At 51.8% G+C, this 57,671-nt stretch carries 48 protein-coding genes and 1 tRNA gene (1 of these 49 running past the window's edge); 22 read left to right on the top strand and 27 right to left on the bottom strand.

All coding sequences use genetic code 11. From position 1 onward, the window contains the following. The 7 genes in view from argF to CAGA_RS07640 are tightly spaced (at most 59 nt apart) and all read right to left on the bottom strand, a layout consistent with a single transcriptional unit that may run on beyond the window. Window positions 1–121, bottom strand: the 5' portion of a protein-coding gene (gene argF, locus CAGA_RS07670; protein ID WP_135659499.1) for an ornithine carbamoyltransferase. 788 nt of this gene lie to the left of the window's left edge; only the first 121 of its 909 coding nucleotides appear in the window; it begins with the start codon at window positions 119–121; the stop codon falls past the left edge of the window. Window positions 122–141: 20 nt separating this feature from the next. After that, window positions 142–1,311 carry an aspartate aminotransferase family protein gene (locus CAGA_RS07665; RefSeq protein WP_135659497.1) on the bottom strand — a complete coding sequence of 390 codons (1,170 nt, stop codon included), beginning with the start codon at window positions 1,309–1,311 and terminating at the stop codon, window positions 142–144. Window positions 1,312–1,335: 24 nt separating this feature from the next. After that, window positions 1,336–2,193 carry an acetylglutamate kinase gene (gene argB, locus CAGA_RS07660; RefSeq protein ID WP_135659494.1) on the bottom strand — a complete coding sequence of 286 codons (858 nt, stop codon included), beginning with the start codon at window positions 2,191–2,193 and terminating at the stop codon, window positions 1,336–1,338. Window positions 2,194–2,216: 23 nt separating this feature from the next. Continuing rightward, entirely contained in the window at window positions 2,217–3,431 is a 1,215-nt protein-coding gene (argJ, locus tag CAGA_RS07655) for a bifunctional glutamate N-acetyltransferase/amino-acid acetyltransferase ArgJ (RefSeq protein WP_135659492.1), read from the bottom strand. Between the two features lie 13 nt (window positions 3,432–3,444). Next, a complete protein-coding gene (argC, locus tag CAGA_RS07650; protein ID WP_135659490.1) occupies window positions 3,445–4,479 on the bottom strand; it encodes an N-acetyl-gamma-glutamyl-phosphate reductase in 1,035 nt (344 codons plus the stop codon). After that, a complete protein-coding gene (argH, locus tag CAGA_RS07645; RefSeq protein ID WP_135659488.1) occupies window positions 4,476–5,855 on the bottom strand; it encodes an argininosuccinate lyase in 1,380 nt (459 codons plus the stop codon). Before argH ends, argC begins: the two co-directional genes overlap by 4 nt. A gap of 59 nt (window positions 5,856–5,914) precedes the next feature. Beyond that, window positions 5,915–7,135 (bottom strand): argininosuccinate synthase, encoded by a 1,221-nt coding sequence (locus tag CAGA_RS07640; RefSeq protein ID WP_135659486.1) that lies wholly within the window; start codon window positions 7,133–7,135, stop codon window positions 5,915–5,917. Window positions 7,136–7,326: 191 nt separating this feature from the next. Here CAGA_RS07640 and CAGA_RS07635 point away from each other — a divergent pair, with 191 nt between their 5' ends. Both CAGA_RS07635 and CAGA_RS07630 read left to right on the top strand, forming a co-directional pair. Beyond that, complete coding sequence (locus CAGA_RS07635; RefSeq protein WP_135659484.1) at window positions 7,327–7,830, top strand: flavin reductase family protein; 504 nt, start codon at window positions 7,327–7,329, stop codon at window positions 7,828–7,830. Between the two features lie 22 nt (window positions 7,831–7,852). Continuing rightward, complete coding sequence (locus CAGA_RS07630; protein WP_135659482.1) at window positions 7,853–8,110, top strand: hypothetical protein; 258 nt, start codon at window positions 7,853–7,855, stop codon at window positions 8,108–8,110. 545 nt (window positions 8,111–8,655) lie between these two features. Here the strand turns inward: CAGA_RS07630 and CAGA_RS07625 are convergent. The 3 genes from CAGA_RS07625 to CAGA_RS07615 form a co-directional block, all read right to left on the bottom strand. Beyond that, window positions 8,656–8,880, bottom strand: a complete 225-nt coding sequence (locus CAGA_RS07625) for a hypothetical protein (RefSeq protein ID WP_135659479.1) — start codon at window positions 8,878–8,880, stop codon at window positions 8,656–8,658. Between the two features lie 197 nt (window positions 8,881–9,077). Next, window positions 9,078–9,584, bottom strand: coding sequence for a hypothetical protein (locus tag CAGA_RS07620; protein WP_135659476.1), 507 nt, complete (start codon window positions 9,582–9,584; stop codon window positions 9,078–9,080). Between the two features lie 360 nt (window positions 9,585–9,944). Beyond that, window positions 9,945–10,352, bottom strand: a complete 408-nt coding sequence (locus CAGA_RS07615; protein WP_243112981.1) for a Fur family transcriptional regulator — start codon at window positions 10,350–10,352, stop codon at window positions 9,945–9,947. A gap of 168 nt (window positions 10,353–10,520) precedes the next feature. Between CAGA_RS07615 and CAGA_RS07610 the strand changes: the two genes are divergently transcribed. Genes CAGA_RS07610 through CAGA_RS07585 form a run of 6 tightly spaced genes read left to right on the top strand, consistent with a single transcriptional unit; the run spans window position 10,521 to window position 17,475 of the window. Further along, window positions 10,521–11,660 carry a cysteine desulfurase family protein gene (locus tag CAGA_RS07610; protein WP_135659472.1) on the top strand — a complete coding sequence of 380 codons (1,140 nt, stop codon included), beginning with the start codon at window positions 10,521–10,523 and terminating at the stop codon, window positions 11,658–11,660. An 11-nt stretch (window positions 11,661–11,671) separates the two neighbouring features. Continuing rightward, on the top strand, window positions 11,672–12,868 hold the full coding sequence (thiI, locus tag CAGA_RS07605; protein WP_135659470.1) for a tRNA uracil 4-sulfurtransferase ThiI: 1,197 nt from the start codon (window positions 11,672–11,674) through the stop codon (window positions 12,866–12,868). Then, on the top strand, window positions 12,858–14,132 hold the full coding sequence (locus tag CAGA_RS07600; protein WP_135659468.1) for a competence/damage-inducible protein A: 1,275 nt from the start codon (window positions 12,858–12,860) through the stop codon (window positions 14,130–14,132). Before thiI ends, CAGA_RS07600 begins: the two co-directional genes overlap by 11 nt. Window positions 14,133–14,158: 26 nt before the next feature. After that, a complete protein-coding gene (gene srtB / locus CAGA_RS07595; RefSeq protein WP_135659466.1) occupies window positions 14,159–15,121 on the top strand; it encodes a class B sortase in 963 nt (320 codons plus the stop codon). Window positions 15,122–15,140: 19 nt separating this feature from the next. Then, on the top strand, window positions 15,141–15,626 hold the full coding sequence (locus tag CAGA_RS07590) for a hypothetical protein (RefSeq protein WP_135659464.1): 486 nt from the start codon (window positions 15,141–15,143) through the stop codon (window positions 15,624–15,626). A 19-nt stretch (window positions 15,627–15,645) separates the two neighbouring features. Beyond that, window positions 15,646–17,475 (top strand): serine hydrolase domain-containing protein, encoded by a 1,830-nt coding sequence (locus CAGA_RS07585; RefSeq protein ID WP_135659462.1) that lies wholly within the window; start codon window positions 15,646–15,648, stop codon window positions 17,473–17,475. 70 nt (window positions 17,476–17,545) lie between these two features. Here CAGA_RS07585 and CAGA_RS07580 read toward each other — a convergent pair whose 3' ends face one another. Next, window positions 17,546–18,922 carry a S1C family serine protease gene (locus tag CAGA_RS07580; protein ID WP_135659460.1) on the bottom strand — a complete coding sequence of 459 codons (1,377 nt, stop codon included), beginning with the start codon at window positions 18,920–18,922 and terminating at the stop codon, window positions 17,546–17,548. A gap of 178 nt (window positions 18,923–19,100) precedes the next feature. Here CAGA_RS07580 and CAGA_RS07575 point away from each other — a divergent pair, with 178 nt between their 5' ends. Next, window positions 19,101–19,625: a cob(I)yrinic acid a,c-diamide adenosyltransferase gene (locus CAGA_RS07575; RefSeq protein WP_135659458.1), complete on the top strand. Its 525-nt coding sequence runs from the start codon at window positions 19,101–19,103 to the stop codon at window positions 19,623–19,625. Between the two features lie 95 nt (window positions 19,626–19,720). Here CAGA_RS07575 and nifJ read toward each other — a convergent pair whose 3' ends face one another. Then, window positions 19,721–23,284: a pyruvate:ferredoxin (flavodoxin) oxidoreductase gene (nifJ, locus tag CAGA_RS07570; RefSeq protein ID WP_135659456.1), complete on the bottom strand. Its 3,564-nt coding sequence runs from the start codon at window positions 23,282–23,284 to the stop codon at window positions 19,721–19,723. Between the two features lie 334 nt (window positions 23,285–23,618). Between nifJ and CAGA_RS07565 the strand changes: the two genes are divergently transcribed. The 3 genes from CAGA_RS07565 (at window position 23,619) to CAGA_RS07555 (ending at window position 27,098) form a co-directional block, all read left to right on the top strand. Next, the gene (locus tag CAGA_RS07565) at window positions 23,619–25,004 is read left to right on the top strand and encodes a hemolysin family protein (protein WP_135659454.1); all 1,386 of its coding nucleotides are present in this window, start codon (window positions 23,619–23,621) and stop codon (window positions 25,002–25,004) included. A gap of 171 nt (window positions 25,005–25,175) precedes the next feature. Then, entirely contained in the window at window positions 25,176–25,700 is a 525-nt protein-coding gene (locus CAGA_RS07560) for a QueT transporter family protein (RefSeq protein WP_135659451.1), read from the top strand. Between the two features lie 12 nt (window positions 25,701–25,712). After that, window positions 25,713–27,098 (top strand): TrkH family potassium uptake protein, encoded by a 1,386-nt coding sequence (locus CAGA_RS07555; RefSeq protein ID WP_135659449.1) that lies wholly within the window; start codon window positions 25,713–25,715, stop codon window positions 27,096–27,098. A gap of 59 nt (window positions 27,099–27,157) precedes the next feature. Here the strand turns inward: CAGA_RS07555 and CAGA_RS07550 are convergent, their stop codons facing one another. From CAGA_RS07550 to CAGA_RS07530, 5 genes are all read right to left on the bottom strand, one after another. After that, a complete protein-coding gene (locus tag CAGA_RS07550) occupies window positions 27,158–27,820 on the bottom strand; it encodes a potassium channel family protein (protein ID WP_135659448.1) in 663 nt (220 codons plus the stop codon). 17 nt (window positions 27,821–27,837) lie between these two features. Next, window positions 27,838–28,461, bottom strand: coding sequence for a potassium channel family protein (locus CAGA_RS07545; RefSeq protein WP_135659446.1), 624 nt, complete (start codon window positions 28,459–28,461; stop codon window positions 27,838–27,840). A 262-nt stretch (window positions 28,462–28,723) separates the two neighbouring features. After that, complete coding sequence (locus CAGA_RS07540; protein ID WP_135659444.1) at window positions 28,724–29,971, bottom strand: hypothetical protein; 1,248 nt, start codon at window positions 29,969–29,971, stop codon at window positions 28,724–28,726. 463 nt (window positions 29,972–30,434) lie between these two features. Beyond that, window positions 30,435–30,511, bottom strand: a tRNA-Arg gene (locus CAGA_RS07535). 131 nt (window positions 30,512–30,642) lie between these two features. Beyond that, window positions 30,643–31,053, bottom strand: a complete 411-nt coding sequence (locus CAGA_RS07530) for a DUF3842 family protein (RefSeq protein ID WP_135659442.1) — start codon at window positions 31,051–31,053, stop codon at window positions 30,643–30,645. A 219-nt stretch (window positions 31,054–31,272) separates the two neighbouring features. Here CAGA_RS07530 and larE point away from each other — a divergent pair, with 219 nt between their 5' ends. The 3 genes from larE to larC are packed head-to-tail and all read left to right on the top strand — an operon-like array spanning window position 31,273 to window position 33,991. Next, window positions 31,273–32,019, top strand: a complete 747-nt coding sequence (larE, locus tag CAGA_RS07525; protein WP_135659440.1) for an ATP-dependent sacrificial sulfur transferase LarE — start codon at window positions 31,273–31,275, stop codon at window positions 32,017–32,019. Window positions 32,020–32,033: 14 nt separating this feature from the next. Then, window positions 32,034–32,792 carry a nickel pincer cofactor biosynthesis protein LarB gene (gene larB / locus CAGA_RS07520; protein WP_135659438.1) on the top strand — a complete coding sequence of 253 codons (759 nt, stop codon included), beginning with the start codon at window positions 32,034–32,036 and terminating at the stop codon, window positions 32,790–32,792. Then, window positions 32,789–33,991 (top strand): nickel pincer cofactor biosynthesis protein LarC, encoded by a 1,203-nt coding sequence (gene larC / locus CAGA_RS07515; RefSeq protein WP_135659436.1) that lies wholly within the window; start codon window positions 32,789–32,791, stop codon window positions 33,989–33,991. The genes larB and larC overlap by 4 nt, the downstream gene beginning before the upstream one ends. 52 nt (window positions 33,992–34,043) lie before the next feature. Here larC and CAGA_RS07510 read toward each other — a convergent pair whose 3' ends face one another. Beyond that, on the bottom strand, window positions 34,044–36,488 hold the full coding sequence (locus CAGA_RS07510; RefSeq protein ID WP_135659434.1) for an FAD-dependent oxidoreductase: 2,445 nt from the start codon (window positions 36,486–36,488) through the stop codon (window positions 34,044–34,046). 140 nt (window positions 36,489–36,628) lie between these two features. Between CAGA_RS07510 and CAGA_RS07505 the strand changes: the two genes are divergently transcribed. The 4 genes from CAGA_RS07505 (at window position 36,629) to CAGA_RS07490 (ending at window position 41,134) form a co-directional block, all read left to right on the top strand. Further along, window positions 36,629–37,567 (top strand): NAD(P)/FAD-dependent oxidoreductase, encoded by a 939-nt coding sequence (locus CAGA_RS07505; RefSeq protein WP_330566977.1) that lies wholly within the window; start codon window positions 36,629–36,631, stop codon window positions 37,565–37,567. Window positions 37,568–37,652: 85 nt separating this feature from the next. Beyond that, on the top strand, window positions 37,653–37,958 hold the full coding sequence (trxA, locus tag CAGA_RS07500) for a thioredoxin (RefSeq protein ID WP_135659430.1): 306 nt from the start codon (window positions 37,653–37,655) through the stop codon (window positions 37,956–37,958). Window positions 37,959–38,204: 246 nt separating this feature from the next. Further along, entirely contained in the window at window positions 38,205–38,888 is a 684-nt protein-coding gene (locus tag CAGA_RS07495) for a Crp/Fnr family transcriptional regulator (RefSeq protein ID WP_135659428.1), read from the top strand. A gap of 155 nt (window positions 38,889–39,043) precedes the next feature. Continuing rightward, window positions 39,044–41,134 carry a cell division protein FtsA gene (locus tag CAGA_RS07490; RefSeq protein ID WP_135659426.1) on the top strand — a complete coding sequence of 697 codons (2,091 nt, stop codon included), beginning with the start codon at window positions 39,044–39,046 and terminating at the stop codon, window positions 41,132–41,134. Window positions 41,135–41,189: 55 nt separating this feature from the next. On the opposite strand, the gene CAGA_RS07485 is transcribed toward CAGA_RS07490, so the two are convergent. Next, window positions 41,190–42,059 carry a flagellin N-terminal helical domain-containing protein gene (locus CAGA_RS07485; protein WP_135659424.1) on the bottom strand — a complete coding sequence of 290 codons (870 nt, stop codon included), beginning with the start codon at window positions 42,057–42,059 and terminating at the stop codon, window positions 41,190–41,192. A 414-nt stretch (window positions 42,060–42,473) separates the two neighbouring features. Here CAGA_RS07485 and CAGA_RS07480 point away from each other — a divergent pair, with 414 nt between their 5' ends. The 3 genes from CAGA_RS07480 to galE are packed head-to-tail and all read left to right on the top strand — an operon-like array spanning window position 42,474 to window position 45,743. Then, entirely contained in the window at window positions 42,474–43,760 is a 1,287-nt protein-coding gene (locus CAGA_RS07480; RefSeq protein WP_135659422.1) for a galactokinase, read from the top strand. A 16-nt stretch (window positions 43,761–43,776) separates the two neighbouring features. Beyond that, window positions 43,777–44,748 (top strand): galactose-1-phosphate uridylyltransferase, encoded by a 972-nt coding sequence (gene galT / locus CAGA_RS07475; protein WP_135659420.1) that lies wholly within the window; start codon window positions 43,777–43,779, stop codon window positions 44,746–44,748. After that, a complete protein-coding gene (gene galE, locus CAGA_RS07470) occupies window positions 44,745–45,743 on the top strand; it encodes a UDP-glucose 4-epimerase GalE (protein ID WP_135659418.1) in 999 nt (332 codons plus the stop codon). Before galT ends, galE begins: the two co-directional genes overlap by 4 nt. 103 nt (window positions 45,744–45,846) lie before the next feature. Here galE and CAGA_RS07465 read toward each other — a convergent pair whose 3' ends face one another. From CAGA_RS07465 to CAGA_RS07430, 8 genes are all read right to left on the bottom strand, one after another. Beyond that, complete coding sequence (locus CAGA_RS07465) at window positions 45,847–47,694, bottom strand: zinc ribbon domain-containing protein (protein WP_135659416.1); 1,848 nt, start codon at window positions 47,692–47,694, stop codon at window positions 45,847–45,849. A gap of 102 nt (window positions 47,695–47,796) precedes the next feature. Then, a complete protein-coding gene (locus tag CAGA_RS07460) occupies window positions 47,797–48,840 on the bottom strand; it encodes a galactose ABC transporter substrate-binding protein (RefSeq protein WP_135659414.1) in 1,044 nt (347 codons plus the stop codon). 13 nt (window positions 48,841–48,853) lie between these two features. Beyond that, on the bottom strand, window positions 48,854–49,828 hold the full coding sequence (locus tag CAGA_RS07455) for a substrate-binding domain-containing protein (RefSeq protein WP_135659412.1): 975 nt from the start codon (window positions 49,826–49,828) through the stop codon (window positions 48,854–48,856). Continuing rightward, window positions 49,825–51,639 carry a sensor histidine kinase gene (locus CAGA_RS07450; protein ID WP_243112980.1) on the bottom strand — a complete coding sequence of 605 codons (1,815 nt, stop codon included), beginning with the start codon at window positions 51,637–51,639 and terminating at the stop codon, window positions 49,825–49,827. The genes CAGA_RS07455 and CAGA_RS07450 overlap by 4 nt, the downstream gene beginning before the upstream one ends. Before the next feature lie 48 nt (window positions 51,640–51,687). Further along, window positions 51,688–53,289 (bottom strand): response regulator, encoded by a 1,602-nt coding sequence (locus CAGA_RS07445; protein WP_135659408.1) that lies wholly within the window; start codon window positions 53,287–53,289, stop codon window positions 51,688–51,690. Between the two features lie 149 nt (window positions 53,290–53,438). Then, window positions 53,439–54,662: a galactose/methyl galactoside ABC transporter permease MglC gene (mglC, locus tag CAGA_RS07440; protein WP_135659406.1), complete on the bottom strand. Its 1,224-nt coding sequence runs from the start codon at window positions 54,660–54,662 to the stop codon at window positions 53,439–53,441. Window positions 54,663–54,690: 28 nt separating this feature from the next. Further along, a complete protein-coding gene (locus CAGA_RS07435; protein ID WP_135659404.1) occupies window positions 54,691–56,190 on the bottom strand; it encodes a sugar ABC transporter ATP-binding protein in 1,500 nt (499 codons plus the stop codon). Window positions 56,191–56,300: 110 nt separating this feature from the next. Next, window positions 56,301–57,380, bottom strand: coding sequence for a galactose ABC transporter substrate-binding protein (locus CAGA_RS07430; RefSeq protein WP_135659402.1), 1,080 nt, complete (start codon window positions 57,378–57,380; stop codon window positions 56,301–56,303). Window positions 57,381–57,671: the final 291 nt, after the last annotated feature.

Below are 57,671 nucleotides of genomic sequence, written 5' to 3'. Positions count from 1 at the left end.
TGCCCACCAGATGGCGGTGTTCAATGCCGTGCTTCTGTTCGTATTTGAGCTGGTCGGCAAGATTCAGAATGCCGGTGATGTCCTCGCTTGTCAAATCAAGCATTTTCAGCAAATGTTTCATAGTTGCCCTCCTTAATATTTTTATTGAATGGTTTTTGAAAGGATGTAAAGCCCCGCATCAATTTCCGGGTAATCAATGGTAAGCGGGGGCAGGAAGCGGAGCAGTTCCTTCGCCGTTAGAACCAGCAGGCCGTTTTCGGCGCATTTCTGCGCAGCTTCCTTTGCAGTTCCCTTTTTCAGCTTTGCCCCGAGCATCAGCCCTATGCCGCGGACGGATTCGATTTCCTCCATGACGCTCAATTTTTTTTTTAAATATTCCCCTTTGCGGCGGACTTCTTCCAGAAACCCCTCCTGCGCCACCCGGTCGAGCACAGCAAGTGCGCCGGCGCAGGCAACCGGGTTCCCGCCGAAGGTGGAGCCGTGCGTACCTGGCCCTAAAACGTCCTTTAAGCGCTCACTGCACAGGCAGGCGCCAATCGGCAGGCCGCCGCCCAACCCTTTCGCGCTGGTGACGACGTCCGGGTGTATGCCGTAATTCTGGTAGCAGAACAGCTCCCCCGTCCGTCCGATTCCTGTCTGCACCTCGTCCACCAGCAGAAGGATATCCCGCTCCCTGCAGAACGCGCTCAGCTCGTTTACAAATCCGGGGTCGAGCGGAACAACGCCGCCCTCGCCCTGTATCATTTCCATCATAATTGCGCAGGTATCGCCGTTCACCGCCTCGCGGATGCTTCCCATTTCCGGGTCCGCGTAGGAAAAGCCCGGCGTAAACGGCGTAAAATACTGATGAAACCCCTCCTGCCCCGTGGCGGCCAGCGTGGTCACCGTACGCCCGTGAAAGGAATTTTTCAGCGTTACGATATGATTGTGATTTTCTCCGTAGGTATCCGTACCGTATTTCCGCGCGAGCTTAACGGCACACTCGTTCGCTTCTGCGCCGGAGTTTGCGAAAAACACCCTTGAAAACCCGGTTCGTTTGCAAAGCATTTCCGCAAGCCTGCCCTGCACCGGGCTATAATACAGGTTAGAGGTATGCTGCAATTTCGCGGCCTGCTCCGTTACCGCTTTCACCCATATTTCATCGCAATAGCCAAGGGAATTCACGCCGATTCCGCTTGTAAAATCAATGTATTCTTTGCCCTCGCTGTCAACCGCCTTTGCCCCATGACCGCAAACCAGCGCAACCGGAAAACGCCCGTAGGTATGCATAATGGATTGTTCAGTCTGCTCCTTTATTCCTTCAAAGGTCATTTTCACCCCTCCGTAATTTCTGATTCAGCAGAACATCGTGCCGATGCCCTCGTCGGAAAACAATTCAATCAAAATGGAATGCGGGATTCTTCCGTCGATCATGTGCGCGCGTCCCACGCCGCGCCGCACCGCTTCCACACAGCAGTCGACTTTCGGAATCATGCCCCCGCTAATAATGCCCTGATTCTGCAGCTTCGGCACCTCACTGACATTCACGACCGGGATAATGGTTTCTTCGTCGTCCTTATCCCGCAGAAGTCCGCGCACATCCGTCATCAGAATCAGCTTTTCCGCACCCAGTTCCGCCGCAATACGGGACGCGGCGATGTCCGCGTTTATATTATAGACCTCTCCGCCACTCCCGCCCGCGACGGTGGCGATGACCGGCACATAGCCGTTCGCGGTTGCGTCCGTAATAATATCGGTATGGACTTCGGTGATTTCGCCGACATAGCCCAAATCCTCCGCGCCGGAAAGCTTCTCGGCCATGAGCATGCCGCCGTCCAGCCCGCAAAGGCCGATCGCACGCCCATTGTGCCGCTCCAAAAGCTGAACCAAATCTTTATTCACCTTGCCGGCAAGCACCATCTGGACGATTTCCATGGTTTCGCCGTCCGTTACGCGCATGCCCCGGACAAAGCGGCTTTCCTTGCCGACCTTTTTCAGCATGCTGCTGATTTCCGGCCCGCCGCCGTGCACCAGCACCACGTTGATCCCAACGAGCTGCATCAGCACGATGTCACTCATGACCGCTTTTTTCAAACCTTCATTCACCATGGCGTTTCCGCCGTATTTCACGACAATCGTCTTGCCCGTATATTTCTGTATGTACGGCAATGCCTGAACCAGCACCCTTGCCCTGTCGGCGTTGCTGATCTTCATTGTGTCACCCCACATTTGTTCCCTCAGGTTCTGTAATCCCCGTTTATTTTTACATAATCATAGGTAAGGTCGCAGCCGAATGCGGTGGCTTCATAGCCGCCGTCGTGCAGGGCGATTTCCACATAGATTTCCCCGCACTCCAGAATTTTCTTCGCCAGCCCTTCGTCAAAATCGACTCCGGCGCCGTTTCTGCAAACCTCGACGCTGCCGGCTTCCGACGCAAAGGAAACGTCGACCGCCTGCATATCAACCTGCGCCCCCGAATAGCCGATGGCGCACAGCACACGGCCCCAGTTTGCGTCCGCACCGAACATGGCCGCCTTGAACAGGCTGGAGCAGATAACGCTTTTCGCCGCAAGACGTGCATCCTTTTCGCTTTTCGCGCCGGTCACATGGCTGACCAGAAGCTTTGTCGCGCCCTCGCCGTCCCCGGCGATTTTCCTTGCCAGCGCAGTACACAGGGCTATTAGTGCTTCGGTAAATTCTTTATATTCCTCGGTATCCGCCTGTATGGGTTCCCCTCCGGCGAGGCCGGAGGCCATAATCGACACCATGTCGTTTGTGGACGTGTCGCCGTCGACGCTGATCATATTAAAGCTGACGCTTACCGCTTCGTGCAATGCCTTGTTCAGCACTTCGGGCGAAACCGGCGCGTCCGTTGTTAAAAAGCAAAGCATGGTCGCCATATTGGGATGGATCATCCCGGAGCCCTTCGCGATCCCGCCGATACGGACGGGTTTCCCGCCGACAGAAACCTCGACGGCCATATTCTTTACCTGCGTGTCGGTCGTCATAATCGCTTTGGCGGCGCTTTCAGAATCCTCCTTTGAAAGCGCTTGCGCCAGCGCGGGCGCGGCGTTTTGAATCGGTTCAATCGGAAGAACCTGCCCGATTACGCCTGTGGAAGCAACAATGACATCCTGCGGCTTGATACCGAGCGCCTTCCCGGCGATTTCGCACATTTTCCGTGCTTTTTCCTCGCCGTCCGCGTTGCAGGTATTGGCGTTGCCGGAATTGCAGATGACCGCCTGCGCCCTTCCGTCGGAAAGGTTCTCCTGCGTCACCAGAATCGGCGCGCCTTTTACAAGATTCTGCGTATAGACCGCAGCCGCCGTGCACGGCACCTTTGCATATATCATTGCCAAATCGGGCTTGGTTTTGTTTTTCCGGATACCGCAGTAAATCCCTGCTGCAGTAAAGCCCTGGGGCGCTGTGACCCCGCCTTCAATAAACCTCATGCTGTCCATCTCCTTAAAATGCCGGTGGAACGATTCTCAATCCGGTTGTTTCATCCAATCCGAACACGATATTCATATTCTGAACAGCCTGCCCGGCTGCGCCTTTTACCATATTGTCAATCGCGGAAATTGCGATGAAGGTATTGGTTCTATGATCGATATGAAGGGAAATATCGCAGAAATTGGAATAGCGCACGTTTTTGATGTCTGCGGAGCGTCCCTGCGGGAGCAGGCGGATAAAATATTCCCCGCCGTACGCCTCCCCGTACGCGTCCCGAATCTGTTCCATGGTTACGCTGTCCGTCAGCTTTGCGTAGCAGGTGGCGAGAATCCCTCGGTTTACCGGAAGAAGGTGCGGCACAAAGATGACTTTTACCTTCTCCCCCGCCACATGGGAAAGGCTCTGCTCGATTTCCGGCGTATGGCGGTGGGAAGCCACCTTGTAAGCGCTCATTCCCTCGTTCAGTTCGGGGTAATGTGTATTTTGGGTAGGCGTTCTTCCCGCACCGGTCACGCCGCTTTTGCAGTCCGCAAGAATGCTGTCCTTTTGAATCAGCCCGTTTTTCAGTGCCGGGGCGAGCGCAAGCGGCACCGCCGTGGTGTAACAGCCCGGGTTCGCAATCATTTTCTTTCCCCGGATGGCTTCGCGGAACAGCTCCGGAAGACCATAAACGGAAGCTTCATGGAGTTCCGGATAAAGATACGTTCCGCCGTACCATTCCCTGTAATCCTCTTCGTTTTCCAAACGGAAATCCGCGCCCAGATCGATAAAGGCCCTGCCCTTCTCAAAGCATTCCTTCGCCAGCTCCTGCGAAAGGCCGTGGGGAAGCGCAGCGAAAACCACGTCGCTTTGCGCAACGACCTCTTCCTGTGTACCGCATACCATGTCGCAGAGGCGATAATACGCGGGATACACTTCGGAAAGCGGTTTTCCCTGAAAGCTGACGGAGCTAACCGCCGCAAGCCGGACGCACGGATGCCCGCTTAGAAGCCGGACGAGTTCAGCGCCCGCATAGCCGGTCGCCCCGACCACTCCTGCCCGGATCATTGCGCCGCCCCCAGTTCCTTTATGATCCGGTTCGCCTGCGCCTCCACATTTTGCGGGGCGGGTCCGCCGGTGACCTTTCGTCCGTTCACACAGTTTTCCAGCGAAATTGCTTCGAAAATACCGCTGTCGAAAAGCGCGTCAAATTCTTTGTATTTCTCAATCGGAAGGGTTTCCAGCGTAAGGTTGTTTTCGATACAGTACGCTACGATTTCACCCGTGATTTTATAGGCGTCGCGGAAGGGGATTCCCTTTCCGACCAGATAGTCGGCGCAGTCCGTCGCGTTAATAAAGCCCTTTGCGGCGGCTTTGCGCATATTCTGCCGCAGCACCTTCATGGTATCAACCATGGGGATGAACGCCGTCAAACACATACGCAGGGTATCGACCGCGTCAAATATGGCTTCCTTATCCTCCTGCATATCCTTGTTATAGGCAAGCGGAAGGCCCTTCATCATCGTTAACAGCGTTGTCAAATCCCCGATGGCACGCCCGCTCTTGCCTCGCACCAGCTCGGCTATATCCGGGTTCTTTTTCTGCGGCATGATACTGGAGCCGGTGGAAAACGCGTCGTCCAGCTCAATAAACTTAAACTCCCACGAGCACCAGAGGATGATTTCCTCCGAGAAGCGGGAAAGGTGCACCATGGCAATCGCGATGTCCGCCGCAAGCTCCATGCAGAAGTCGCGGTCGGAAACACCATCAAGGCTGTTGTTTGTCACCCCGCCGAACCCTAGGAGCGAGGCCGTCATTTCACGGTTCAGCGGATACGTCGTGCCCGCGAGCGCGCCCGAACCGAGCGGGCAGACATCCATGCGTTTTTCGGTATCCTCCAGCCGGGACAGATCGCGCAGGAACATTTCGGCATAGGCCAAAAGATGATGCCCGAAGGTGATCGGCTGCGCACGCTGCATATGCGTGTACCCCGGCATGACCGCGTCCTTACTCTCAAGCGCCTTGCGGCACAGGACTAGAATCAGCTCTTTGATCTGCGCGTGCAGCGACCTGCATTGCTTTTTCAGATACAGCTTAATATCCACCGCGACCTGGTCGTTCCGGCTGCGCGCAGTATGCAGGCGTTTGCCCGCCGGCCCGAGCCGCCTTGTCAATTCACCCTCCACAAAAGTGTGGATATCCTCACTTTCCGGGTCGATCGCCAGCGTTCCGGCTTCGATTTCGCCGAGGATGGCCTTTAATTCGGCGCGGATTTTCTCGCTTTCCTCCGCGTCGATCACGCCGCAAGCGCCCAGCATGGACGCATGGGCGATACTGCCCTCGATATCTTCCCTGACCATGCGGCTGTCGAAGGAAATGGATGAATTAAAATCATTGGTTTTTTGATCAGGCTCTTTATGAAACCTTCCCGCCCACAGCTTCAAGGTAATTCCCTCCTATGATTGCAACACGGGGCGGACAGCCGCCCGCCCCCAAATTTAATTTATTTCTTTTGCTTTTTCATAGCCTGCACCTGAATCGGAAGCCCGAACAGGTTGATGAACCCGGCGGCATCCGCCTGATTGTAAACCTCGTCCTCGCTGAACGTGGCAATATCCTCGTCATACAGCGAATACGGGGAAGATACGCCCGCGTCAATAATATTGCCCTTATACAGCTTGAGCTTCACTTCGCCGGTCACGGTCTGCTGGGTGCTGTCCACAAAAGCGGAGAGCGCCTCGCGCAGAGGGGTGAACCACTGGCCGAAATAAACCAGCTCCGCGAACTTCAGACCCACGCCCTGTTTATAATGGTAGGTGTCCCTGTCAAGGCAGAGCTCCTCCAGCTTGTTGTGCGCGTGATAAAGGATTGCGCCGCCGGGTGTTTCGTAAACGCCGCGGGATTTCATGCCAACAAGCCGATTCTCCACAATATCGGTGATGCCGATTCCGTTTTCACCGCCCAGCTTATTGAGCTGCGCAATCATATCGACCCCGCAGAGCCTGCTGCCGTTGAGCGCGACCGGAATCCCCTTTTCAAAGGTTAGGGTAATATAGGTTGGCTTGTCGGGCGCCTGCTCCGGCGAAACGCCAAGCTCTAAGAATCCCGGTTTGTTGTACTGGGGCTCATTGCTGGGATCTTCCAAATCCAGCCCCTCGTGGGAGAGGTGCCAAAGGTTCTTATCCTTTGAGTAATTCGTTTCCCTTGTAATATTCAGCGGGATATTATGCGCTTGTGCATAGTCGATTTCCTCGTCGCGGGATTTAATGCTCCACTCCCGCCACGGGGCAATAATCTTCATTGTCGGGGCAAACGCCTTAATGGCCAGCTCGAAACGCACCTGGTCGTTACCTTTTCCGGTGCAGCCGTGGCAGATCGCGTCCGCGCCCTCGGCCTCGGCAATTTCCACCAGGCGTTTCCCGATCAGCGGCCGGGCAAACGAGGTGCCGAGCAGGTATTTATTTTCATAAACCGCACCTGCCTTTAAAGTCGGCCAGATATATTCTTCCACAAACGCTTTTTTCAGGTCGGCAATATAAAGCTTGGACGCGCCGGTTTTTTTCGCTTTTTCTTCCAGCCCGGCCAGCTCGGCGCCTTGCCCGACATCCGCGGCAACCGCGATTACCTCGCAGTTGTTATAATTTTCTTTCAGCCATGGTATAATAATGGAGGTATCCAAACCGCCCGAATAAGCGAGAACCACTTTTTTGATATTCGTTTCCATCTTTACGTCCCCCTGTTTATGATGTTGTGTTTTATTATACACTATTTATACGGAATATCAAGCTTTTTCTGCATAAATATTCACTTTATCGCAATTATATAAAATCGGCGCAATATTATTTTCCGCGTTGTATAATATGGCTAAATGTGCTAATATGCAGTATAGAAAATAAGAATTAGGAGGCAGAGATTATGTTTCAGGAAACCGAACTTACCGACTTGAGCTTCAATCCGTTTACAAAAATCGGGGACGAATGGATGCTGATTACCGCCGGAAACAAGGAAAAGTGCAACACGATGACGGCAAGCTGGGGCGGGCTGGGTGTGCTTTGGAATAAGAATGTATCCTTCATTTTTCTGCGCCCGCAGCGCTACACGCTGGAATTCCTTGAAAAAGAGGAGTATTATTCCCTTTGCTTCTTTGATGAAAGCCAGCGCAAAACCCTGAATTACTGCGGTAGCCATTCCGGCCGCGACGTGGACAAAGCGAAGGAAACCGGGCTAACGACCGTTTACGACGGGAGCGTCCCGTATTTTGAGGAAGCCCGCTGCGTTCTCATCTGCCGTAAGCTTTACGGGCAGATGATGGAGCCTTCCTGCTTTACCAACCCTTCCGTCGAACAGAAAAACTATCCGAACAAGGATTACCATAAGATGTTTGTCGGCGAAATCGTGAAGGTTCTGAAAAAAGTCTGACAGAAAAGGAGAAAATAAAAAAATGGAACCGTGGAGCCGGTCGGAAGTTTATGTAGGGTATTCCAACAGTACCTTTCAGGATATCTGTTCGCTTTTTGAGGTTAACAAAATTGCTTATGACTACCATGTGGAAAACCAGTTTTCCGGAATGGGCAGAATGCAGGACCGCATGGCTGTGACGAGGGAAAACCCGGATTTTGAAAATTTATACACTATCTATGTTGCAAAACCGGACTTAAAACAAGCGAAACGGATTCTGGAACAAGCCAATATTCAATAAGGGCTCCCGGCGGCGGAGCTTGATTTCCCAAGCCGCCGGAAACCCGTCCTCTTCCGCCGGAAGGCGCGTTCCCAAACTCCAATTAATACATAAAAGGAAGGCTGCTTTGTCTGAAGCGGCCTTCCTTTATTTGATTTTATAATTATAGACAACAAACAAAGGATTTTGCAACACAATATTTTTTGATTTGATTAATATAGGATAATTACCTATTGACCGATCGTTAAATCCTGCAGCAGTTTTTTATTTTCTTTTTTTAAGTTCAGCATACCAATCAATTTCAATATGCCTTCATAGGTATTATAGCTTTCTTTATCGTCCTTCTCCGGGGAGGTGTAACGAAAAATACGATCGCCTTCGTTTTCTTTCTTATAGAGCGATATATTCACTTCAATTTCATATTTGGGGTCATCCGAATCCAGCCGGAATCCGTAGTAACATATGTAATTAAAGGGAAATCACATATTTGATTTCCCTCTTGAAATAAACTTTACAATCTACAGCCGCCGAGAGATCGGCGGCTGTTTTGTGTGATAAGCAGGCAATTATTCTTCCGGCCTTTTTGGACGGTATTTCCGATCCCCAATCGTGCGAAGCAGCACAGCTATGATGAACACCCCCCAAAATACACTCTTAAGCCACAGCAGTTCCGGAATCAGCAGGATGACCAGGAAAATGAGCAGGAAGAGGAAAAAAATCCGATCAATAAACCGATAAATGTGATAAAAAGGGCTGTTTTCCGGTTGTATGGGAAGATTGTCGCGTTCCATGGCGCCCACCCGATTAATTTCACTATTTACAAACCAGAACCAAAGAAAAACAATTCTGATTTGCCAGTAGTTTCCGGAAATTGAGAAGGCAGCCACAATCAAAACCAAAGATATGAACGGGTAAAGGCGATCTATTAACGGAAATAAAAAGTGCACGAACCGGTTATACGTTTTTTCTATATAGTTCATAATATAAATCAATCCAACTGTCCACTAAAAATCGTAACGGGCGAACCATAGGATTTCTTTGCAACATTAAGGTTATTTGCAAAGAAGCCTGTCTGGAAATAAGCGAAAGTACCGTCGCTATACTTTACCTCGCGGTACTTTTTTGCCATATTGGCTTTTACCCACTGTCCCTGAGAAACAGAACTAGGTATCGCGTAATGCAAACCAACTGCTGAGCAAATTCCACTAGTCACGTCTGTTGCAGTAACTGAAATTACTTCTGCCCAATCAAGGAATGGAGTTACAACTGCGCCCACGGCAGCAAAAAAGGTAACCGTTTCATCCAAAGACATTGCATAATACTTATCGGTGCCACCGAACCACGGCCCATACACCAGACCATCCCGAGCGGCTCCTTCCGCGTTGATACGATCCACTTCTTCCTGAGAAAGAACCTGATTGCCATACTTGAGAATATTTCTCTTCAGTTTGTCAAGTTCCACCTTGGATATATTAGTAGGTAGATCAATCTTCACAGTACCGTTCCTCCGTTGTAGAACAACTTCGTTTTTCGGCTGGGATGTAGTATCCTTCTCTACCGCAAACGCCGTAACAGAAATTGCCAAAGACATCGTCGCTACCAAAACAAAACTAATTAATTTTTTTCGTACAATTCCTCATTTTTTACACTCCTTTTATTTCGTTTATGTATCACACAAATGTTCCTATGCTTAAATGCACATCGGAATCACCCCTTCCCATAAATGGAACCATTTTTTGATTTCATATTATAAAGACAACAAACAAAGGATTTTGCAACACAATATCCCTAAAATTTTGGAAAATAAAAAGAACCGTGGAAAAATCCATGGTTCTTTTTGTATTCTTATGATCTTCTATTTTTCTTTCAGCGGTTTTCTTTTTTTCGCACACTTCGGGCATTTGCCGTAAATCGCTAACGTATGGCCCTCAATTTCATAGCCGGTGTCGCGCGCAAGGCCCTGTTCAATGCCTGTAAGCGGGCATTCCTCGATCTTGATTTTCGCGCTGCATCCGGTACAGATCAGATAATGCCCGTGGTGCTCCTGGGCAATGGAATACCGGACCACGCCGTCGCTCCAGACTTCCTTTTCAATCAACGCGTCCGCCGCGAAGCGTTCCAGATTGCGGTAAACGGTGGAAAGAGCCAGACTCGGGTATTCGTCTTTTAGCGCCGCAAAAATATCTTCCGCGCTTACGGGGTCGCTGCTGTCTTTTAAAACCCGCATAACCGCGCAGCGCTGCTTCGTATTCTTTAATGCCAATCCGCCGCCTCCTTTGACGAAATACTCTTGCGCATGCATAGTTTTCCTGCCATTTTATTATAATACATTCAGACGAAAATGCAATGCGCTTCTCCGTTTTCGTTGCTCAAAGGCATTGCTTGGTGTATAATATGGTAATATCAAAAACAATTTGGAGGGATATCCCAATTGGGTGAAATATATTTGGATAATTCGGCCACTACACAAGTCTGCCGCGAGGCGGCCGCTAAGGCAATGGAGGTCATGACGGAAAACTATGGCAACCCGTCAAGCCTGCATACGAAGGGCTTTCAGGCGGAACGGGAGCTGACCGCGGCAAGGGAGGCCGTCGCCGGGATGCTTGGCGTATTGCCCGAAGAAATCTATTTTACGTCCGGCGGGACGGAAAGCAACAATTTGGCCCTTTTCGGGGCGGCCCACGCGCTAAGGCGGCGCGGCAGCCATATTGTTACGACCGCGATTGAGCATTCCTCGATCATGAACACGATGAAGCAACTGGAAAAGGAAGGCTATTCCGTCACGTATCTGGAGCCGGATAAGGAAGGGCGAATCCGCCCGGAACAGGTTTTCAAGGCCGTAACGCCGAGCACCATTCTAGTTAGCATGATGTATGTGAACAACGAAGTCGGAACGATACTTCCTCTGGAAGCCGTTCCCCAAGCCATTGCGGCGGCGAAAGCACCCGCGCTTTTCCACGCGGATGCGGTACAAGCCTTCGGAAAAATTCCAGTAAAGCCAAAAAAACTGAAAATTGACCTTCTGAGCATCAGCGCGCACAAAATTCACGGACCGAAGGGCGTGGGCGCGCTCTTTCTCCGAAAGGGTGTCCGCATTGAGCCCCGGGCTTTCGGCGGCGGGCAGGAAAAGGACATCCGCCCCGGAACGGAAGCTATGCCGCTGATCGCGGGCTTTGGCGCGGCGGTAAAAGCGCTGCCGGATACTGCGGAGCAATATGCAGCCATGGAGAAGCTCAGCGCATACTGCCGGAAACGCCTGAGCGAAGTCGACGACGTTACGCTGAATTCGCCGCAGGACGCATGCCCTTATATTGTTAATTTTTCCGCCGGTAATGTCCGCGCGGAAACCATGCTGCATTTCCTCTCGAACAAGGGAATTTATGTATCCTCGGGTTCCGCCTGCTCCAAGGGAAAGGAAAGCCGGATTTTAACCGCGATGGGGCTGCCGAAAAGCCGGATTGCTTCCGCGCTGCGAATCAGCTTTTCCCGCTATAACACCGAACAAGATATTGACGGGCTGGTCGACGCGGTAAAAGAAGGTCTGGCCACCCTGACCACAAAACCGATTTAGGAGACGTTTCAATGGATGAAGTTATATTAATAAAACTCGGCGAAATGGTACTGAAGGGGCTGAACCGGAATACGTTTGAAGCCGCCCTTCTGCGCAATATCCGCCGCCGATTGAACCGGCTGGGCGAATTCGATATAAAAGCCGCCCAGTCCACCGTTTATGTTACCCCCAGCAAAGGCGCAGATCTGGACGCCGCTGTGGAAAGAATCGCAAAGGTATTCGGTATCGTTGCCTTTTCACGCGCCTGCGTTGTAAAAAAGGAGATGCCCGCCATACTGGAAGCCGCCGGGGAATATTTAAAATCCGATTTGCTTGCGGCGAAAAGCTTCAAGGTGGAAAGCAAGCGCTCCGATAAGCATTTCCCCCTGAAATCGCCGGAAATCTCTTCCGAAGTCGGCGGATACTTACTGAAGAAATACCCGCATCTTTGCGTAGATGTACATCAGCCTGACCTTATCGTCCGCGTGGAAATCCGGGATTTCGGCGCATATGTTCACGGCCAGCCGCTCAAGGGCGCCGGCGGGATCCCGGTCGGTACCGGAGGAAACGCCGCCATCCTGATCAGCGGCGGCATCGACAGCCCGGTTGCCGCGTGGATGATGGCAAAGCGCGGCCTGGAACTGACCGCCGTCCATTTTGCCAGCCCACCCTACACCAGCGAGCGCGCCGAGCAAAAGGTGATCGACCTGCTCACAAGGGTAAGCGAATACGCCGGGCGGATGAACCTGTTCATCGTACCCTTTGCCAAGGTGCAGGAAGAAATCATGGCGAAATGCCCCGAAGAACTGTTTACCATTATTATGCGCCGCTTCATGATGCGCGTGAGCGAAGAAATTGCCCGCCAGGAAGCCTGCTCCGCGCTGATAACGGGCGAAAGCCTTGGGCAGGTGGCTAGCCAGACGATTCAGGCCATCGCCTGTACCGACGAGGCCGCCAAAATGCCGGTATTCCGCCCGCTGATCGGCATGGACAAGCTGGAAATCATCGAAATCGCGCGCAAAATCCAAACCTTTGACATCTCTATTCAGCCGTTCGAGGACTGCTGTACCGTATTTACGCCGAAGCATCCGCGCACGCGCCCCGAAATTGGGGATATCCTTACGGCCGAACAGGCACTCGACTGTGAAAAACTGATTTACGATTGTGTGCGTAATGTTCGAAAATTGCAAATTGCGCCACACAGGAACGGAGGAATTTATGAACGCTGAAATTATATCCGTCGGCACCGAGCTTCTGCTCGGCCATACCATAAACACCGACGCGTCCTACGTGGCGCGCGAGCTTTCGGCTATCGGCGTCAACCTGCTGTTTGCAAGCACCGTGGGCGACAATATCGACCGTCTGAAGGAAGCGCTGGAAAACGCGTACAGGCGGAGCGACATTGTGATCACGACGGGCGGTCTCGGTCCCACCGGCGACGACCTTACAAAGGAAACCATCGCCAAGTCGGCAGGGAAACCGCTTGTCCTGCACCAGGAAAGCATGGACCGCATCATCGAGTATTTCAAAGGACGGGTGGTCGGCGAATCCCAGAAAAAGCAGGCATATCTGCCGGAGGGCTGCACGGTATTCCCCAACGACTGGGGAACCGCGCCCGGCTGCGGATTTAAAACCGACAGCGGAAAAATCGTCGTCATGCTTCCGGGACCGCCTTCGGAGCTGATCCCGATGCTCAAAAATTACGCGGTTCCATACCTCATGAAGGACTCCAACGCGGTCATTGTCTCAAGAATCGTACGCGTTTTCGGGCTGGGCGAAGGCTATGTCGCCGAACTGATTCCCGACCTGACCGACGGTGCCAACCCCACCGCGGCAACCTATGCCAAGGACGGGGAAATGTTTGTGCGCGTTACTGCGCGCGCGGAAGATGAAACACGTGCCGCCGCGCTGTGTGAGCCGGTCGTGGAGGAGCTGAAAAAGCGCCTTGGCGATTATATCTACGGCATTGACGTGGAAAGCCTGGAAGAAGCCGTTGTTCAGGAACTGAAAAAGCAGCGCCTGACGCTTGCAACCGCGGAGTCCTGCACCGGCGGGCTTTTGTCTAAGCGAATTACCGACAATCCCGGCGCCAGCGAAGTATTCCACATGGGCGTGGTCACTTACGCGAATGATATTAAGACCCTGCTTCTGGACGTTCCGGAGGAAACGTTGAAGCAGTACGGCGCGGTCAGCGAGCAAACCGCCCGCGCCATGGCGGAGGGCGTGCGAAAAAAATCCGGCAGCGACTTCGGCGTGGCGATTACCGGCATTGCCGGACCGGGCGGCGGCACGGCGGAAAAGCCCGTGGGGCTGGTCTATGTTGCGCTGAGCGACAAGGAACACACTTGGGTGCGCAAGATGCCGGGCACCGGCACAGCGAAGGGCCGCTGCTATATCCGCACGCTTGCCGCTTCCAACGCGCTCGACATGGTGCGCCGCCGCCTGAACGGGCTGGGCGGGCTGGAACAAGCCGCCTATACGCTGAAAAAATAATAGAAATTGGAAAGGGGGCAAGGCACATGAACCCGCAGAACGAAGAAAACCGCGCGAACCGGAAGAAGGGCGGAAACAAACTTCTCCTGAACAAAATTGTTTGTATCCTCGCCGGCAGCGTATTTGTGATTTGCGTCCTTTTCCTTGCCTGGAAGCTTTTTGTACAGCCGGCGATGATGGACAGGGAACAACAGGAAATCCAAAAAATATACTATCATAACCCGCAGCCTTCCCCCTCCGGTTCCCCGGCACAAAACAGCGAACAGGTACATAAACTGACATTTGAAGAGCTGCGGAAGGTCAACCCCGCCATTGTGGGCTGGATTAAAGTCCCAAATACGAATATCGACCTTCCGGTTTTACAGGCGGACAAAAAAGACCCGGATTATTATTTGACGCATGATTACCGGAACCGGTATGCTTCCTATGGCAGTATTTATGTTGACGCCCGCTGTTCCGTGGAACAGGGAAAATCGCGCAGCGTCCTGCTGTACGGACATTCCCTCCATTCGGGGCGTATGTTTACGCAGCTTGAAAAATACAAGTCCCTTGATTTTTACAAAAGCACGCCGGTGTTTACCTTCGACACCGCCGAAGCCAAGGCGCAGTGGAAGGTCATCGGGGTTTTCCTTGCAAATACCCTGCCGGAGCAGGGGGTTCCGTTCAATTACCTGAAAACCAACTTTAAAAGTGACAGCGATTTTTTAAACTTCGTTTACCAAATGAGGATTCGTTCGATTTACAATACGGATGTGAGCGTGAACAAAAACGACAGCATCCTTTTACTGTCCACATGTTCCTATGAATTCGATGATTTCCGCGAGGTTGTGGTCGCGCGGAAAGTTCGCGCCGGAGAAAGCGAATCGGTGGACGTTCCGAAGGCATCCTACAATAAAAAAGTAGTCTATCCGGACTGCTGGTACAAAAAGAATGGCGAAAAAAAGCCGGTTTGGCCTGACACCTACGAACAGGCCGTTCGAAAAAGCTGATTACCTGGGGGGATGGAACATGAACGCCGGTATCCTGTATTATCAGGCACACAAAACCATGCACTGTAAAGAGCAAATCCAAAAAACACTTTCCCCTTACGGCATAACCATAGCGGAAACAAAAATATGTATCCGAAAAGAAGATTTGAATTCTTGCATGGCAAAGCTTCTGCATGCGGTTCCGTTTGTCCTTACCGTAAGCAGCACGCCCGGCTACCGGCCCGACTGCGCACCGCTTCTTTTCCATACGCTTCGCATCCCGCTCGACAAAAACGGCGAGCCAAAGGGTGTTTTGCGCCTTCACGGTATTGAGAAAACCGGATACCTGATCGAAAGCATCGATCAGGCCATTGCCGTGCTGCCCGATCTTCCCGAGGAAATCCTTAAAATGCTGCCCGACTCGTTCGAACGGCTTACTTTGAAATTCGGCCTGACCGCTCCCCCGCCGAAAAAAGACCGCGAGCCGTTTGCCGTCCGGCTGGAGAATTCGATGAATCAAGCCTAACATTGGAGGGCTGTTGCCAATGATGGATATACTGTCCCAAATGAAAACTGCCGACCTTGTCGCGAAGTTTGTGCGCGGCGACATGCAGCGTATCACGCCCTATCCCTTTCTTCCCTGCAAGAAGAAGAACGAGCCGAGAACAGGGAATCAGGGCCTGCTTCCCTCCACCCCGGAGGACGAGGGGATCCCCAGCGGATACATCGAGCGCTTCTTTACGGAGCTTGCCTCCTGCGGCCACATCCGGGTACACAGCGTCCTGCTGATGCGGCACGGCAAGGTCATTGCGCAGGGCAGCTTTAAGCCCTATACCACAAGCTATCCGCATATGATGTTTTCCCTTGCGAAAAGCGTCACCGGCATGGCGGTGGGCATTGCGCAGGGCGAAGGGCTTCTTTCTCTTGACGAAAAGGTAATCGACCTTTTCCCCGAAAAAGGAATTCTGCTGCGCAGCCCGCGTATCAACGCAATTACCATTCGGCACCTTTTAAATATGACCAGCGGCATCAAATTCAACGAAGTGGGTTCCTTTGTGGAAAAAGACTGGGTAAAGGCCTTCCTGCTGTCCGACTGCGTTTTTGAGCCGGGCACCCAGTTCCAGTACAACAGTATGAATTCGTATCTGCTCAGCGCCATCGTACGGAAAAAAACGGGGATGGGGCTGGTGGAATACCTGACTCCCCGCCTATTTGAACCACTGGGCATTGAAAATGTGTACTGGGAAACCTGCCCGCTGGGCATTGAAAAGGGTGGCTGGGGGCTGTACCTGCACATTGCGGATATGGCGAAGCTCGGCCAGCTTTATTTGCAGCGCGGGTACTGGAATGTGGGCGGCGAGTGGAAGCAGCTCGTGCCCGAAGAGTGGGTGGAGGAATCCACAAAAGTGCAAACGCCGCCAAGGGAGGGCAAACCGCCCGTCGGCTACGGATACCAAATTTGGAAATTCGGCGTCAGGGACGCGTACCAGTACAACGGCGTTTTCGGGCAGTACGTGACCGTCCTGCCACAGCACGATATGGTGGTCGCCATGACGGGCGGAAGCCAGAATCTGTTTGCCGACGATTCCTGTGAAATCATAAAGAAATATTTCGGGGATGGCGCACAGGAAATCTATGACCATCCCCTGCCGAAGGATATAAAGGCGCTGCGTTCGTTGAAAAGCAGGCTGGAAAACCTGTATGCTGTCCCGGAAAACGCACCGAAACCACAGAAAACGAACCGCTTCGCCGCGTTTTTCCTTCGCTTTCTTCCCCGGAAGGCGGAAACCATTCCCCTGCTCGCGGCGGGAATCAACAACCGGGAATATCGGCTGGGAAACAGCCATGGGACGTTGATGCCCCTCATTTTACAATGCGTCACCAACAATTTTGCCGGCGGAATCATCCGGGTGTATTTCTCGTTTGAACCGAACCTGTGCCGGATAACGCTTTACGACGGCAGCGACAAAAACGTAATCATCGCCGGGCTGGACGGCGTGCCGCGCCGGTGCGACATTACCTCGAACGGCGATGTTTACACCGTGGGCGCAACCGCACGCCTTAACACCGACGAGGACGGCCGTACGGTCCTACAGCTGTACCTGTCCTTTATCGAAACACCTTGCCTACGGGTGATGAAATTCATTTTTTACGGCGAAAAGCTGCTGATCCGCTTTTTTGAGCATCCCGGCGTGGAAGCCTCCGCCAAAATGCTGTTCGGGCTGATCGGCGGAAGCGGAAACACCATTGACAAAATGCTGATTGACGCGCTTTCAAAAGAACGCATGGCCGCCCGTCTGGAAACAATCCTGAAGCCCCGGGCAAAGGGCACCGTTTACGGCGAAGAGAGCTTGCGCGATCGGGTAAGCAAATAAAAACAGCGAAACCTTTCGGTTCCGCTGTTTTGCAAAAGAAGGGAGAATTTATGAAAAAGTTCCTAGTACGTTATTTTCCGGTTGCCTGGGACAGCTTCACTTTGGCGGTAAAGCTTTCCCCTGTCAGGGAATTTGTCACGTTCAACGTAACCGTATCCCCGGGCTTCTTTGTGCTGATCACACTGGTTATCACATTCTGGCTGTTTACATCCTTGCCGTCGATCTTTGTGATTACATCGCCCTTATTAATCCCTGCGGCCGTAACGTTCTGACTGCTCACCGAGCTAACGTACATGCCCACGGGCAGGTTATAGAACCGCGAAGTCATGGAATCGATGAACTTTCCGGAAATCCCCAGCACCGCGCGATCCTTCACGTATCCGTACTGCTTTAAGTCGCTGATAATGGGCTGCGCCTCGTTGACCGGAATCGCAAAGCCAAGCCCTTCGTAGCCGCTCGCCACGATTTTGGATGAGTTGATGCCAACGACCTGGCCGTACATGTTGACCAGCGCACCGCCGGAGTTACCCGGGTTAATTGCCGCGTCGGTCTGGATGCATTTCATGGTATAGCCGGTTTCCGAATTGGTAATTTCACGGTTCAGCGCGGAAACATAGCCTACGGTTACGCTGGAGTTGAACTCCATGCCGCCCGGGTTGCCGATTGCCATAACGGTATCCGCAACCTTTAGGTCATCCGAAGAACCGAACTCCGCCGGCGTAAGGCCCGTGGCATCTATTTTGATTACGGCAAGGTCGGTTACGCTGTCGCTGCCGATCAGCTTCGCCTCGTATTTCGTGCCGTTTGATAAAATCACTTTCAGGGAGGAAGCGCCATCCACAACGTGCGCGTTTGTTATAATATAACCATCGCTCGTTGTAATAATCCCGGAGCCTTCGCTGGCGGGGCTTACCGTGTCATCATCCTCGCTGCTTTTCGTGCCGTTTCTCTCGGTTGTTCCGCCGATTGTATAGCGGGTGCTCTGGGTAATCTGATAATTCTGGATACAGACAACGGAGGGAATGACCTTTTGCGCAATCTGCTGTTTTGTCAGCTCGCCGGCTGTCGCTGTATTGGTCGTGCTGTTCACGACTCTATTTACGGTAAACGCTGGTGCGCTTGTGGAAGTACTGGATGTTCCAAGCTTGATATAGCCATTATTGACCAGCGCTGTAAAGCCTGCAATGGAGCCGACTGAGATCATCATACAGCAGAGGACTCCTGCCACAACTTTTAAAAAGGTTTTCTTCCCACCGAATTTTTTTGTTTTCTGTTCCTGATAAAAAGGCGGTTTTGGCGCGGGCGACTGCCAACTGTAGGATGTCGGCTCCTTCGGTTTACTATAGTGGTAATAATCGCCCTGCCACTGGGTCTGTCCCGAATTGGTGTAGCCCGTATCCCATGTATTCTGATTTGTCCGGTCTTTATCTTCAAACGGATGATACATTGTACCAGCTCCTCTCAAATTGTTCTTAATTGCTTCTATGGTTGTTATTATGCCGTTTCAATGTGAAAACGATGTGACAATTAGTTTATATTTTTATGATTATTTTTCAAAAAATATGTAAAGGCTGTTTGTCCAAAATATGAACATTGCCAGCAAAGAAACGCAAAGGAGGAATCACATGAACGGACTTGTCCATATATACTGCGGCGACGGGAAGGGCAAAACCACCGCGGCGGTCGGCCTTGGGATCCGCGCCTGCGGCAGCGGGAAGCGGGTTTTGATGGTCCAATTTTTAAAAGGAACCACCTCCGGCGAGCTGAACGTGCTCCGGGATCTGAAGGATTTCCATATCCTTCCCTCCCTGGACCGCATAAAATTCACTTTTCAAATGACCAAACAGGAATTGGAGGAAACTGCGGCTCTTTGCGCGGGACAGTTCCACCGCGCGGCTTCCGCCGTTCACGCGGGGGAATATGACGTTTTCATCCTCGACGAGGTCTTCGGTGCCGTCAACTGCGGCCTGCTTGACAAAAGCTTGCTGATCGACCTTATAAAAAACAAGCCCCAAAACCTGGAGCTTGTTCTTACGGGACGCGACCCGGAGCCGGAGGTTCTGGAGCTTGCCGACTATGTTTCGGAAATCCGGAAAATAAAGCATCCCTACGACCGTGGAATTCCCGCACGAAAGGGGATCGAGTTTTAAACTAGTGTCCTTCTTCCTCCTTATTATCTGAAATATGCAAACAAAAAGGGCCCCGCACAGTACACTTGTGCGGGGCCCTTTCAACGGTAAATAGATTATTCCATCTTGGAGAGTTTCACGAGATGCTCGTAATTCTCGGCCGCAATCTTTTCGGCCTTCTGGAACAGAGCCTCTGCGCGCTCTGGGAATGCGCGGGTAAGTGCGTTGTAACGAACTTCACCCATGATGAAGTCACGATAGCTGGCTGTCGGAGCCTTACTGTCGAGCTGGAACGGATTCTTGCCCTGCTCCGCAAGACGAGGATCGTAACGGAAGTTGGTCCAGTAGCCGGCCTCAACCGCCTTCTTCTCCTCAAGCTGAGCAATGCTCATGCCGCCCTTAATACCGTGGTTAATGCACGGTGCATACCCGATAATGAGGGACGGGCCGTTGTAGCTTTCCGCTTCTGTAATCGCCTTGATGCACTGGTTCATATCGGCACCCATAGCAACATGGGCAACATATACGTAGCCGTAGCTCATTGCAATTGCCGGAAGATCCTTCTTCTTTGTTCCCTTACCGGTTGCGGCAAACTGTGCAACGGAACCGATCGGGGTGGACTTGGAAGCCTGTCCGCCCGTATTGGAATACACTTCGGTATCGAAGACGAAGACATTGACATTCTCGCCGGAAGCAAGAACATGGTCAAGGCCGCCGAAGCCGATATCATAAGCCCAACCGTCGCCGCCGAAGATCCACATGGACTTCTTGGCGAGGAAGTCCTTATCCTTCAAGGTCTTCTTCGCAAGCTCGGCAACTTCGTCGCTGCCCTTTGCCGCTTCTTCAAGCTGTGCAATCAGCGCATCGGTAGCCGGGCGGTTTGCGCCGCTGTCCTGTGCGGTTGCAAGGTAGTTCCTGCAAGCTTCTTTCAAGGAAGCGGAAGCATTGTCGGAAGCTTCGATCTTCTCAACATATTCCGCAAGTCTGCCTCGGATTGCGTTCTGAGCGAGCGCCATGCCGTAGCCAAACTCTGCGTTGTCTTCAAACAGGGAGTTGTTCCACGCGGGACCGAATCCCTTCTTGTTAACGGTGTAAGGAGTTGCCGGTGCGGAAGCGCCCCAGATGGAGGAGCAGCCCGTTGCGTTGGCAATATACATTCTGTCGCCGAAGAGCTGGGTGATCAGCTTTGCGTAAGGAGTTTCACCGCAGCCCGCACATGCGCCGGAGAACTCAAGCAACGGCTGTTTGAACTGGCTGCCCTTTACAGTTGTCTCCTTGAACTTTTGTGCAACTTCCGGTTTCTCGCTGAGCGTAAGACCGTAGTTGAAGCCCTCCTGGCTTGCAGTCTGGGAATCGATCGGCTTCATAACGAGCGCCTTGTTGCCCTTTGTTCCCGGGCAGACGCTTGCGCAGGAGCCGCAGCCCGTGCAGTCGAAGGTGGAAACCGTGATACCGAACTTCATGCCGGGGATGCCGGTCATGTCCTTGTACTTCTGGCTCTTCGGTGCCGCGTCGGCTTCGGCCTGTGTCATTGCGACAGGGCGGATAACGGAATGCGGGCAAACATAAGAGCAGAAGTTACACTGGATGCAGTTTTCCGGAATCCATTCCGGAACGTCGATTGCGATGCCGCGCTTCTCATAAGCAGCCGAGCCGGACGGAACCGTACCGTCAGCCATTTTGAGGAACGCGGAAACAGGAAGCTGGTTGCCCTTGTATTTATTCGCAGGATTCATGATGTTGTTTACATACTCAACTGTTTCCTTCCTGCCTTCGGTAACCTTCTTTTCCTCTGTGCCGTCGGTGCAGTTCTTCCAGGATTCCGGAACCTGTACCTTAACAAAGTCGGTTGCGCCGCGCTCAATTGCAGCGTAGTTCATCTCGACAACCTTCTGGCCCTTCTTAGCATAAGAATGCAGAGCCGCATCCTTCATGTACTGAATAGCCTTATCGGAAGGAATAATGTTTGCAATCTTAAAGAAAGCGGACTGGAGGATGGTGTTGATGCGGCCGCCCAGACCGATTTCCTTACCAAGCTTAATACCGTCGATGGTGTAGAAGTTGATATCGTTTTCCGCGATATATCTCTTCATTTTCGCCGGCAGCCTCTTGTCCAGTTCTTCGAGATCCCACTGGCAGTTCAAAAGGAAGCTGCCGCCCTTCTTCAGATCCTGAACCATATCGTACTCATATACGTAGGAAGGCTTATGGCAGGCAACGAAGTCCGCTTGGCTGATATAGTAGGTGGACTTGATCGGCTTGTCCCCAAAGCGCAGGTGGGAAACGGTCAAGCCGCCGGATTTCTTAGAATCATAGGCGAAGTAACCCTGTGCATACATATCCGTATGGTCGCCAATAATCTTAATGGAGTTCTTGTTTGCACCAACGGTGCCGTCGGCGCCAAGGCCCCAGAATTTGCAGGAATGTGTGCCTTTCGGAGTGGTATCTGGATTTTCCTTAACTTCGAGGGAAAGATGCGTAACGTCATCGACAATGCCGATTGTGAAGCGCTTCTTCGGCGTGTCGCTTTCCATGTTGCGGTATACGGCAACAAGCTGACCCGGGGTTGTATCCTTGGAGCCAAGGCCGTAACGACCGGTGTAAACCGGAACAGTACCGAATTCGGTGCCGCTAAGGGCTGCGAGAACGTCCAGATACAGAGGCTCGCCAATGGAACCCGGCTCTCTAGTTCTGTCGAGTACGGAAATCTTCTTAACAGTCTTCGGTAAAACATCAAGCAGATATTTTGCAACAAAAGGCCTGTACAGTCTTACTTTCACAAGTCCGACCTTGTCACCCGCCGCGTTCAGGTAATCAACAACCTCTTCCCCTGTTTCACAGACAGAACCCATGGCAATGATAACCCTCTCCGCATCCGGAGCACCGTAGTAGTTGAACGGCTTGTAATCGCTGCCGATCTTTGCATTGATCTTGTTCATATAGTCCACAACGACTTCCGGCAGTTTATTGTACTGCTCGTTTCCTGCCTCGCTTGCCTGGAAGAACATATCGTCGTTCTGGGCCGTACCGCGGATTACCGGGTGCTCTGGGTTCATTGCATGGCGGCGGAAGGCTTCAACGGCGTCCCAGTCAAGGAGCTCGCCCAAATCGGCGTAATCCCACATGTGGATTTTCTGAACCTCGTGAGAGGTGCGGAAACCATCAAAGAAATGCAGGAAAGGCACACGGCCTTTAATTGCAGAAAGGTGGGCAACTGCACCCAGATCCATTACTTCCTGCGGGCTGTTAGAGCAAAGCATTGCATAACCGGTCTGGCGGCATGCATAAACGTCGGAATGATCGCCAAAAATGCAAAGAGCATGGGTTGACAGGGAACGTGCGGAGCAGTGGATAACGCTCGGCAGGAATTCGCCCGCCATCTTATACATGTTGGGGATCATCAGAAGAAGACCCTGGGAAGCGGTATAGGTTGTTGTCAGCGCACCGGCCGCAAGCGAACCGTGCACAGCGCCAGCCGCACCGGCTTCGGACTGCATTTCGGTAACCTTAACTTCTCTACCGAAAAGATTTTTTCTGCCGGCCGCCGCATACTTATCTGTTTCGTCAGCCATAACAGAAGACGGGGTGATCGGGTAGATGGCTGCAACATCCGTAAATGCGTACGAAACGTGCGCGGCGGCGTTGTTGCCATCCATAGTTTTCATCTTTCTTGAATCCATTTCTTTTTATTTTCCTCCTTTAAGGATAATCTATTTACCACGGTACAGGCCAAATACGCGTACCTTGTCTAAATTTTATCATCTTTCTTAGGATATGTAAAGAATATTTCCTTAAAACCCGGTAGAATTTACATCCTCTTAAATAAGTTTACGAAAATCTACTGTTTTGGGGGCGCTGGCACCCCTGTAAAGCGGCTTTCAGCAGCCACGTCGTTGTGGCTTTGGCATGCTCGCGCGCACAGGGCGCAAGCCCTTTTCCGGCTGATTGACATTTCCACTAAAAATACGATAGAATAAATGTTAAATAATTTCATTTCTGAAAGGGGAAAACTGAATGTCTCCTGAACCTGACGGCTCTTTTTTTCATTTTTTAAGCGTACTTCCTGCTGCTGTGGAGCAGCAGCCAAGCCCGTTTGTTTCCATCCTGATTTTGCTTTTGCTGATTTTAACCAACGCGTTTTTTTCCGCGAGCGAAATCGCCGTCATCACTTTAAATGATAATAAGATCCGGAAAATGGCGGAGGATGGAAATAAAAAAGCCGCCCAAATTATGAAGCTGACGGAAAACTCCAGCCGCTTTCTCGCCACGATTCAGGTCGGCGTTACGCTGAGCGGCTTCTTAAGCTCCGCTTCCGCTTCCCAAAGCTTTGCCGGGAACCTTGCGGACGCTCTTTCATTCCTGCCCGCTTCCCAAAGCCTTATTTACGGAGTATCCACCGTACTGATCACCTTGCTCCTCTCATATTTCTCGCTGGTTTTGGGTGAATTGGTCCCGAAAAAAATCGCCATGCAGCGCGCGGAACAGCTTTCCTTCCGGTTCGTCGGAATCCTGCAGGGCACCTCAACGGTGTTTAAACCGTTTATCGCCTTCTTATCTTTTTCAACCAACGTGGTTTTAAAGCTGCTTGGCGTTGACCCCAACGCTTCCGAGCAGACCGTCACCGAGGAAGAAATCCTGATGATGGTGGACGCCGGCGAGGAACGGGGCGTGATTGGCGAAACCGCCAAGGACATGATTTCCAATATTTTCGATTTCAGCGATATTACGGCAAGCGAGGTCATGACGCACCGCACCGAGGTGGATGCGGTCGAGGACACCGCCACGATCCAGGATGTAGTGAAGCTGTCTATGGAAAAGGGACATTCCCGTATCCCGGTTTACCATGAGGATCTGGACGAAGTGCTCGGCGTCATCTATGTGAAGGATCTGCTCCAGTTTGTCGGCAGCCCGCTGGAGCCGGATATAAAAATCACCGACCTGATGCGCCCGGCCTATTTTGTGCCGGAAAGCAAGCACTGCAGCCAGCTTTTCGCCGAGATGACCGAGAACCGGACGCAAATTGCGATTATCGTGGACGAATACGGCGGTACCGAAGGTATCGTCACCATGGAGGATATGCTGGAATCGATTGTTGGCAACATTCAGGATGAATATGACCACGAGGAAGAGGAAATACATAAAGTGGATGAAAATAAATTCACCGTTGACGGTGGCACTTCCATTTATGAAATTTCCGACCTGGTCGGTGTGGAACTGCCGGAGGGCGACTACGACACCATCGCGGGTCTTGTGGTGGAAATGCTTGGCCGAATCCCCAAGCCGGGCGAACACCCTTGCGTACAGATCGAAAATCTGATGCTCACGGTTCAAGAGGTTGAAGAACGCAGAATCTCCAAGATTTTGATTGAAAAACTGCCGGAACCGGAGCAAACCGGATAAAACAACGCAAAAGAATAGAAATACAACCGGAATGCCGGGGTATTCAATCAAAATGGATACCGATTCCGGTTGCTTTTTTATTATATTTGTAGTATTGTAATGTATTGTCGGTAACGGCACGGTCAGTCGCAACATCCTGACCTTAAACAAAACTACGGAGGCTCAGAAAACATGAGAAAAAATGCACAGCACTTACAGTATTTGGTGCAGGGTGCAATGATCGCCGCGATTTACACGGTGCTGACCTTGCTGGCAGCGATGGCGAACCTTGCTTACGGCCCTGTCCAATTCCGTTTTTCCGAAGCACTTACCCTTTTGCCGGTATTTACCCCGGCAGCTATTCCCGGGCTTGCGGTCGGATGCCTGCTTTCAAACATCTGGAGCGGGTACGGCGCGGTCGACATGATATTTGGCACAATGGCCACCCTTTTGGCGGCCATTGCAACCCGCCAATTGCGGAATGTCCGCGTGAAAAACATACCCTTTCTGGCGCCGCTGCCCCCCGTCCTGTTTAACGCGGTGGTCATCGGGTTGGAAATTGCGGTGTTTTCCCCCAAGGGCTTATCTTGGGCAGGCTTTTGGAGCGCCGCGCTTACCGTTGGCGCGGGAGAACTGGTAATATGCTTTTTTCTGGGGCTGCCTTTGGTGGCTGCCCTGCAAAAGATTGGGGAAAAAAGAAAAATATTTTTGTCTTGAGGTGTTTCTTTTATGGGAGAAGAAGCGTTCCGGGTAAAAAGGCGGTTGAAAAATGTTCCGCCGGTTAGGCTGATTGTCGTCAGCTTCGCCGTTGTAATTCTGGCGGGCGCATTTTTGCTTACCCTGCCCGCCGTATCAAGAAGCGGACTGCCCACATCGTTTGTAGACGCGTTGTTTACGGCAACCTCCGCAACCTGCGTCACGGGGCTGATCGCCTTCGACACCTGGACTCACTGGAACCTGCTGGGTCAGGTGATTATCCTTTTGCTGATCCAGATCGGTGGCCTGGGGGTCATTACGCTGACCACCGGTTTTTCGCTTTTGCTGCATCGGAAGCTCGGCCTGCGCGATCTGCAGCTTGCGACGGAGAATACAAGCGGGGACACAATCAATATTACTCATCTGGTGAAAATGATCCTGATTTTCACCTTCCTTTGCGAATCGGCTGGCTCACTCCTGATGATGTTGCGATTTGTACCGCAGTTCGGTTCCAAGGGAATATGGATCGCCGTATTCACTTCTGTTTCCGCCTACTGCAACGCGGGCTTCGATATTCTCGGATTCGTCATGAAGGATGGCAGCCTGATTCCCTATGTGAGCGACCCGCTGATCTGCCTAACGGTGGAAGCGCTGATCATAATCGGCGGGATTGGGTTCATTGTCGTAGCCGATATTTATTACTCCCGTATATTAAAAAGAATACATAAAAAAAAGCCGGAACACCTGAATTTCCATTCCACTATTGCTTTAAGCATGAGCGCCTTTCTGATTGTTCTAGGCGCCGTGCTATTTTTCTTATGCGAAAATAACAACACTCTAAAAGGCATGGATTTCGGCACGAAGCTGAACGCTTCGCTGTTCCAGTCGGTCAGCCCGCGCACAGCCGGCTTCTGTACTGTTGACATCGCCAAAGAGCATGATTTTACAAAAATCCTCACGGTAATCCTGATGTTTATCGGCGCTTCCCCTGCCGGAACCGGCGGCGGCATTAAAACCACCACCTTTGTGGTTCTTCTGGCAACTGTCGTCAGCGTGATGAAAGGGAACGAGGAAGCGACGATTTTAAAAAGAAGGCTGGACAAGCTTACGGTTTACCGTTCGCTTGCGATTGTTTTCAGCGCGGCATTGCTCGTCCTGATTACCACCGGGATCATTCTGTCTGCCGATCAGGATATCAGCGGCATCGACGCCCTGTTCGAAGCAACCTCCGGATTCGGTACGGTTGGGCTTACTGCGGGTGTTACGCAAACGCTAAGCTGGGTTTCGAAGCTTGCCGTAACGTTTACAATGTACGTTGGGCGCGTCGGTCCCGTTTCGCTCGGACTTGCACTGACACTACAGAAGGGGCATCATGCGAACGGCTCCATCCTTCCGGAAGGCAAAGTGATCGTTGGTTAATCCCTACAATTAAATATACAAAATCCCACCGCAAAACGGTGGGATTTTTTTGCTTTCTTCTAAGCCGTGGCTCCCAGAATCTTCATGAGCTCTTTCTGGCTGTCGCCCATGCAGACGGCGACAATTTCGTCCCCGGCGCGGATTTTCGTCAAACCATTCGGAATCATCGTGTCTTCCCCCCGCACAATGGAAACGATCAGCGACCCCTCTGGCAGTATTATATCCTTCAGCGCTGTACCGTTTAGAGAGGTGTTGTCTGAAAGCGTAATGGAGCAAATGCTGGCTTTCCCCTTATTCAGCGTTGCAAGCAGATGCATCCCCGACACATTTACCTCCTGCTCGATTAAACTGGTAATTATTTCCGTACTGCTTACGACGATGCTCGTACCCAGCGTTCGGAGCGCCTCCAGATTACGTGGGTCGTTTGCCCTTGCAATGACCTTTTTCGCTTTGAATTCGATTCGCGCAAGCTGGGAAGCCACCAGATTATCCTGATCGCTGCCCGTCACCGCGATAAAGCAGTCCGCGTTTCTGGTTCCGGCGGCGTCTAGCGCTTCAATTTCGGTGCCGTCGCCGCAGATTACCTCTGCGTCCAGTTCATTCGCAAGGCGCATACATTTCGCCTTGTCCTTTTCAATTAGTTTAACGGTATATTTTCTATCCAACATATTGCCGGCTATTTGATGGCCAAGCTTTCCTCCGCCTACAATTATAATCTTCATAATTTCCTCACCCTAATTCAATCCACTACCTTAGCGAAAATGACCTGATCGCCCTCAGCAAGCATCATACTCTTTCCAACCGTGTAAAGCTCCATCTCCCCACTCGTGCGCAACACGCCAAAGATGGTTTCTCCCCCGTCCATCGGCACAGACTCCACAACCGCACCGTCATGCGCTTTATCTACGGCACGGCAGTGAAAGGTAACCGTTGCCGTTTCAAACGATAGATTTTTGGGGCTTAAGGGCTGTGTCAGCGCGGTAAACATCGCGTCACCCGCCAGCTTTGTGGGACAGACGGTTTTCAGCCCGAACCGCTTGAATACATTTTCGCGCGCCGGGTCGGAAATCCGCGCGACCACATTTTTCACACCGAAAAATTCGCGGACAATCTGTGACACGGTTATGTTCAGATTATCGTCCGGTGTGACAACCGCTACTGCGTCGCAATTTTGCACTCCCGCGTTCTGCAGCACCTGCATATCCATCGGCATGCCGGTGATTGTTAGCCCGCTGAAATCTTCACTTAAGTTCCGGAATGCGTCAGGATTGGAATCCACCACGGCAACGTCGTGTCCATGCTCATCCAAAATCTCTGCCAGACGTGTTCCCAGCCTTCCGCATCCTACAACAAGAACATTCACAATATCGCTCCTTTGCTGCATACGAATTGTCTATAATCAGCCATTATACTCCGGCAGCAGATTAAAGTCCATGGTATTTACAAAAATTCATGATAATAACGCTTAATCTCCCAAAGTTCCCGGGAATTCGTCCGATTTCTATTGTATAAAAAAGAAAGCACCGCCCGGGACAGCACGAGGGGATCTTTTCCACCAGCCATGGAACAGCGCCTTGCAATTCAGGCAGGATTCCGCCAGATGGTCATTCCAACTCCGGACCAATCTAAGCCTCGCATCGAAGATCCTCCAGAACCCTTTCCCAGACCTCTTTCGTCTTCTGGAACTGATCGTAATGCTTCCGGACGTTTGCGTCATACCGGTCCAGTTCCTTCCGGATTTTCACAAAGTCGTCCTTTCCGAAATATTTGCTCACCTTCGGGAGCGTTTCGCCAAGCGCGGAGCGCATCTCCGTGATCCGCCTCCCGTAATCCTCCCTCTGTGTAATATACAGCAACAGGGGCTTGTATCGAACCCAGCCGACGCAGCAGTTGTAAAACCGGTCGATCACTTTCCCGGAATCCGGAAGGATTGGTTTTAACTTGATCGGCAGTACGCCATCCATTAAATGCTTATAAGTTGAAAAACCGTCGTGGAAGGTGTAGCAGGGAACGCGAAGAACCTTGCTGCCTGTCAGACATGTGCTCAAAAAGGTATCTTCCCCCCGCGCGCCCGGCGGGTTGTAAAACGGGTAAATCTGTTTTTGCCCGGTCAGGCGAATGCAAAGATTGCTGCCGGAAATAAACTTCGTGCAGTTGGTTTCCGGCACCTCCTGTGCCCGATCCGCCGTTATGATTCCGGGGTCGGCATAGGTTACCCCGCCGTTTTTCATAAGGGAATGAATGGTGTCCCAGCGAATAATATCATTGCTCAGCGCCTCAATGAATTGCTTGAAATCTTCTTTTTTCAACGTATCATTAAATGCAATCTGCGGAATGGGGGAAATGTATCCGCAGTGGTACCCATTGGTAATATCCGCGTCTTTTATGTATTCCAAATGCGTTTTCAGCACGTGCTGACCGCCCCATACCGCGGTGGAACGCGTATTGGTCACCGCAATGGGATATTCGTCGTCATCCAGGAAAAGAAGGTAGTCCATTCCTTTTTTCAATGCGGTGTAAAGCACCGCGTTGCGTTTCCCGGCATACCCGCTCCCAAACAGCAAATGAACCTCCTTTTCGCTTAGTATGCCCCTGCGAATCATTTCATCGGTTTCTTTTTTGATAAACTCGGCGTCCGCAAAATAAATATCGCCAACTAAATCTCTTAATTCGTTTTGGATATTTGTAAAGTCTGTTTTCTTCGCGTTTGCAAAACGCAGGTCGTATGCGACGATCGGATGAATTTCCATGCTTTCATTCTGGGCCAGTCCGCATTCCTCGTGCCAGTTATAAATATAGGTTTTCAGCACCTTTTGAAAGTGCCTGCGCCCCGTTGCAAAACCGACACCTATTTTGATTCTTTTCGTATTCAAACAATTGCTCCTTCCTGCATTCACTTATATTTCTATAAATTAATTATAACATATTTTCATGTTTTTTGCAAAAAGTTCGCAATTGCAACCGTCGAAGAAGCCACCTATGATTACTGACTAACGGTAGGATTTTTGCCCACCCTCCCGGCCATGAATGCGGGCATTTCGTGTTGCATTTTTTACTGTATTTTTGTGTTTTAAGCAATATAATAGTCCGATATAAAACACTCTGAAAACGTGGAAAACCCGCATGAATACTGAAAAAAATCAGCGTTCATGCGGGTTTAGCATTTGGTCTGCCGGAGGGATTCGAAGGCGGTGCAATCCCCAGCCCGCGTTCCGCGAGTACCTCCAATAAATTCAGAAAAAACAAGAAAGTGCTTCCCAAAACTTGCGCCAGGGGGTTCTCACCCTGTCGGCTCGAACTAAAAAACAGGACGGGGCAAAAGCCACATCCTGTTTTTGGCCCGCCCGGAGGGATTCGAACCCCCGGCCTTCAGAATCGGAATCTGCTGCGATATCCAGCTTCGCCACGGGCGGATATTTAGCTTTACTATTATAACACAATCCTTTGAGAAGTCAACACAGCAATCATAAAAGGAGTGGAAACACAGCCATGCTCCTGAAGAACCGCTTCGCCCACCGGCTTTCATCTGCGTATCAAAGATTCATTACTGGCTGATCAGTTTTTTGATCATTTCAACCGTCTGCTCTATGTATTTCGCCATGGGCCTATCCTCCGTTCCGGCAATATGCACACGGCAGGTGGAAACCGGAACCAACACCTTCTGCGCCATGCTTGCGGAAACGGCGCACGCCATTTTCGGGGATATTTCGCCCAGCATGGCATTTGCCAGAAGAATGCCGATCGGGCCGGTAATAATATCGGCGTGGGAACAATTGAAAATCACCGCGTTTTCCCCGGTCGCGCCAGCGTCCGCACCCGCTTTCAGCATTGCAGAGGTGGCAAGAGAATTGGTTCCGACCGCAATCACCTTAACGCTTGGAATTTCCGCCTTCAGCTTTTCCACCAAACTTCGGCCCATCCCGCCGCCCTGACCGTCGATTACAACCACTCTCATTCTTTTCCTCCAAAAAATACACCGTATAAAATCCTTAATTATCATAGCATTAAATGGATTGTTCGTCAACGAAAATCCCCCGCTGTTTCAATTGACAAACCTACTGTCCAAAGGTAAAATGTTCAGATAGAAACGCATGGCTGAAACCGTGCATACCGCCAAATAGACGCATATCCCTAAGCAATCCGGTTTTAACACAGATATGCACGAGGAGTTAAAATGAATCTAAAAACATTTTTTGCTGAAAATCCAAGCGCCGCCCTCGCCTTTTCCGGCGGCACCGATTCTTCTTATCTGCTGTATGCCGCAAAGTATTACGGCTGTGATATTCACGCATATTTCATTTACTCCGCTTTCCAGCCGCAGTTTGAACTGGACGACGCGAAGCGGCTGGCCGATGAACTTGGCGTTCCGTTTACCGTTGCGGAAATTGACGTGCTAAAAGACACGCAGGTTGCGGCAAACGGCCCGCTTCGCTGTTATTATTGCAAAACAGCTTTGTTCACCCGGCTTCGAGAGCTAGCACAAAAAGACGGCTACTCGCTGTTGATCGACGGCTCAAACGCCTCCGACCTTGCGGACGACCGTCCCGGCATGCGGGCTTTAAAGGAACTGGGCGTCCGCTCGCCCCTGCGCGAATGCGGCCTGACAAAACCCGAAATCCGGCGGTTTTCCAAAGAAGCCGGGCTTTTTACGCACGATAAACCGGCTTACGCCTGCCTGGCGACGCGTATTCCCACCGGGACCGAAATTACCCCGGAGTTGCTGAAAAAAGCAGAACAGGCTGAGACGGCCCTGTTTTCCATGGGGTTCACTAACTTCCGCGTGCGCTATTTCCACGGCGCCGCAAAGCTCCAGCTTCCCGAAAGCCAGTTTTCCATGGCGCTTTCGAAGAAGGATGAACTCACAAAGGAGCTTTCCCGCTGGTTCGACGGAGTACTGCTGGACTTAACACCGCGGGGCTGAAAGGAAGGACAAAAATGGACTCAAAAAAGACGCTGGCACTACTTCAGGAGGTAAAGAACGGAACCCTTTCCCCCGAAAAGGCGGTTTTAAAGCTTCGGACAAGCCCTTACGAAGATTTGGGCTACGCGAAAGTGGATCTGCACCGCGAACTGCGGCAGGGCGTGCCCGAAGTCATCTACGGAAGCGGAAAAACACCGGAGCAGATTATGGGCATCGCGTCCGCCATGCGAAAAAACGGCGTGGGGACCATCCTAATTACCCGGCTTTCCACCGAAGCCGCAGAAATAGTGGAAAAAGCAATCCCGCTGGACTACGACGAGGTATCCAGGCTCGGAATTGCAGGGCGCAAAGCGGAAATCACCTCCTCCGGCATTATTGTCGTCGCATCCGCCGGAACTAGCGACCTTCCCGTAGCGGAAGAAGCCGCCCGTACAGCGGAAGCTTTGGGGAACAAGGTCACCCGTCTGTACGATGTAGGCGTTGCTGGACTTCACCGCCTGCTTTCCAAGCTGGACGTGATTCTCAAAGCGCGCGTGATCGTCGCCGTTGCGGGCATGGAAGGAGCGCTTGCAAGCGTGATCGGCGGCCTTGCGGACTGCCCTGTGATCGCTGTGCCGACCAGCATCGGCTACGGGGCGAATTTCGGCGGTGTGTCCGCCCTGCTTTCCATGCTGAACTCCTGCGCGAGCGGCGTCAGCGTCGTAAACATCGACAATGGCTTCGGCGCGGGCTTTCTCGCCAGCAGGATTAATCATTTGGGGGACAAGGAATGAAACGGCTTTATATCGAATGCAATATGGGCGCCGCCGGGGATATGCTGACGGCCGCCCTGCTGGAGCTTTTCCCCGACCGGGAGGGCTTTTTAAAGCAGATGAACACCCTCGGGCTTCCGGGGGTTACGGTAAGCTGTGTCCCCTCTGTAAAATGCGGCATTTCCGGAAGCCATATGGTTGTCACCGTAAACGGGTGGGAGGAAAACGAAGTACCAGCACAATCCTGCCGCGCGGAAACAAACGCACACAGCTATGAAAGCATAAAATCCCTGATTGCACAGCTCCCGGTGCCGGAAAAAGTCCGGGAAGACGCGCTGGCCGTCTACCGAAAAATCGGCGAAGCGGAAGCGCATGTCCACGGCGTTACTCTGGAACAGATCCACTTCCATGAGGTCGGTACTTTGGACGCCGTCGCCGACGTTGTCGGCTGCTGCCTGCTGTTTTATCTGCTGGGTGCGGATGAAATCACAGCTTCCCCGGTTCACGTAGGGAGCGGTTTTGTCCGCTGTGCGCACGGCCTGCTTCCCGTTCCGGCCCCTGCAACAGCCCGGCTTTTAACGGGCGTTCCCATTTATAGCGGCCAGATCCGCGGAGAGCTTTGCACGCCAACGGGCGCTGCGCTTCTGCGGCACTTCGCCACCCGTTTCGGTCCGATGCCCCCGATGTGGGTGGACAAAATCGGATGCGGCATGGGAACAAAGGACTTCGAAGCGGCAAACTGCGTACGGGCCTTCTGGTCGGAAACAGAGGATTACGCGGACGAAATTGCGGAGCTTCGCTGCAATCTTGACGACATGACGCCGGAGGCTATCGCTTTCGCGGCCGACCGGCTGTTTGAAGCCGGCGCGCTGGACGTTTTCACAACGCCGGTTCAAATGAAAAAGGGCCGCCCTTCCGTCCTTCTGACCTGCCTGTGCAAGCCGGATATGCAGGAACGTTTTATGCGGCTGATTCTTCTGCACACCACGACGCTGGGCGTGCGAATGTCGCCCTGCTCCCGCACAATCTTAAAATCCTCTTTCCGAACCGTTCAAACCGCATACGGCCCCATCCGGATAAAAGTCAGCCAAGGCTGCGGGATTACAAAATACAAGCCGGAATATGAGGATGTGAAAAAAGCCGCCGAAGCGCACGGCGCACCCTTTGACGCGGTTTACAAGCAGGCTTTTGCCGAAGCGGAAAAAGAATTTATAAAATAACCGTTCATAAAGAAACCCTCCGGTTTTCCGGAGGGTTTTGTGGTCTTATCCATCAGATAAACAGGTTTGTGTCCGACTGCTCTGCGGAGCCAAGGAAGGTTGCCACCCCGGCGATTTCCACTCCGTCGATCAGTTCCTCCCGCTTGATTCCCATGATATCCATGGACATCTGGCAGGCGACAATCCGCACCCCATTGTCGATTGCCGAACGGAGAAGTTCTTCCAAAGAAGAAACATTTTTGCTTTTCATCACGCTGCGGATCATTTTCGGCCCCATGCCGAGCATGTTCATTTTGGAAAGGCCCAGCTTTTTACTGCCGCGGGGCATCATCATGCCGAACATCTTCTCAATAAAATTCTTCTTTACGGGCACATATTCGTTTTTGCGAAGAATATTCAGCCCCCAGAAAGTGAAGAACAAGGTGACCTTTCTTCCCATGGAAGCCGCGCCGTTGGCAATGATCAGCGCCGCAAGTGCTTTGTCAAGGTCGCCGCTGAACACCACCATGCTCTTGCCGTTCCCGCCTGCTGCCGAGGCGGCGGGCGCCGCGTCGCCTTTCCGGATGGTAACGGAATACGTGCTCCCTTCGCGTTCCACGCCAAGCAGCGGGTTACCCGTCCGTTCGCACCAAATGCGGATATCCGAAGCAAACGCCGGGTCTGTCGCGCGGACCTTCAGGCATTCGCCTTCACGGATGCTTTTTATCCCCTCCGAAACCTTCATGATCGGTCCGGGGCACTGCAAGCCGCAAGCGTCCACTTCGATTATTTTTACATCCTTACCGCACGCTGGCGCCACCGGTTCAGTCAGTTTTTTTTTACAGCCGATGCAGTCCGTACCCGTCGGTTGTTCCCGGTCGCCCTTCGCGGTGATATAGGTTTTATAGCCCCCGCTGAGGTTTTTTACGTCATACCCATTCTGCATCAGGATGCGGGCCGCAAGATAGCCGCGCAAACCCACCTGGCAGAATACATATACCGGCTTTTCCTTCGGCAGTTCCTGCATACGCTCACGCAGCTGGTCCAGCGGGATATTGATTGCGCCGTCAATCGTGCCCGCCTGCACTTCCGAAGGGGTTCTTGTGTCTACAAGGCTGACCTTGCTTCGGTCGAGCGCGTCGACTTCGTCGAAGTAAAATACCTTTACATCCCCGCGCAGAATATTGGCGGCTGTAAAGCCGAGGATATTGACCGGGTCTTTCGCAGAGGAATAGGGCGGCGCGTAGCAAAGCTCCAGCTTTTCCAGATCGTATACCGTGCCGCCAAAGCGGAGCGCGGTCGCCAGCACATCGATGCGCTTATCCACACCGTCAAACCCGACCACCTGCGCGCCCAAAATTTTCCCGTCCGGCGCAAACAGCAGCTTCATGCTGATCTGCGAAGAACCCGGATAATAGGTGGCATGGTCCGCCGGATGGATATATGTCCTTTGATAAGGGATTTTTTTCGCTTTCAACTGCTTTTCATTCATGCCAGTAGATGCCGCGGTCATATCAAACACCTTCAGAATCGCGCTTCCCTGCACGCCGTCGTTGATTCCGACCCTTCTGCCCAGGACATTTTCCCCCGCGAGGCGGCCCTGGCGGTTTGCCGGACCTGCAAGCGGAACCAGCGTATCCTCGCCGGTCAGGAACTGCCGCACACTAATGGCGTCGCCAACAGCATAAATATCCGGATCCGAGGTCTGGAGGGTATCGTTCACCTGAATGCTTCCGCCGACGCTCAGCTCAAGCCCGGCGTCCTTTGCAAGGCTGCTGTCCGGCGCAACGCCGATGCTCAGAACCACCAGATCGGCGCAAATCTCTTTTTCCCCGGTCAGCTTCACTTTCAGATTCTCCGCCTTTTCAAAGCCCTGCACCCCTGTGCCGAACAGCAGCCGGATTCCGTTTTCCCGCAGGTGCCGGTGCAGGATCGCCGCCATTTCCGGGTCGAGCGAAGCGATGGCCTGATCCAGGTATTCGACAATCGTCACATCCAGCCCGCGCTTTTTCAGGTTTTCCGCCATTTCCACGCCGATGAAGCCCGCGCCGACCACAACCGCGCTCTCCGCCTTCGTTTCCCGGATGTATTCGTCAATCCGGTATGTGTCGGGAACGGTGCGCAGGGTGAATATTCCCTCGCTGTCAATACCCGGCAGCGGGGGGCGCTTCGGCTGCGCGCCCGGGGAAAGGATCAGCTTGTCGTAGCTTTCCTCATACACCGTACCGTCGGCATGGTTTTTTACGGTGACCATTTTTTTCGCGCGGTCAATCTTCACAACCTCGCTCATCGTGCGGACGTCAATGCGGAAGCGGTCGCGAAGCAGTTGTGGGGTGGTTACGATCAGCCGCTCCCTGTCCCGGATCGTCCCGCCTATATAATAAGGTAAGCCACAGTTTGCGTAGGAAATATATTCGCCTTTTTCAAACAAAATAATCTGGGCGTCTTCGCTTTGCCTGCGAAGCCTTGTTGCCGCGCTTGCACCGCCGGCAACGCCGCCTACGATCAATACCTTCATTTTCCTTCCACCTTTCGAAATCATTTAAAATAAAAAATTAACAAAGAAATTGTAAAACAACTGTCCTGTTTTGCAAATTTATGATATCATGAAAAAAAAACATATTCCGTGACAAAATCACAATAAGGAAGGATTTTGTGATGTTGTCACGGAATATTAACCGGCTTTGGCATATACTAAAGCCAGAAACGGCAGAGAAGGTGTTAAAAATGTCCGATGTGATCATCCTGGGAAACGGTCCCGCCGGAATTTCCGCGGCGGCGTATACGGCGCGCGCCGGGCTGGAAACGCTGGTGATCGGGCGTGACAGCGGGTCTCTTTCCAAAGCGGGGGAAATTGAAAATTATTACGGCTTTCCCGAACCGATTTCCGGCGAACAGCTTGTCCGCAACGGGCTGGATCAGGCTTCCCGGCTTGGCGTTACCACCATTGAGGACGAGGTGGTAGGAATCCAATACGACGGCGGATTTACCGTCCAGACAAAAACAGAGGAATATCAGGCGCCGATCGTGATTTTGGCAACGGGCGCGGCGCGCAGGGCGCCCGCGATTGAAGGGCTGCGCGAATTGGAGGGAAAGGGCGTCAGCTACTGCGCCGTCTGTGACGCATTCTTTTACCGGGGAAAACATGTCGCTGTGCTGGGGGACGGAAACTACGCCCTGCACGAAGCGCAGGAGCTGCTTCCCGTTGTCGGCTCGGTTACGGTACTTACCAATGGTTGCGAACCAGCCGCCGCATTTCCCCCGGAAATTCCGGTGGACAAACGGGAAATCGCCGCGCTGCAGGGCGGCAAGGTATTGGAAACCGTCCGGTTTAAAGACGGCTCCGCGCTGCCCGTTTCCGGCGTATTTGTCGCACAGGGCGTGGCTTCCAGCGGGGATTTCGCCCGCTCCATAGGCGCCCAGACTGAGGGCGGACGCATCGTCGTGGATGAGAATATGCAGACCAGCGTTCCCGGGCTGTACGCCGCAGGCGACTGCACCGGCGGCATGCTTCAGATTTCCAAAGCGGTTTATGACGGGGCAAAAGCCGCGACCAGCGCCATCCAATATTACCGCAAGCTGAAAAAAGCACGGTGATTATGTCACAGAAAAGGAACCCTAATTGCGTATAATAAAAGCAGAAAATACAAATACCAATTCCAATTAGAAAAGGAGAAGAAAGATGTCTGTAATTACATTGACAAATGAGAATTTTACACAGGAAGCCGTTCGGTCCGACAAGCCTGTTCTTATTGACTTCTGGGCGCCGTGGTGCGGTCCCTGCCGCATGGTCTCCCCGATTGTGGACGAAATCGCGGAGGAAAACCCGAATATCAAGGTCGGCAAGGTCAATGTGGACGAACAGCCGGAGCTTGCCTCCCAGTTCGGCGTAATGAGCATCCCGACACTCATCGTGATGAAAGACGGGAAAGTCGCGAATACCGCCGTCGGTTCCCGCAGCAAACAATCCATTCTGGATATGCTTTAAAATTAACCGTTTATTAAAAAATACTGCTGCAAAATAATTATACGGAAGCCTGCAGGAATCACTAAAAAAGCGCATTTTGGTAAACGCTATGAAACCCCTGCTGAATCCACGCCCCGCGTCTTTTGACGCGGGGCGTTCGCTTTGCCGCGGGCAAGTCCGCGAAGAGGAGCAGCCGTTGCTCTTTTTCGATACCGTAGTATAATAAGAGCAAGGAAATACTGGGAATATAGAATAGGGGGCGGCTGTATGGCGATAGCAAAAACGGAACTGGAATTCATGAAAGAGGCTCTTCCTTTCTGGAATGCGCTTTCGCAGAATCAAAAAGAAAGAATCGAAGCGACAGCTTCCGCGTTTACGGTTAAAAAGGGACAGAGCCTGCACGACGGCTCGCAGGACTGCCTGGGGCTGATTCTTGTAAAAAGCGGGCATCTTCGCGCCTATATCCTTTCCGACACCGGCAAGGAGATCACCATTTACCGCCTGTTCGAACGGGACGCCTGCATTTTTTCGGCTGCCTGCATGCTGAAAAACATCACCTTTGACATTTCCATCGAAGCGGAAAGCGAAAGCCGCGTGCTGCTGATCCCGACAGCGGTGTACAATGAGCTGAACGAGAGCACGCTTGCGGTGTCCGGCTTCACCAATCAGTTAATCTCCTCCCGTTTTTCCGACGTAATGTGGATTATGGAACAGGTTCTCTTTACAAGCTTCGACCGAAGGCTTGCGAACTTCCTTTTGGAGCAATCTGCTGTGGAAGGCTCCGACACGCTTCACATTACGCAGGAGGCGATTGCAAACCATTTGGGTTCCGCGCGCGAGGTCGTCACCCGCATGCTCAAATACTTCCAGAGCGAGGGCATGGTTTCGCTGTTCCGGGGCGGGGTTACGATCAGCAGCCGGAAGAAGCTCGAAAAGCTGTCGGAGAAATAGCCGAGGCCCGCGGCAGAAATACGGATTTACCCGGTGAAAAAGCGGCAGCGCGGGTTTGAGAATCCGACGATTTGATTGCAATTCAAATAAACTTATAGTAAAATAAAATGGAATTCTAATCGTAATTTGGAAATTCTGCAAGTGGAGGCCGAACGATGCAAATGGAAACACAAAAGGAACAGAATACGGCTACCGGGGAAACGCCGGAAGATTATGTATTTGCGCTCGATATCGGCACCCGGAGCGTGATTGGCGTTGTCGGCGAAATGGACGGCGAGATGCTGCGAATTCTGGCCGTGGAAACCGTTGAGCATCCGAAGCGCGCCATGATCGACGGGCAAATTGAGGATATTGAGCAGGTAAGCCGTATCGCGGGTATTGTCAAAAGCCGACTGGAAAAACGGCTTGGCTACCCGCTCCGGCACGTCTGCGTCGCGGCGGCGGGGCGCGCACTCCGGACGCAGAGAGCCTCCTATGAAATGGATCTGAACCCGTCGCAGTCCATCGACGAAGAAACCATCAGTCGGCTGGAAGCAGGCGCGATTGAAGCGGCGGAGTGCCAGTTTGCCCCCGAAACCGACGACGGCAACCAGCCGGTATTCTACCTTGTAGGCTATTCCGTCGTGCAATACCTGCTGGACGATTACCCGATATCGAACCTTCTTGACCACCGCGGCCAGCGCATCCGCGTGGAAGTAATCGCCACGTTCCTGCCGCGCGAGGTTGTGGACAGCCTGTATACCACCATGCATAAAACCGGGCTGGAAGTCGCCAGCCTGACTTTGGAGCCGATCGCTGCCATGAACGCGGCTATTCCGCAGAAGCTGCGCCTGTTAAACCTGGCCCTGGTGGATATCGGCGCAGGGACCTCGGATATTGCCATTTCCAAGGACGGTGGCGTGGTGGGCTACACCATGGCGACGATTGCCGGCGACGAAATCACCGAAGCGATTATGAAAAAATACCTCGTCGATTTTACGGCGGCAGAAGATATAAAAATGAAGATGAGCGGCGAAAGTGAGATTTCGTTCAAGGATATTCTCGGGTTTGAGCACACCGTTGCGCCGGAAGAAGTGAAGCGCGAAACCGAACCGGTTATGCGGACTCTTTGCAAAGAAATCTGCGACCGTATTATCGAGGCCAACGGGGGCGCGCCTTCCGCCGTCTTTCTGGTCGGGGGCGGGAGCAAGCTGCCCGGCCTGTGCGAATGCGTTGCGGAATATCTGAAGCTTCCGCCGACCCGCGCGGCAATCGGGGGAAACAATTTCCTTATGCATGTTTCCTCGTCCGACACGGACGTAACCGGGCCGGAATTTGCAACCCCGCTGGGGATAGCCGTTTCCGCCGCGCTCAATCTGATCAACGACAGCTTTTCCATCCGGCTGAACGGCAGCCGGGCAAAGCTGTTCCGTAGCGGCAAGCTGACCGTTCTGGACGTTCTGCTGATGAACGGCTACACTTACAGCCAGTTTATCAGCCGTTCCGGGCAAAGCATGATTATCGAACTGAACGGCGAGAAAAAAGTCCTGTACGGCGGCCACCCGAAGCCCGCGCGCATTTTGCTCAACGGCGAGGAAAGCGGCATTACCGCCATTATCAAAGCCGGGGACGAAATTCTATTCGAACCGGCTGTCCCGGGCGAAAACGCGCATCCCTCTTTAGGGGATGTTGTACATTTCCAAGAACCTTGCAAAGTCTTTTTTAACGGCATGGAAGTGGAAATCGGCACCCACGCGTCCGTGAACGGCCAGCCCGCCAAACCGGAGCAGAAGCTCTGCGCCCGCGACAAGGTGCGCACCTATTCCGTCGGCACGCTGCGGGAGCTTCTCCGGTATCTGGGGGAAGACGAAGAAAGAGCCTGCACCATTAACGGGAAACCGGCGGAACCGGATACGGTGCTTTCTAAGGATGACCGGATTGAATATGCGCAGGCAGTTGTGGATCAGCAGCCCGTTTCGCAGCCGGTACAGCCCGAACCTCGTCCGGAAGCAACACCCACAAAGGAACCGGATTCCGCGCCGGCGGAGAACAAGGTTCACATTACGCTGAATCACGCCCCGCTTTTATTGGATCCAAAGCCGGACAAAACCCCGTACCGCCTGATCGACATGCTGAATCTGGTAGACATCGACCTGTCGAAGCCGCAGGGGAACATTGTCCTGCATGTGAACGGACAGGACGCGGCATACCTGCAAACCCTTGCGGACGGCGACTATGTCGACATCTATTGGAAAAAAAGGCAGTAAATATAGACAGAAAAAGCTTCGGAGCCGATTTTCGGCTCCGAAGCTTTCCTTTTTGCTATTTGTCCTTTTTGACGCAACAGGAATCCAGCAGCTTTAAAATAAGCTGCGGCTGCTGATTTGCCTGCGCGAGCATTGCCATGCCCGCCTGCACAAGGATATTGTGCTTGGAAAACTCCATTATTTCCTTTGCCATATCCACATCCCGGATGCGGCTTTCCGCGGAAATCAAGTTGTCCGACATGGTATCAATACAGCTCAGTATGCGCTCCAGCGCCCGCTGCGCCGCTCCCATCCCGGCCCTTGCTTCTGAAATGCTGTCGATTGCCTTTTGAATCAGCCCCATCGCCTTCTGTGCGTCTTCCTGCGTGGCAATGGAAGCGTCGGAAAGGCCAATTGCCGCGGCGCTCATGTCCGGAAGGAATACCGTAAACCGGCTGGATTCGGAGCTGTCCGCCCCGACCTGAAGCGTCAATCCCCCGGGTTTAGGACCTTCCTTTTTAGCGAAATTGCCGTTGAGAAGATACTGACCGTTAAAATGCGTCGTACGCGCAATACGATCAATTTCCTCCCTGAGCGCATTAAATTCCTTTTCGGCAAACTTCCGATCCGTTTCATTCCGATACGTCCCGTTCGCCGACTGCGTTGCAAGCTCCAGCATCCGCTGTAAAATGGAATGCGTTTCATTTAGGTTCCCTTCGGCAGTTTGAAGCAGGCTGATACCGTCCTGCGTGTTATTCCGTGCGGCACTAAGCCCGCGAATCTGCGAGCGCATTTTCTCGGAAACGGCAAGGCCGGCCGGGTCGTCGGCAGCCGAGTTGATGCGGTAACCGGAAGAAAGGCGCATAAGGCTCCGCTCGCACAGCCTTTGGTTTATCGCAATGTTACGCAGTGCGAACATCGCACTAATATTGTGTTGGATGCGCATGGTTCCTTCTCCTTAAAATCCGTTCGCAGCGAGTCCTTTCGCTGCGCCTGCAAACTATAATTATATATCGTCCGGAGCATAAAAAAGATTAAAACATCTAAAAAGAAAAATACTGCGGACCCTTCGGGTCAAAAACGGTTGCAATAAAAGCGGTATTTTGTGTCCATAATCGCAAAAGGAACGGGTGGGCAAACACAGCTTCTTGTCCGGATTCGACGATGAGCATTTCTCCTCTCAGTTTGCCCAAGTGCAAGGCCGTCTGAAGCTGAAGAAACGCGGAAACGAGTCACATGGAGGTGCTTTTTTCATTGCAACATTTCTCCATAAAGTTGAGAATTTTGTCCTTGTGGAAACCGGATGATTGGCATAGAATAGAGTCAGATATTCCATAATATTTTTACTGGGGGGATTACGGTGCTTTCTTCTAAGGCAAAGGAATGGATTGCAAACGGGAATTTGGACGAAAAACTGGCGTACCTCTACGTTTGCGGCCCGGATAAAGCAAAGGATTACCGAAACCGTCTGCTTCAGGCGGTGGAAGCTTTCGAAAAACGATATGGAACGGATCGGGACATCAATATTTTCAGCGCGCCCGGACGGACGGAGATCGGCGGCAACCACACCGACCATCAGCGCGGGAATGTGCTTGCGGCAAGCGTGAACCTGGATGTGATCGCCGTCGTGTCGAAAGGGGATAACAACCGGGTACGGGTGGAATCTGAAGAATACCCCGCAGACGTACTGGACGCAGGTAATCTGGAAAGAAAAGAAGCGGAGCAGAACACCTCCCCCGCGCTGATTCGCGGAATTTTAAGCAAATTCGCGCAAATGGGTTACCGCGTCGGCGGATTTGAAGCCTACACCACCTCGGACGTTCTTTCGGGGTCCGGGCTTTCTTCCTCAGCGGCATTTGAAGTGCTGATTGGCACCATTGTAAACGATTTGTTCTGCGGCGGAAAGGAAAGCGCGCTGAAAATCGCGCAGATCGGCCAGTATGCAGAAAATGTTTACTTTGGGAAACCCTGCGGGCTGATGGACCAGGCGGCCAGCTCGGTCGGCGGCTTCGTCGCCATCGATTTTAAGGACGCCGAAAACCCGGTGGTGCAAAAGGTTGATTTCGATTTCGGAAAATGCGGATATTCGCTGTGCATCATCGATACAAAGGGAAGCCATGCCGATTTGACCCCCGATTACGCGGCGATTCCGGCCGAAATGAAGGCGGTTGCGGCGTACTTCGGGAAGGACGTCCTTTCCGAAGTGAGCGAGGACGCATTCCAACGGGAAATTTTGGAAGTGCGGAAAAAGGCGGGCGACCGCGCGGTGCTGCGCGCACTCCATTTTTACGCGGACAACGCAAGGGCAAAAAAAGAGGCCCAAGCTTTAAACCGCGGGGATTTCGAAACATTTAAGAAGCTGATTATCGAAAGCGGCTATTCGTCTTATATGTATCTGCAAAACGTTTTTTCGCCGTCCCATGTGCAGGAACAGGGCGTTTCCCTTACGCTCGCCCTCTGCCAGAAATATCTTAGCGAAAAGGGCGGGGCCTACCGCGTGCACGGCGGCGGCTTTGCGGGAACGGTACAGACCTTTGTTCCGGACGCGTATCTGGAAGAATTCATCGAAAAGATGGAGGCTGTTCTGGGCAAGGGTAGCTGTCACGTGCTGAAAATCCGGCCGGTCGGCGGCACAAGGATTTTATAAAGTATGGAGGATTTTTATGGCTGAATTAAGATGGCATCCGCTGATAAAGGACTGGATTATGATTGCGTCGAACCGGCAGAACCGCCCGCAGATGCCGAAAGACTACTGCCCGTTCTGCCCAAGCTTCGGCAATGTGCCGGATTACGAGGTAATGGAATACGACAACGATTTTCCGGCGCTGTCGCAAAACCCGCCCGAGCCGGACGACGTTGCGACCGATTTCTTCAAGGTAAGACCCAGCTACGGCAAATGCGAGGTCATCCTGTATTCCCCGAAACACACGCAGACCCTGCCGGAACTTTCGGACGAGCATATGCGCAAGCTGGTGGACCTATGGTGCGAACGCTTCACCCTTATGCGCGCGGATGAAAAAATAAAATATATCTTCCCGTTTGAAAACCGGGGCGAAACGGTGGGCGTAACCATGCCCCATCCGCACGGTCAAATTTACGGATATTCTTTCCTTCCAAAAAAGCTGGAGCTTGAAACCGGCGCGGCAAAAGAGTATTATGTAGAAAAGCACAAATGCCTGTTTTGCGATATGCTGGAAAATGAGCTGAAGGAAAACAAGCGTATCATCTTTAAAAACAGGTATTTTACCGTGTTCCTTCCGTTTTACTGCGAATACCCCTACGGCGTGTACATCTTCTCCAACCGCCATACGGAGTATATGACGGACTTCACCGTGGAAGAAAAAACAGAGCTGGGGCTGACCATCCGCGACACCGTCGGGATGCTGGACAGTTTGTTTGGCTACCAGTTCCCCTACATGATGTGCATGCACAACGCTCCGGTCAACATGGGTGATTATTCAAAGGATTTCCATTTCCACATCGAATTCTTCCCCCCGATGCGGAGCGCGCAAAAGCAAAAGTTCAACGCTTCTAGTGAAACGGGCGCATGGGCGTGCTGTAACCCAACCTGCCCCGAAGAAACCGCACAGGAGCTTCGCGAGGCATACAAACGTTATAAGGAGAATTCAAAATGAGAGTATTAGTAACCGGCGGAGCAGGATATATCGGTTCCCATACCTGCATTGAGCTTCTGAACAACGGCTATGATATCGTTGTAATGGACAACTATAGCAATTCTTCGCCCGAAGTACTGAAAATTGTTGAAAAGCTGACCAAAAAAACCTTCCCGGTTTACGAGTGCGACATGCTCGATTATGACGGCTTTGAAAAAATTTTTGAGGAAAATAAAATCGACGCTGTGATTCATTTCGCTGGACTGAAAGCCGTTGGCGAATCCGTTGAAAAGCCACTAGAATACTACCACAACAACCTGACCGGCACCCTCAACCTTCTGCGGTTAATGCGGAAATACAAGGTTTACCAGCTTGTGTTCAGCTCTTCCGCAACGGTTTACGGCATGAACAACAAAGCTCCGTTCAAGGAGGACATGCCCCTTTCCACTACCAACCCCTACGGCAGCACCAAACTAATGATTGAAAACATCTTAAAGGATGTCTGCTTTGCGGATAAAAACTTCAAGGTTGCGCTTCTGCGCTACTTTAACCCGATCGGTGCACACCAAAGCGGCCTGATCGGCGAAAACCCGAACGGTATCCCGAACAATCTGATGCCGTATATCATGAAGGTTGCCGTCGGCAAGCTGGAATGCCTGAGCGTATTCGGTAACGACTATCCGACCCCGGACGGAACCGGCGTGCGCGATTATATCCATGTGTGCGACCTTGCAAACGGCCATCTGAAGGCGCTGGAGAAGCTCCCGCATATTGAGGGCGCCGAGGCGTATAACCTTGGCACCGGCAAGGGAAGCAGCGTGCTGGACGTTGTTCACGCCTTTGAAAAGGCCAGCGGAAAAAAGGTAAATTATAAAATTGCCCCGCGCAGAGCCGGCGACATTGCCGTCTGCTACGCCGATGTTTCCAAAGCAAAAAAGGAGCTTGGCTGGGAAGCAAAGTATTCCCTGGACGATATGTGCCGGGATAATTGGAACTTTATTAAAAATAATTCCTGATGTTAATAAAATGAAAAGGGACCGCTCCTCCGGGCGGTTCCTTTTTTGCATGAGGGAAGGGCGCCGCTCAAGGAGCGGCGCCCTTCCCTTTGCCACATTGGCTTTATTTCAACTGTGCGCGGTAAAAATCAACCATGGTTTTATTGATGCCTACTTGCTGAAGCAGATCCGCCAGATCCTTATCTTTGCCGAGCTGTTCGGACAGATAAGCCATAAAATCGCCGGCATATTTTTTCTGTAGCTCTTCCTGGCCTTCACCCGTGCCAGAAGAGACCATTTTCAGCACTTCGTTTTCTTTCACAGCGGGCATTGTAATCGCGTTGCTGGTTTTCGGTTTCGACTGGGTGCTCATTTTGATAGAGGCCAATCCTTTTAAATCGAATGTGCAATTGGAAAGCAGCTGATCATTCTTGATGGAATTTTCCAGTTTAATGGTTGACTTGGACAAATTCTTCGCCCATTCGTTCCGTTCGAGGGATGACTGGATCGCGTTCTGAACCGTACCCTTCGGGTCGTAAAGGGAGAGCGTAAATGTTCCCAGAAGGATATCCCTGTTCGCGAACTTCTCCATCTTCGCATTTGCGAAATCAATTTTGAGGCCGGCATCCTGGACCTTATCCTTGTCTTTTATCAGAACCTGCATGACGCCGCTGTCCGCCGTATTATAGAGCAGTTTTGCAGAAAAACATTCTTTCCCGTCCGCAAGGACATTTGCGGCAAACTGCTTTTTTTGGAACGCCAGGTTCAAAGTAACCTTTGCCGAAGCTTCGCTGATTTCATAGCTGCGGGCAACCTGCGTATCATCCGCAAGGACATACGCAGAAACCGTCAGCGCCGCCTTTTCGTCTGTGTCGCTGCCAAGCTGTTGGGCAAAGGCGTCAATCATTTCCTTGAATTTTTCCTTATCGATCTTTTCATTTGGGAAGAAGGCATTGTAATTTTCCGAAAGATATGTGCAGAGATAATCATCCTTCTTGAGCACTTCCAGGGTCTTTTTCATAATCCGGTTCATCTGGCCTGCGCTCAGGGTTACGGAAATTTTCGCGGCGTTGTTGACCGTTATGTCTTCCACTTTCAGGCTCTGGTTCTTCTGCACCGTAATTTTTCCGTTCTGCACAGCCTCGACGTACGGCTGCGTTAACGCACGTAGACTAGCTTTCAGCTTATTGGAATCATAGTCCACTTTCGAAACCGCGAATGCCGGATTGGCGGTTTGCATATTCTCCATGCTGAGATAGGTTTTTGATATTTCCGGAAGCTGCACAAGATACTTGCCGTCTTTATCCATAAACATATTTACGGAAACCAGCTTACCGGACTTGTCATTAAAGGAAACGTTGCCCTGCATCTGCTGGTTGTTCACATTGGAGCTGCCCTCCATCGTGATCGAGTTTATGTAGTCAAGAGTCTTATTCAGTATTTCGTCGTGGCCGCCGAGCTGTTGCTTGATTTGCCCCTTGAAGCTGTTGTCCAGATCAATGTGCATGGAGCCCTTAAATTCTTCCGCCGTAGCGTTTTTCTTAGCGGGAAGCTGATTCATGACCATGTCGAGCGAACCGACCGCACGATCGGTAATCGCTTCGGTGCAGGTTTTTTCCAACGCCTGCATATATTTGCCGTTCCCCATCATCATCATTTTCAGGTCACGGGCAAAATATGTTTTTGCCGCGAATCCGCAAATAAAGAGCAATACGGCACAGCATGCTGCGATAATCGCGATTTTCTTCGCTTTCGGGGAAGGCTGCCCACGCTGTGGAAACGCCTCCTGCGCATGCTGCGCTCCGGTGTTTTCTTCCTCAAGAGCTTGCGCCGGAGCTTCGTTTTCTAAATTTTCTTTACTGTCCGCAACGGCGGGCTGGCTTTCAGACGAATTTTCAATCGGTTCCCCGCACTGGGAGCAAATCGTCTGGCCATTCTCCATTTCGGCACCGCACTTTTTGCAAGTTGCCATTTCTAATCTCCTATTCCTGTTTATTTTGCATAATTGCTTAGCGATAATATTATATTTGACTTTAAAAACTTTGTCAAATATTATCAAAGCAAAAGGTAAAATTTAGTTTTGAAGGATTGAAAGAATATCATCCGCGTTTTGTATGGTTACCATACGATAGGGTACCCAAACGTAATGCCCGCCCTGCAGTTTGACCGTTTTCGCCGGGTCTTCGCCGGTAGCAAAGGCATAGGAAAGGTCGAAAATCGCTTTGGCCTGCCCCCGTGCGTCATTATAAACCGTTCCGAACATACTGCCGTCCTTTATGGCGTTTACGCCCCCCTCCGTCGCGTCTATACCCACGACAATCGGTTTTACTTTCCGTTTGCTTTCTTTAATCGCATCAATCGCGCCAAGGGCCATATCGTCGTTGTTACAGAATACGACTTCGATGCGATCCCCGTATTTCGTAAGCCACTGGTTCATTTTTGCCGTCCCCTGCGCGCGCTGCCAGTTTGCAATTTCGTCGGCAAGCTTTTCCACCTTGATTCCCGCCCCGGTGACCGCCTTAATGGAATATTCCGTACGCAGCAGGGCGTCCTGATGCTCCTGTTCGCCTTCCAGCATCACATACTGGATTTTCCCGTCGCCGTTGCGGTCAATGGAAGCCGGATCCTTCGCGTAGGCCTTCGCAATAATTTCGCCCTGAAGCTGCCCGGACTGAGCCGCGTCCGCGCCGACATAGTACGCGCGATCCCACAGCCGGATATCCTCTTCGACAGGTTCGCGGTTAAAGAAAATCACCGGGATATCGGCCGCTTTGACTTTGTTGACGATCACCGCGGCGGACGTGCGATCCACTTCATTTACACAGATCACGTCATAATGGCGGGAGATAAAGCTGTCCACCTGATCGTTTTGCAGCGCCTGGCTTGACTGCCCATCAACCACGTTCACAACAATCTTCTTGCCAGACTTGGCTTCCATCTGCTTCGCAATTTTTTCAAGGTCATTGCAAAGGCTCGCCACAAAAGTGTCATCCTTGCGGTAAAGCGTAACGCCGATTTTAATTGTATCCACTTTATCCTTTCCACCGGAGGAACTGCAGGCAACCAGCGGAAGAAGGAGGAACACCGCGGCAAATACTGCTGAAAAGACTCTTTTCATAGAACCCCTCCTCTTATCTTGAAAACGGGAAAAGCAGCCTCTGATTTTCCGAGCTGTACATATTTTCCTGGTTTATCACGGCAAAATTAATGCTGGGATCGTGCGAATCCGGCTTTTTATTGATTTTATCGACCGCGGCCTGAATACTGAGATATCCAAGGTTGTACTCGTTTTCCACGCCGACCGAACGGATAATCCGGCTGTCTAGGAGAGAAACAATCGTATCCGTTCGCCCAATTCCAAAAATACGCACTTTGGTGAAGCCGGATTTTGATAAGTCCTGTTCCGCTTTTGCCACCGCTTCCAGCGTGGAAGCGTCCAGCGCAATGACGGTGTCCGCCGCGCTGCTCAGAAGCATTCCCTTTGCCGTATCGTACGCTTGTTGGCTTCCGTTGGGAATATCCCAGTACTCGATCTTGTTTTTGCCCTCATCGAGAATTTTCATCACGCCGTCATAGCGCCGGCGGATGCTGCTGCAATCCATACTGTTGCGCAGAATAGCAATCCGGAGCAAGTTCTTTCCGTCCCCGGCGGCCGCCTGCGCCAGGGCGCTACCAAGCTTTTCGTTATCACAGGAGATGAGCGGCAGATTTGGAATCGATTCCACCGTGGACTGCATGGCGATTACCGGAACGCTTTTCATCGCTTCCCTTACGGGCTGCTCTAAATCCTCCGAATTCACGGGCGAGATGACAACCGCGTCCGCGCCGTTGCGGATTTCCCGCTTCAAGAGGGAAACCTGCTCTTCGGCGCTGTTTTCCTTTTGAAGCGTAATAAAACTGATTTCCGCATTCAAATCCTTCGCCGCCTGCTCCATTCCCTGCCGGACGGACGTGCTGCTTGCCGTGCTGCTGCTTCGGCAGATTACCGAAATTTCATAAGGACTGACGATTTTTTTGCCGAAATAGCGCTCCCGGTTCAACAGAACGAAAGAACTGATAAACGCGAAAAGAATCAGGAAAAACACCAGAACCTTTTTCCGGGTCATTTGGCGTCTCCTCCTTCATCCAGTTCTTCCAGCGTTTTCAGCGGAAGGTGTATTCTTGCGGTTGTGCCTTCGTCCGGTTCGCTGTAAATCGCAAGTCCGTAATCCTTCCCGAAATAAAGCTGGATGCGTTCCTGTACATTCTTCAGCCCGATTCCGGAGCCTTTTCCACGCGCGCGCGGGGCTTCTTCCGTTAAAAGCGCGTCCGCCTGTTCCTGGGGCATTCCGAGGCCATTGTCGATAATATCAATGTACAGGCTGTCTTCCTTCCGGTAGGCATGGATTTTTATTTCCCCGTCCCCGCTCATAAACTCCATGCCATGGTAAATCGCATTTTCCACAAGGGGCTGTACAATCAGTTTAATGGTTGCATATTGGAGCATTTCCGGCTCCGCGTCGATTTCATATACAAATTTGTTCTTATAGCGCATCTTCTGAATGGTCAGATAGTTGCGCACATGCTCCAGTTCATCCGCAACGGAAATGATATTCTTTCCCTTGGAAAGGCTGATGCGGAACAGCCGCGCCAGCGCCGTAACCATGGTGACCGCGCCATCATAGCGCTCGTTTTCAATCATCCAGATGATGGAATCAAGCGTATTATAAAGGAAATGCGGGTTAATCTGGGACTGGAGCGCATCCAGTTCGCTTTTCCGCTTGGATTCCTGTTCGGCAACGATATCGTCCATAAGCTTATGAAGCTGGTCTACCATGGAGCGGATCGTCTTCCCCAGATGCTGAACCTCATAGGAACCGGAAATAGCAATATCCACACTACTCAGGTTCCCCTTGTCAAGGTCTTGCACCGAATGTTCCAGCTCCTTAATCGGGTTGGCGATGCGCGAAGAAAGGAACAGATTCAGGAAAACCATCAGGAAGATCGAGAAGAAAATAAAGAACCACGCGAAAATGCGAAGCTGCTGGTAATTCGAGGCAATATCCTGCATAGATGTTACGGCGATGATTTTCCAGCCGGTATAGCCCACCGTTTTTACGGTCACCATGCGCCGCTGCCCCTGAAAGGTTTCGCTGTGGCTGCCGTCGTCGTAATGCGCGGCGGCGATATTGTTTTCCTGCATCAGATTTGAATAGATCAACTGCTGCCGCGGATGGTAAATCAGTTCTCCGTTCCGGTTGGTCAGGTAAATGTATCCGGATTCTCCCATATCCACGTTCTTGCAAATCTGCTCAATTCCGCTGAAATTCATGTCTACCAACAGGACGCCCTTAGTGATTGAGCCGGCATTGGTCAGTTCCACAGCGCGGCTGAGCGAAACTACCCAATGATATTTATTATCCGGATCCACAAAAAGATTCTGAACATGGGGGGTTGAAAAATGGCTGTTTTCAATTTTCTGCGAAGCGTTCTGAAACCAGCTTTGGCCGGTTACCCCAGCGGACGGCTTCAGCTGCGCGAGCGGCTCGGCGGCGATGACCTTGCCAGTGCTGGAAAAAACCCCGATGCTGACCAGCAAGTCGTGGTTCGTTTCATACAACAAACTCATGGCATCGCCAATATTGTCGGTAGACAGATCCGCGTTCTTAATCACGCGGTAATACATGGAGTCGGAAATACGCATCATATTGCGAAGATAGGTATCCAGATTCAGGTTCACCTGATTGACCATGTGCGTATTGTCTTCGGAAATCATCTTTTCGCTCAGCCCGATGTACCGCAGGGACAGAGAAAAACCGACAATCAGCATTCCCACCACCGAAACTGCGGTAAAGGTAAGCGATATTGTAAACTGCAGGCTTCTTTTTTGCAGAAAATGTGTAATTTTATCCAATATTTCTCTTGTTTTTTTCCGCAATAGCATTCCCTCCGTTCTACAGGGCTGATTTCCCGGCCGCCCGAAATCTTACTGGTTCCTGTATTTTGAAGGTGACACGCCGAATTTCTTTTTAAAGACATAACTGAAATAATTCGGTTCCGTATAGCCGACCTTTCCTGCTATGATATAGGTTTTATCATCTGTCGTATTCAAAAGATTGACCGCTTCCTGCAAACGCACTTCCGTAAGGTACGCAACAAAGCTCATGCCAGTTTCGCGCTTGAAAACGGTTGAAAAATAAGTGGGACTTACGTGGAGAAAGGAACACAGGCTGTCCACGGAAAGATCCGGATTCTGGAAATTTTCCGCGATATACTGCTTCGCGTTTTGCGCCAGAACCCGGGTGGAGTTAATCCGCTCATGCTTTACCAGCATACTGATCCGAATACAGCATTCCGTGCACCACTGCTTCATTTCCACGGGAGAACGCAGGGCCGCGATCGTGTTGACATAATTGAAATTTTCCCCGAAGATTTCCTCCGTACTCAGCTCGTATGCGTGCATCAGCTTCAACAAAGAAGTCACCATTTCCATCAGATAAATCTGGTACTGGTTCAAAGGCAGAAGCCGCCTTTCAAAACGCGCGAACAACGTCCCAATTTTTTCCTTTATTTCCTCTTCCGATCCCATTTTGATAGCACTAGAAATCTCGCGCTCGTCGTGCTCGTCGAACTGGAGCTTCACGGATGTTTCCGGCTCCACGTCCGAAATATAGATTGCCTTGCCCGCGCCCATCACGGCGCAGTAGTCCATGGCGTCCTGCGCTTCGCGGTAAGAATGCCGGATATCCGCCAGCGCAGAGCAGGGCGTCCCCACTCCGGAAACCATCTTCACGCCCATGACCAGCTCCGCGTATTTGCAGACCTCGTTCATGCCGCGGATGAGCGGGACGACGCCGGTTTCCGGCGAAAGCTCCGCAATAACCGCAACGCAGTCGGAATAAAGGAAATCGGTAAAGGCGCAGTAATTCCCCAATATCTCGTCCACCGTACGCCGCAGCGAGATCGGTATCAGCTCCTCTTCACGCAGAACAGCGCCTTCCAGGGGCGCGCGGTCAGCACGCACAACCGCGACCGCCCAGCCGCCCTCCGCGTCCAGGTTGATCTGGAACATCGGCGCCTGCGCCCGCATCCGCTCCTCCGAAATGCGGCCTTCAATCAGCCCCACCAGAAACTGCTCGCGCATAACCGGGAGGCTGTCCATATAGGCTTTCCGCAGCATTTCCACGTCGCGCCGCTCCGCAAACTCGCTGTCAAGCTGCTGCTTCATCTTTTTCAGCGTTTCCGTCAGCTCGTTCGCGTTAATCGGCTTTAACACATATTCCGCCGCTTTGATTTTGATTGCCTTCTGTGCGTATTCGAAATCGTCGAAGCCAGAAAACAGGATCAGCTTCGTGGAGGGCATGGAATCCCGCAAGCGGCTCCCCAGCTCCAGCCCGTCCATGAACGGCATTTTAATATCCGTCATCACCACATCCGGGCGCAGGTGCTCGGCTTTTTCCAGCGCGTCCAATCCGTTTTCGGCGTCGCCCACAACGGTATAGCCCAGGCTTTCCCAGTCAATTTTCTTTATGATGCCCTCGCGTATCTCCTCTTCATCGTCCGCAAGAAGAATACGGTAAAGTCCCATAAATTTTTCACTCCAATTCGAACTCTGTTTGTTCGTATTGTATCATACTTAACCCCTCTTTATTGTTCGTAATAAAAAGATTTTTCTTTGCAAAAAACCCGCGCAGGAATCTGCGCAGGTTTTCTGCAGAAATAGTGTAAAAAGGTGAATTATTTCTTTCTGTACTTGGAAAGATCGATTGCAACCGCAATTGCAATGATAATTCCCTTGATAATCTGCTGCCACATCGGGCTTACGTTGATAAACTGCAAACCGTATTGAATGACAGTAAAAATCAGAACACCAGATATAATGCCGCCAATTTTTCCGACGCCGCCGTTCAGGGAAACGCCACCCACCACGCAGGCCGCAATGGCATCCAGCTCGTACCCGTTGCCGTAATTGTTCGTGGCGCCGGCGGTCCGGGCAGCTTCCAGCACACCGCCGATCCCGTACAGGGCGGATGCGAGTATGAAGATTCCCATAATGGTGGCATACACGTTTACGCCGGAAACAATCGCCGCTTCGCGGTTGCCGCCGATTGCATAAACGTTTTTGCCGAATACCGTTTTATTCAGCACAAACCAAATAATCAGCGTGATAACCAGCGCGATCGGGATGAGAATGGAAAATCCTCCGAAGAAACCCTTGAAAAATTTGAACTGTCCCAAGCTGGTAAAGTCGGAACGAATGCCGCCGATCGGTTGAGAATGGTTCGGGGGCATATCGAAGTACAACGAACACGCGCCGAAAACAATAACCTGCACAGCCAGCGTCGCAATGAACGGGTGCATGTCGAACTGTGCAACCAGAAAACCGTTCAGCACGCCGAACAGCAGACAGACAACGACGGCAGCCAAAATGGCGTACACAACCGGAATCTGCGGCAGCCCCGGGAAAAACCGGTTCGCATAGTCCGCCGTCTGCATCAGCGAGGTGGAAACAACCGCCGCCAGGCCGACCATGCGGCCTGCCGAAAGGTCGGTACCCGCAATCAAAAGGGTAAAACAAATTCCCAACGCGATAATCAACCTTGTGGAAGACTGCGTCATAATATCCAAGAGAACCCGAATCTGCATGAAACGGGGCTCAATAAAGATGATCACAATAACCAGCACGAGCAAGGCGAGGATAATCGCATAGTTCGTTAAAAAAGTTTTTATCGTTTTTTGGGAAATCACAACGTGGGTTCCGATACGCTCCGCGTTCAAAATCTGCAGCAGGCCGTAAATACCCAGGCACGCGCCTATTCCGACCAGGAACCACGGCATATCATACATTTTCTTGGAATAGAGGAAAAATTCCAGGATAAGGCCCAATAACAAAAAGATCGATCCTGAAATTATGTAAACCAGAGCAAATTTTTGTCTGGGGATAATTTTTTCTCCTTGCATATACGCAGCCTCTCTTTCTATTCTGACTCTACTGGACGAACTTTGTGGCAAGCTGCATGACTTTGATCTGATCCGCCTCTTCGCGGCTCAAGATGCCCGACACGCGCCCCTCGCACATAACCATAACCCGGTCGGATACACCCAATAGCTCCGGCATTTCGGACGAAATCATAATAATGGACTTCCCCTGTTTGACCAAATCCATCATAATCGTATAAATTTCGTACTTTGCACCCACGTCAATGCCGCGCGTCGGTTCGTCCAGAATGAGGATATCGGGTTGCGTCAGCAACCAGCGGGCAATTAGAACCTTCTGCTGGTTACCGCCCGAAAGGTTCTGCATCAGCGTTTCCAGCGAAGGGGTTTTTACGTTGAGCTGCCGGTTTGATTCTTCCGCCGCCTTCAGGCGTTTGCGCTTTTGCAGCACGCCCTTTTTCGCGTATTGCTTCTGGCTGGCAATAACCGTGTTGTCAAGTACGGAAAGAATGCCGAAAACGCCCGTCGCGCGGCGTTCCTCCGTTAAAAGGGCAAGGCCGTGCTTTTTCGCGTCCTGAACAGATTTCACCTTAAATACCTCGCCGTCCTTTTCCACTTCGCCCGATTCAATGGCGCGAAGCCCGAAAAGCGCTTCCACCAATTCGGTGCGCTGTGCGCCCACAAGACCGCCGATGCCTAAGATCTCGCCCTTGTGCAGCTCAAAGCTGACATGCTGGAAGGAGCGTTTGATCGGCGAGCACAGATCCGTAACCTTAAGGACGACCTCGTCGCCCGGGGTATGCGTCCGGGGCGGGAACCGGTTTGTCATATCACGACCGACCATGCGGCTGATGATAAGGTCGGTGGTCAGCTCACCGGCAGGCCAGGTTCCCACATACTGCCCGTCGCGCATGATGGTGACTTCGTCGGCAATCTTCAGAATTTCCTCCATTTTATGGGAGATATAAATGATTGCGCACCCCTTGCTCTTTAGCTGACGTATTATTTTAAACAGATGCTCCGTTTCATTATCCGTTAAGGAAGATGTCGGTTCATCCATAATAATAATCTTCGAATTGTAGCTGACCGCCTTCGCGATTTCCACCAGCTGAAGGTTGGAAGCCGACAGATTGCCGGCCAGCGTCTCCGGATTGATATCCAGTTCAATTTCTTTGAAAAGTTCCCTTGTTTTTCGGATCATGGTCTTTTTGTCAACGGCGATCCCCCGCATGGGGAACCGGCCGAGCCAGATGTTTTCCATGACCGGTCGGAAACGAATCGGGTGAAGTTCCTGATGAATCATGGATACGCCCAAATCAAGGGCCTGTTTTGAGCTGGTAATATTTTCACGTTTGCCGTCCAAAATAATCTCGCCGCTGTCTTCCTGATAAATGCCGAAAAGGCATTTCATTAGTGTGGATTTCCCGGCGCCGTTTTCCCCCATCAGCGCGTGCACGCTGCCGCGGCGGACCTTTAAGCTGACGTTATCCAACGCTTTAACGCCGGGAAATACCTTTGTTATGTTATTCATTTCCAATACATATTCGCCCATACACCATACCCTCCTTTTGCTGAAATCAACGGGGAACGGAAAGCTTTCGCTTTCCCTTCCCCGCTGAACAGACACCGTCTGAATAACAATTCAGCAGGAAATCCGCGCGCTTATTTCTGGAATTGCTTGTAGTTTTCCGCTGTTACCTTTACATACGGAATCCAAACATATTTGCCGTCTTTAACATCATAGCCGATGGTTTCCTTGTTGATTTCCTTGCCCTGTGCTGCGGCTACCGCGATATTGACCGTTGCTTTGCCCTGATTTTCGCCGTCGTTCAGAACGGTTCCTAGCATGGAGCCTTCCGCCATGGCCGACAGCGCCGGAGCGGTTGCGTCAACACCGACAACCGGGATATATTTGGATTTGTCGCCTTTGTTGTAGCCCTGTGCCTTCAGTGCTTCGATTGCGCCGAGAGCCATATCGTCGTTGTTTGCCAGAACGGCTTCTATCTTGTCAAGGCCCTGGGAGGAAATAAAGGTGTTCATCAGGTCGGTTGCCTTAACTTTATCCCACATTGCGGTGTCGGCAGCCAGCTTCTGGGTCTTAAAGCCGGCGTCTTCGATCGCCTTGACGGAATACATGGTGCGAAGGGTTGCATCCTGATGGCCCGGCTCGCCCTGCAGCATTACATACTGGATAATGCCGTCGCCGTTCTTGTCGGCGGACTTGTTCGCTTTAAAGTAATCCGCGATGAGTTCGCCAGACATGGTTCCGGACTCCTCTGCCTTCGCTCCGACATACCAAACCTTGTCGTAGCTCTTCATAACGTTTGCTTCCGGCTCGCGGTTGAGGAAAACGATCGGAAGACCTGCTGCTTTTGCCTTTTCAACCAGCGGCGCGGCCGCAGTACGGTCAACCGGGTTGACTGCCAGCGCGTTAACGCCTTTTGTGATAAAGGTATCAACCTGCTCGTTCTGGGTGGGCTGTTTGTTCTGGGAATCCACGATGTCCAGCTTCGCGCCCAGCGTTTCGGCCTGTGCGCTCATATTATTGCGGACACCTGTCATAAATGTGTCGTCAAATTTGTAGATGCACACGCCAACATTGACATCGGAAGCATCCGCCTTGTTTTTCTCGGTTTTGACTTCCGCAAGTGCGGCTTTGCTGTCTGTCTGTGAGTTGGAGCAACCAACCACCGTAGATGCCATCATCAGTACGGCAAGAAGCAACACAGCTATTTTTTTCATAATACAATCCCCCTACTTTCATAATGATTGTGTGCAAACTTAATTTTGTGCATTTGCACAAAATTCATTTGGTTTGCACCTTACTATTAGACAGTATAACTTTTGTAAATCTTTAAATCCATAGAATTTTCTTTTGACTTATATTAAATTTCTTTGCTTGTATAGGCTATGTCAAGAGAAGTTCGCAATTTGGGGACTCCACGAAATGAATTAAGCTGCGCTTAGCAGAAGTGTCTGAATCGATTTGGGATTCAAATATGCTCTGGAAACGGACCAGTCTTCAGCGTATTC

Origin of the sequence: Caproiciproducens galactitolivorans (assembly GCF_004768785.1) — a bacterium.
Lineage (GTDB): Bacteria > Bacillota > Clostridia > Oscillospirales > Acutalibacteraceae > Caproiciproducens > Caproiciproducens galactitolivorans.
This window is presented reverse-complemented; position numbering and strand designations above follow the sequence as displayed.

Excerpts from the sequence above, each read along its gene's own strand:
- CAGA_RS07665 (WP_135659497.1), bottom strand. The coding sequence starts at position 1,311 with ATGACCTTTGAAGGAATAAAGGAGCAGACTGAACAATCCATTATGCAT.
- CAGA_RS07505 (WP_330566977.1), top strand. The coding sequence starts at position 36,629 with ATGTTGTCACGGAATATTAACCGGCTTTGGCATATACTAAAGCCAGAA.
- CAGA_RS07510 (WP_135659434.1), bottom strand. The coding sequence starts at position 36,488 with ATGAAGGTATTGATCGTAGGCGGCGTTGCCGGCGGTGCAAGCGCGGCA.
- CAGA_RS07575 (WP_135659458.1), top strand. The coding sequence starts at position 19,101 with ATGAACGGACTTGTCCATATATACTGCGGCGACGGGAAGGGCAAAACC.
- CAGA_RS07625 (WP_135659479.1), bottom strand. The coding sequence starts at position 8,880 with ATGGAACGCGACAATCTTCCCATACAACCGGAAAACAGCCCTTTTTAT.
- CAGA_RS07460 (WP_135659414.1), bottom strand. The coding sequence starts at position 48,840 with ATGAAAAGAGTCTTTTCAGCAGTATTTGCCGCGGTGTTCCTCCTTCTT.
- argJ (WP_135659492.1), bottom strand. The coding sequence starts at position 3,431 with ATGAGGTTTATTGAAGGCGGGGTCACAGCGCCCCAGGGCTTTACTGCA.
- argB (WP_135659494.1), bottom strand. The coding sequence starts at position 2,193 with ATGAAGATCAGCAACGCCGACAGGGCAAGGGTGCTGGTTCAGGCATTG.
- CAGA_RS07585 (WP_135659462.1), top strand. The coding sequence starts at position 15,646 with ATGATGGATATACTGTCCCAAATGAAAACTGCCGACCTTGTCGCGAAG.
- CAGA_RS07630 (WP_135659482.1), top strand. The coding sequence starts at position 7,853 with ATGGAACCGTGGAGCCGGTCGGAAGTTTATGTAGGGTATTCCAACAGT.
- larB (WP_135659438.1), top strand. The coding sequence starts at position 32,034 with ATGGACTCAAAAAAGACGCTGGCACTACTTCAGGAGGTAAAGAACGGA.
- CAGA_RS07560 (WP_135659451.1), top strand. The coding sequence starts at position 25,176 with ATGAGAAAAAATGCACAGCACTTACAGTATTTGGTGCAGGGTGCAATG.
- CAGA_RS07435 (WP_135659404.1), bottom strand. The coding sequence starts at position 56,190 with ATGGGCGAATATGTATTGGAAATGAATAACATAACAAAGGTATTTCCC.
- nifJ (WP_135659456.1), bottom strand. The coding sequence starts at position 23,284 with ATGGATTCAAGAAAGATGAAAACTATGGATGGCAACAACGCCGCCGCG.
- CAGA_RS07590 (WP_135659464.1), top strand. The coding sequence starts at position 15,141 with ATGAACGCCGGTATCCTGTATTATCAGGCACACAAAACCATGCACTGT.
- galE (WP_135659418.1), top strand. The coding sequence starts at position 44,745 with ATGAGAGTATTAGTAACCGGCGGAGCAGGATATATCGGTTCCCATACC.
- galT (WP_135659420.1), top strand. The coding sequence starts at position 43,777 with ATGGCTGAATTAAGATGGCATCCGCTGATAAAGGACTGGATTATGATT.
- mglC (WP_135659406.1), bottom strand. The coding sequence starts at position 54,662 with ATGCAAGGAGAAAAAATTATCCCCAGACAAAAATTTGCTCTGGTTTAC.
- larE (WP_135659440.1), top strand. The coding sequence starts at position 31,273 with ATGAATCTAAAAACATTTTTTGCTGAAAATCCAAGCGCCGCCCTCGCC.
- CAGA_RS07445 (WP_135659408.1), bottom strand. The coding sequence starts at position 53,289 with ATGGGACTTTACCGTATTCTTCTTGCGGACGATGAAGAGGAGATACGC.
- srtB (WP_135659466.1), top strand. The coding sequence starts at position 14,159 with ATGAACCCGCAGAACGAAGAAAACCGCGCGAACCGGAAGAAGGGCGGA.
- trxA (WP_135659430.1), top strand. The coding sequence starts at position 37,653 with ATGTCTGTAATTACATTGACAAATGAGAATTTTACACAGGAAGCCGTT.
- CAGA_RS07550 (WP_135659448.1), bottom strand. The coding sequence starts at position 27,820 with ATGAAGATTATAATTGTAGGCGGAGGAAAGCTTGGCCATCAAATAGCC.
- CAGA_RS07640 (WP_135659486.1), bottom strand. The coding sequence starts at position 7,135 with ATGGAAACGAATATCAAAAAAGTGGTTCTCGCTTATTCGGGCGGTTTG.
- CAGA_RS07485 (WP_135659424.1), bottom strand. The coding sequence starts at position 42,059 with ATGCGCATCCAACACAATATTAGTGCGATGTTCGCACTGCGTAACATT.
- CAGA_RS07465 (WP_135659416.1), bottom strand. The coding sequence starts at position 47,694 with ATGGCAACTTGCAAAAAGTGCGGTGCCGAAATGGAGAATGGCCAGACG.
- CAGA_RS07555 (WP_135659449.1), top strand. The coding sequence starts at position 25,713 with ATGGGAGAAGAAGCGTTCCGGGTAAAAAGGCGGTTGAAAAATGTTCCG.
- CAGA_RS07580 (WP_135659460.1), bottom strand. The coding sequence starts at position 18,922 with ATGTATCATCCGTTTGAAGATAAAGACCGGACAAATCAGAATACATGG.
- CAGA_RS07530 (WP_135659442.1), bottom strand. The coding sequence starts at position 31,053 with ATGAGAGTGGTTGTAATCGACGGTCAGGGCGGCGGGATGGGCCGAAGT.
- CAGA_RS07635 (WP_135659484.1), top strand. The coding sequence starts at position 7,327 with ATGTTTCAGGAAACCGAACTTACCGACTTGAGCTTCAATCCGTTTACA.
- CAGA_RS07490 (WP_135659426.1), top strand. The coding sequence starts at position 39,044 with ATGCAAATGGAAACACAAAAGGAACAGAATACGGCTACCGGGGAAACG.
- CAGA_RS07565 (WP_135659454.1), top strand. The coding sequence starts at position 23,619 with ATGTCTCCTGAACCTGACGGCTCTTTTTTTCATTTTTTAAGCGTACTT.
- CAGA_RS07600 (WP_135659468.1), top strand. The coding sequence starts at position 12,858 with ATGAACGCTGAAATTATATCCGTCGGCACCGAGCTTCTGCTCGGCCAT.
- CAGA_RS07495 (WP_135659428.1), top strand. The coding sequence starts at position 38,205 with ATGGCGATAGCAAAAACGGAACTGGAATTCATGAAAGAGGCTCTTCCT.
- argC (WP_135659490.1), bottom strand. The coding sequence starts at position 4,479 with ATGATCCGGGCAGGAGTGGTCGGGGCGACCGGCTATGCGGGCGCTGAA.
- larC (WP_135659436.1), top strand. The coding sequence starts at position 32,789 with ATGAAACGGCTTTATATCGAATGCAATATGGGCGCCGCCGGGGATATG.
- CAGA_RS07455 (WP_135659412.1), bottom strand. The coding sequence starts at position 49,828 with ATGACCCGGAAAAAGGTTCTGGTGTTTTTCCTGATTCTTTTCGCGTTT.
- CAGA_RS07430 (WP_135659402.1), bottom strand. The coding sequence starts at position 57,380 with ATGAAAAAAATAGCTGTGTTGCTTCTTGCCGTACTGATGATGGCATCT.
- thiI (WP_135659470.1), top strand. The coding sequence starts at position 11,672 with ATGGATGAAGTTATATTAATAAAACTCGGCGAAATGGTACTGAAGGGG.